The 57,671-nt window shown below is 63.7% G+C and carries 46 protein-coding genes and 1 pseudogene (1 of these 47 running past the window's edge); 19 read left to right on the forward strand and 28 right to left on the reverse strand.

Going from position 1 to position 57,671, the window contains the following annotated elements; genetic code table 11:
* Together LB533_RS10790 and LB533_RS10795 are read left to right on the forward strand one after the other, a co-directional pair.
* Window positions 1-3,540 (forward strand): annotated as a pseudogene (locus LB533_RS10790) (kinesin); the annotation flags it as partial.
* Between the two features lie 96 nt (window positions 3,541-3,636).
* Window positions 3,637-4,251: a 3'-5' exonuclease gene (locus LB533_RS10795; RefSeq protein ID WP_140638839.1), complete on the forward strand. Its 615-nt coding sequence runs from the start codon at window positions 3,637-3,639 to the stop codon at window positions 4,249-4,251.
* A 31-nt stretch (window positions 4,252-4,282) separates the two neighbouring features.
* Here the strand turns inward: LB533_RS10795 and LB533_RS10800 are convergent, their stop codons facing one another.
* From LB533_RS10800 to LB533_RS10815, 4 genes are all read right to left on the reverse strand, one after another.
* Complete coding sequence (locus LB533_RS10800) at window positions 4,283-4,882, reverse strand: ABC-type transport auxiliary lipoprotein family protein (protein WP_224518948.1); 600 nt, start codon at window positions 4,880-4,882, stop codon at window positions 4,283-4,285.
* A 94-nt stretch (window positions 4,883-4,976) separates the two neighbouring features.
* A complete protein-coding gene (locus tag LB533_RS10805; RefSeq protein WP_140564477.1) occupies window positions 4,977-6,350 on the reverse strand; it encodes an MCE family protein in 1,374 nt (457 codons plus the stop codon).
* Window positions 6,351-6,364: 14 nt separating this feature from the next.
* Window positions 6,365-7,183: an ABC transporter ATP-binding protein gene (locus tag LB533_RS10810; protein WP_140638840.1), complete on the reverse strand. Its 819-nt coding sequence runs from the start codon at window positions 7,181-7,183 to the stop codon at window positions 6,365-6,367.
* A gap of 1 nt (window position 7,184) precedes the next feature.
* Window positions 7,185-8,372, reverse strand: a complete 1,188-nt coding sequence (locus tag LB533_RS10815) for an ABC transporter permease (protein WP_140638841.1) — start codon at window positions 8,370-8,372, stop codon at window positions 7,185-7,187.
* A 77-nt stretch (window positions 8,373-8,449) separates the two neighbouring features.
* On the opposite strand from LB533_RS10815, the gene dgcA reads away from it, so the two are divergent.
* Window positions 8,450-9,433, forward strand: a complete 984-nt coding sequence (gene dgcA, locus LB533_RS10820; RefSeq protein WP_140638842.1) for an N-acetyl-D-Glu racemase DgcA — start codon at window positions 8,450-8,452, stop codon at window positions 9,431-9,433.
* On the opposite strand, the gene LB533_RS10825 is transcribed toward dgcA, so the two are convergent.
* Both LB533_RS10825 and LB533_RS10830 read right to left on the reverse strand, forming a co-directional pair.
* On the reverse strand, window positions 9,404-10,618 hold the full coding sequence (locus LB533_RS10825) for an MFS transporter (RefSeq protein WP_140638843.1): 1,215 nt from the start codon (window positions 10,616-10,618) through the stop codon (window positions 9,404-9,406). The genes dgcA and LB533_RS10825 overlap by 30 nt on opposite strands.
* A gap of 129 nt (window positions 10,619-10,747) precedes the next feature.
* Window positions 10,748-11,530, reverse strand: a complete 783-nt coding sequence (locus tag LB533_RS10830) for a UDP-2,3-diacylglucosamine diphosphatase (protein WP_181169328.1) — start codon at window positions 11,528-11,530, stop codon at window positions 10,748-10,750.
* Window positions 11,531-11,681: 151 nt separating this feature from the next.
* On the opposite strand from LB533_RS10830, the gene LB533_RS10835 reads away from it, so the two are divergent.
* The 3 genes from LB533_RS10835 (at window position 11,682) to LB533_RS10845 (ending at window position 16,223) form a co-directional block, all read left to right on the forward strand.
* On the forward strand, window positions 11,682-12,461 hold the full coding sequence (locus LB533_RS10835) for an SDR family oxidoreductase (RefSeq protein ID WP_140638845.1): 780 nt from the start codon (window positions 11,682-11,684) through the stop codon (window positions 12,459-12,461).
* 161 nt (window positions 12,462-12,622) lie between these two features.
* Complete coding sequence (locus LB533_RS10840) at window positions 12,623-14,947, forward strand: NADP-dependent malic enzyme (RefSeq protein WP_140638846.1); 2,325 nt, start codon at window positions 12,623-12,625, stop codon at window positions 14,945-14,947.
* Window positions 14,948-15,026: 79 nt separating this feature from the next.
* On the forward strand, window positions 15,027-16,223 hold the full coding sequence (locus tag LB533_RS10845) for a DUF2865 domain-containing protein (protein WP_140638847.1): 1,197 nt from the start codon (window positions 15,027-15,029) through the stop codon (window positions 16,221-16,223).
* Here the strand turns inward: LB533_RS10845 and gltX are convergent.
* Together gltX and LB533_RS10855 are read right to left on the reverse strand one after the other, a co-directional pair.
* Entirely contained in the window at window positions 16,141-17,514 is a 1,374-nt protein-coding gene (gltX, locus tag LB533_RS10850; protein WP_140638848.1) for a glutamate--tRNA ligase, read from the reverse strand. The genes LB533_RS10845 and gltX overlap by 83 nt on opposite strands.
* Window positions 17,515-17,713: 199 nt before the next feature.
* Window positions 17,714-19,519 carry an ABC transporter ATP-binding protein gene (locus LB533_RS10855; RefSeq protein WP_140638849.1) on the reverse strand — a complete coding sequence of 602 codons (1,806 nt, stop codon included), beginning with the start codon at window positions 19,517-19,519 and terminating at the stop codon, window positions 17,714-17,716.
* Here LB533_RS10855 and LB533_RS10860 point away from each other — a divergent pair.
* Complete coding sequence (locus LB533_RS10860; RefSeq protein WP_181169335.1) at window positions 19,416-19,868, forward strand: hypothetical protein; 453 nt, start codon at window positions 19,416-19,418, stop codon at window positions 19,866-19,868. The genes LB533_RS10855 and LB533_RS10860 overlap by 104 nt on opposite strands.
* A 27-nt stretch (window positions 19,869-19,895) precedes the next feature.
* Here the strand turns inward: LB533_RS10860 and LB533_RS10865 are convergent, their stop codons facing one another.
* From LB533_RS10865 to LB533_RS10875, 3 genes are all read right to left on the reverse strand, one after another.
* Entirely contained in the window at window positions 19,896-20,309 is a 414-nt protein-coding gene (locus LB533_RS10865) for a GNAT family N-acetyltransferase (RefSeq protein WP_140638850.1), read from the reverse strand.
* A gap of 47 nt (window positions 20,310-20,356) precedes the next feature.
* Window positions 20,357-22,033, reverse strand: coding sequence for an NAD+ synthase (locus LB533_RS10870; RefSeq protein ID WP_140638851.1), 1,677 nt, complete (start codon window positions 22,031-22,033; stop codon window positions 20,357-20,359).
* A gap of 62 nt (window positions 22,034-22,095) precedes the next feature.
* Window positions 22,096-22,812: a DNA-3-methyladenine glycosylase I gene (locus LB533_RS10875; RefSeq protein WP_140638852.1), complete on the reverse strand. Its 717-nt coding sequence runs from the start codon at window positions 22,810-22,812 to the stop codon at window positions 22,096-22,098.
* A gap of 89 nt (window positions 22,813-22,901) precedes the next feature.
* Between LB533_RS10875 and LB533_RS10880 the strand changes: the two genes are divergently transcribed.
* Window positions 22,902-23,462, forward strand: a complete 561-nt coding sequence (locus LB533_RS10880; protein ID WP_140548156.1) for a DUF1003 domain-containing protein — start codon at window positions 22,902-22,904, stop codon at window positions 23,460-23,462.
* Window positions 23,459-24,046 (forward strand): DedA family protein, encoded by a 588-nt coding sequence (locus LB533_RS10885; RefSeq protein WP_140638853.1) that lies wholly within the window; start codon window positions 23,459-23,461, stop codon window positions 24,044-24,046. The genes LB533_RS10880 and LB533_RS10885 overlap by 4 nt, the downstream gene beginning before the upstream one ends.
* A gap of 22 nt (window positions 24,047-24,068) precedes the next feature.
* Here the strand turns inward: LB533_RS10885 and LB533_RS10890 are convergent, their stop codons facing one another.
* Together LB533_RS10890 and LB533_RS10895 are read right to left on the reverse strand one after the other, a co-directional pair.
* A complete protein-coding gene (locus LB533_RS10890) occupies window positions 24,069-24,428 on the reverse strand; it encodes a diacylglycerol kinase (RefSeq protein ID WP_140548152.1) in 360 nt (119 codons plus the stop codon).
* A 77-nt stretch (window positions 24,429-24,505) separates the two neighbouring features.
* Window positions 24,506-24,925 (reverse strand): GFA family protein, encoded by a 420-nt coding sequence (locus LB533_RS10895; RefSeq protein WP_140548150.1) that lies wholly within the window; start codon window positions 24,923-24,925, stop codon window positions 24,506-24,508.
* Window positions 24,926-25,253: 328 nt separating this feature from the next.
* On the opposite strand from LB533_RS10895, the gene LB533_RS10900 reads away from it, so the two are divergent.
* On the forward strand, window positions 25,254-26,324 hold the full coding sequence (locus LB533_RS10900; protein ID WP_140638854.1) for a GGDEF domain-containing protein: 1,071 nt from the start codon (window positions 25,254-25,256) through the stop codon (window positions 26,322-26,324).
* Window positions 26,325-26,370: 46 nt separating this feature from the next.
* Here LB533_RS10900 and LB533_RS10905 read toward each other — a convergent pair whose 3' ends face one another.
* The 3 genes from LB533_RS10905 to LB533_RS10915 form a co-directional block, all read right to left on the reverse strand.
* Window positions 26,371-27,744, reverse strand: a complete 1,374-nt coding sequence (locus LB533_RS10905; RefSeq protein WP_140638855.1) for a class II 3-deoxy-7-phosphoheptulonate synthase — start codon at window positions 27,742-27,744, stop codon at window positions 26,371-26,373.
* A 136-nt stretch (window positions 27,745-27,880) separates the two neighbouring features.
* Entirely contained in the window at window positions 27,881-31,378 is a 3,498-nt protein-coding gene (gene mfd / locus LB533_RS10910; protein WP_140638856.1) for a transcription-repair coupling factor, read from the reverse strand.
* Window positions 31,379-31,389: 11 nt separating this feature from the next.
* On the reverse strand, window positions 31,390-31,677 hold the full coding sequence (locus LB533_RS10915) for a succinate dehydrogenase assembly factor 2 (protein WP_140638857.1): 288 nt from the start codon (window positions 31,675-31,677) through the stop codon (window positions 31,390-31,392).
* Between the two features lie 92 nt (window positions 31,678-31,769).
* Here LB533_RS10915 and recG point away from each other — a divergent pair, with 92 nt between their 5' ends.
* Window positions 31,770-33,878, forward strand: a complete 2,109-nt coding sequence (gene recG, locus LB533_RS10920) for an ATP-dependent DNA helicase RecG (RefSeq protein WP_224677157.1) — start codon at window positions 31,770-31,772, stop codon at window positions 33,876-33,878.
* Here the strand turns inward: recG and LB533_RS10925 are convergent.
* The 4 genes from LB533_RS10925 to LB533_RS10940 form a co-directional block, all read right to left on the reverse strand.
* Window positions 33,830-34,582, reverse strand: coding sequence for a DUF502 domain-containing protein (locus LB533_RS10925; RefSeq protein ID WP_140638859.1), 753 nt, complete (start codon window positions 34,580-34,582; stop codon window positions 33,830-33,832). The two genes, recG and LB533_RS10925, sit on opposite strands and share 49 nt — an antisense overlap.
* Window positions 34,583-34,675: 93 nt before the next feature.
* Window positions 34,676-36,499 (reverse strand): glutamine--fructose-6-phosphate transaminase (isomerizing), encoded by a 1,824-nt coding sequence (glmS, locus tag LB533_RS10930; RefSeq protein WP_140638860.1) that lies wholly within the window; start codon window positions 36,497-36,499, stop codon window positions 34,676-34,678.
* Window positions 36,500-36,671: 172 nt separating this feature from the next.
* Window positions 36,672-38,030 carry a bifunctional UDP-N-acetylglucosamine diphosphorylase/glucosamine-1-phosphate N-acetyltransferase GlmU gene (gene glmU, locus LB533_RS10935; protein ID WP_140638861.1) on the reverse strand — a complete coding sequence of 453 codons (1,359 nt, stop codon included), beginning with the start codon at window positions 38,028-38,030 and terminating at the stop codon, window positions 36,672-36,674.
* A gap of 138 nt (window positions 38,031-38,168) precedes the next feature.
* Complete coding sequence (locus tag LB533_RS10940; protein WP_140638862.1) at window positions 38,169-38,915, reverse strand: cytochrome c biogenesis CcdA family protein; 747 nt, start codon at window positions 38,913-38,915, stop codon at window positions 38,169-38,171.
* Between the two features lie 157 nt (window positions 38,916-39,072).
* Here LB533_RS10940 and LB533_RS10945 point away from each other — a divergent pair, with 157 nt between their 5' ends.
* From LB533_RS10945 to rpmG, 8 genes are all read left to right on the forward strand, one after another.
* Window positions 39,073-39,450, forward strand: coding sequence for a hypothetical protein (locus LB533_RS10945; RefSeq protein ID WP_140525400.1), 378 nt, complete (start codon window positions 39,073-39,075; stop codon window positions 39,448-39,450).
* A 345-nt stretch (window positions 39,451-39,795) separates the two neighbouring features.
* Window positions 39,796-42,417, forward strand: a complete 2,622-nt coding sequence (gene topA, locus LB533_RS10950) for a type I DNA topoisomerase (RefSeq protein ID WP_140638863.1) — start codon at window positions 39,796-39,798, stop codon at window positions 42,415-42,417.
* 6 nt (window positions 42,418-42,423) lie between these two features.
* Window positions 42,424-44,742: a ribonuclease R gene (gene rnr / locus LB533_RS10955; RefSeq protein ID WP_140638864.1), complete on the forward strand. Its 2,319-nt coding sequence runs from the start codon at window positions 42,424-42,426 to the stop codon at window positions 44,740-44,742.
* Window positions 44,742-45,188: a DUF983 domain-containing protein gene (locus LB533_RS10960; protein ID WP_140638865.1), complete on the forward strand. Its 447-nt coding sequence runs from the start codon at window positions 44,742-44,744 to the stop codon at window positions 45,186-45,188. The genes rnr and LB533_RS10960 overlap by 1 nt, the downstream gene beginning before the upstream one ends.
* A 73-nt stretch (window positions 45,189-45,261) precedes the next feature.
* On the forward strand, window positions 45,262-46,002 hold the full coding sequence (locus tag LB533_RS10965; protein ID WP_140638866.1) for an NUDIX hydrolase: 741 nt from the start codon (window positions 45,262-45,264) through the stop codon (window positions 46,000-46,002).
* 23 nt (window positions 46,003-46,025) lie between these two features.
* Window positions 46,026-47,201, forward strand: a complete 1,176-nt coding sequence (locus LB533_RS10970) for an MFS transporter (RefSeq protein ID WP_140638867.1) — start codon at window positions 46,026-46,028, stop codon at window positions 47,199-47,201.
* Between the two features lie 149 nt (window positions 47,202-47,350).
* Window positions 47,351-47,809: a hypothetical protein gene (locus tag LB533_RS10975; protein WP_140638868.1), complete on the forward strand. Its 459-nt coding sequence runs from the start codon at window positions 47,351-47,353 to the stop codon at window positions 47,807-47,809.
* Between the two features lie 152 nt (window positions 47,810-47,961).
* Window positions 47,962-48,129: a 50S ribosomal protein L33 gene (gene rpmG / locus LB533_RS10980; protein WP_006201775.1), complete on the forward strand. Its 168-nt coding sequence runs from the start codon at window positions 47,962-47,964 to the stop codon at window positions 48,127-48,129.
* Between the two features lie 88 nt (window positions 48,130-48,217).
* On the opposite strand, the gene LB533_RS10985 is transcribed toward rpmG, so the two are convergent.
* The 8 genes from LB533_RS10985 to LB533_RS11020 form a co-directional block, all read right to left on the reverse strand.
* Entirely contained in the window at window positions 48,218-49,285 is a 1,068-nt protein-coding gene (locus LB533_RS10985; RefSeq protein ID WP_224677158.1) for an ABC transporter ATP-binding protein, read from the reverse strand.
* Between the two features lie 3 nt (window positions 49,286-49,288).
* Window positions 49,289-50,137, reverse strand: coding sequence for a carbohydrate ABC transporter permease (locus LB533_RS10990; protein ID WP_140501552.1), 849 nt, complete (start codon window positions 50,135-50,137; stop codon window positions 49,289-49,291).
* The gene (locus LB533_RS10995; protein WP_224677159.1) at window positions 50,137-51,060 is read right to left on the reverse strand and encodes a carbohydrate ABC transporter permease; all 924 of its coding nucleotides are present in this window, start codon (window positions 51,058-51,060) and stop codon (window positions 50,137-50,139) included. Before LB533_RS10995 ends, LB533_RS10990 begins: the two co-directional genes overlap by 1 nt.
* 179 nt (window positions 51,061-51,239) lie before the next feature.
* Window positions 51,240-52,517 (reverse strand): ABC transporter substrate-binding protein, encoded by a 1,278-nt coding sequence (locus LB533_RS11000; RefSeq protein WP_224677160.1) that lies wholly within the window; start codon window positions 52,515-52,517, stop codon window positions 51,240-51,242.
* Window positions 52,518-52,546: 29 nt separating this feature from the next.
* Window positions 52,547-53,734, reverse strand: coding sequence for a PLP-dependent transferase (locus LB533_RS11005; protein ID WP_224556632.1), 1,188 nt, complete (start codon window positions 53,732-53,734; stop codon window positions 52,547-52,549).
* Complete coding sequence (locus LB533_RS11010) at window positions 53,731-54,465, reverse strand: FadR/GntR family transcriptional regulator (protein ID WP_140501544.1); 735 nt, start codon at window positions 54,463-54,465, stop codon at window positions 53,731-53,733. Before LB533_RS11010 ends, LB533_RS11005 begins: the two co-directional genes overlap by 4 nt.
* Before the next feature lie 157 nt (window positions 54,466-54,622).
* Window positions 54,623-56,116 (reverse strand): FAD-dependent monooxygenase, encoded by a 1,494-nt coding sequence (locus LB533_RS11015; protein WP_224677161.1) that lies wholly within the window; start codon window positions 56,114-56,116, stop codon window positions 54,623-54,625.
* Window positions 56,117-56,640: 524 nt separating this feature from the next.
* Window positions 56,641-57,671, reverse strand: the 3' portion of a protein-coding gene (locus tag LB533_RS11020) for a PleD family two-component system response regulator (protein ID WP_224677162.1). The gene runs 349 nt beyond the window's last position; the window shows 1,031 of its 1,380 coding nt (coding positions 350-1,380); the start codon falls outside the window, past its right edge; its stop codon occupies window positions 56,641-56,643.

Consider the following 57,671-nt stretch of genomic DNA (forward strand, 5'->3'; position numbering starts at 1 on the left):
CTGGCCGAAAGCCGCTCGAGCATCGACGGCCTTGTCGCCGGCCAGGTCGAGAAGCTGGCCGAAGGCCGCGACATCCTGCGCCGTGCGCTGGAAGCCGATCTCAATACGATCAAGAGCACCGTCGCCGACCAGTCCCAGAAACTGGTCGAAGATCGGGGACAATTCGCCCGGGCGCTCGAAGCCGATCTCGAAAACGTCAACACTCTTGTCAACAGCCACTCCGAAAGGCTTGTCCAGGACCGTTCGGCGCTGTCGAAGGCACTCGAAGACGATCTCGAAAACGTCAACGGATTGGTCAACAGCCACTCCGAGCGGCTTGTCCAGGAGCGTTCGGTGCTGTCGAAGGCGCTCGAGGACGATCTCGCCAAGCTGGCCGAAAGCCGCTCGAGCATCGACGGCCTTGTCGCCGGCCAGGTCGAGAAGCTGGCCGAAGGCCGCGACATCCTCAAGCGCGCGCTGGAGGCCGATTTGCAGAAGCTGTCGGAGAGCCGTGGCGATCTCGACGGCATCATCGCCGGACATGTCGGCAAGCTGGCCGAAGGCCGCGACGTGCTCAGCCGCGCGCTGGAAGACGATCTCGGCAGGCTCGCCGAGACCCGCAAGGATATCGATCGTTCGCTGTCGGGTCACATCGACCAGATCGCGGCGAGGAGCACCGACATCTCCGCTGCGATCGCCGCCGACGTGGACAAGATCGAGCAGGCGTTCAGTCGCCAGACCGGCATCATCGAGGAGCGTGCGGGCACCATGGAGCGTGCGCTGTCGACAGGCGTCGACAATGTGCGCAACGTGCTCGAGAAGAGCGCCGTCTTCGTGGCCGGCGCCTTGCGCGAAAAGGTCCTGGAAGTCACCAGCGTCCTGCATGAGCAGGCGGGCCAAGCCTTCTCCGATGCGGATCGCAAGATTGCCGAGCGCGCCGAGCAGACCTCGGCCGCCCTGCTGGCTCGGGCCGAAGACATCGCCCGCACCTTCGAGGAGGCGGATCGCCGTCTCCACGCCCGTGCGGAAGACACGTCGAGCGCCTTGCTTGCCCGCGCGGACGATGCGTCCAGTTCCTTGCTGGCGCGAGCCCATGAAACCGCCGATCAACTTGCCGCCCGGGCAAGCGAAATCGCCGGCACGTTCGACGCGGCCGACCAGAAGCTGGCCGCCCGCGCCAAGGAAACCGCCGACCAGTTGGCGGCTCGGGTGAGCGAGATTGCCGGCACCTTCGACGCGGCCGACCAGAAGCTGGTTGCCCGGGCCGTCGAAACGGCACAGTCGCTGGCCGCGCGCGCCGGCGATATCCTGCGCAATTTCGAAGGCGCCGATCAGCGGCTCGGCATGCGCATCGGCGAATCGGCCGAAGCTCTTGCCGCGCGTGCAGCGGATCTCGGCCGCATCTTCGATGCCGCCGACCAGCACTTGGTCTCGCGCATCGCCGAAGGTTCGGAAGCGCTGTCAGGCCGCGCCTCCGAAATCGCCCGCATCTTCGACGATGCCGATCAACGTCTGGTGTCGCGCATCGCCACCAGCACCTCGACCATCGGCGAACATGCGCAGAGCATCGTTGGTGCCTTCACCAGCACAGAGCAGAGGGTCGCCGACCGTGCGCGCCAGACCGGCCAGGAACTGGCCGCGCATGCCCGTGAAATCGAGCAGGCGCTCGCCGGCGCCGACGAGCGGCTCGCATCCACCGCCGCAACGGCTGCTGCCCGCGTCGAAGAGCAGATCGCCAGCGTCGAGAACCGACTCGCCCATACCGCCGAGACGATGGGCCAGAAGCTTAACGAGCAGGTGTCAAGCGCCGAGGCGCAACTCGTGTCGCGCGCCAATGTCATCGCGGAGACCTTCACCGCGGTCGGCCAGCATATCGGCCAGAGCACCAACGACGCCGCCAAGACGATCGGCGCCAACACCCGCGAGCTCAACACTATGCTTGCGGCACGGTCGGCGGAGATGTCGAAGATCCTCGACGAGACCGCGCGGCCGCTGGTCGAGCGTTTCGCCCAAGGCGGCTCGGAACTGCAAAAGAGCATGGAAGAGGTCACCGAACGTGCCGCCGAGAAGCTGCGCAGCGAAAACGCAGCCCTCGTCAACGCGCTCGCCAGCCGCACCGCCGAGACCCTGTCCGCGGTCGAAGGTGCCCGCTCGTCGCTGTCCGACAGTGTCGCCGACCTGATCGGCCGCATGACCACGTCGAGCGCGCAGCTCGGTCAGCTGATCGAACAGGCCGCGCTCAATCTCGGCCAGGTCGACGAACGCCTGACCGGCAGCACGCAAAGCTTCGCGGCAACCACCGAGAAAGCGGCGCAGACCTTCGCCAGCTCGGCAAGGCTGGTCGATTCGAACACGACAAGGCTGACGGAACTGTCGTCGTCGACCTTGCGCGAAGTCGCGTCGATCGCCACCAAGTTCGATGAACACAGCCGCCTGCTCGCCGGTGCTTCGGACCTCCTGAGCTCGGCCCAGAGCAACCTCGAACACACGCTCGAAAGGCAGTCTTCGCTCGAGGATCTCGCCGTCGGCCTGGTCAAGAAGTCCGAAGACCTGGAAAAGGTCATGCGTTCGTTCGAGAATCTGGTCGGTCAGACGCTGCAGAACGCCGAAGGCAAGACGCTGGAATCGGCCGACAAGATCCGCAACGCCATCACCGACGTCGTCGATTCGGCCACCAAGCGCTTCGCCGACGCCACCGAGGAGATGCGGCGCACCGCGAGTTCGATCAAGAGCGAGCTCGACCTCACCCGCGCCGAGCTCAAGAAAGGCGTCATCGAGATGCCGGAAGAGGCCAAGGAATCGACCTCGGCCATCCGCCGCGCGGTTTCCGAGCAGATCAACGCCCTGAAGGAGCTTTCGGACATCGTTGCGAAGTCCGGCCGCAGTGGTGGAGAGCCCTCGGAATCGCGCAATTTGCGCCCGGCGCCGCAAGTCCCGGCCGCGCCGCGCGCGGCAGAGCCGCCGCGCCGCGCTCCCGCGCCACAGCCGGAACTTCGCGCGCCGCAGGCGCCGTCGGGCGGCACGGCGCTACGCGGCACACTTGACCTGGAGCGTCCAGCCGACACGGCGCCGCGCCCGCGTTCCGACGCCGGCGCCCGCACGCAACAGGGCGGCTGGGTGCGCGATCTCCTGAGCGGGGCGTCACGCGAGGACGAAGCCAAGCCGGCAACACCCGCCGACGCACCGCGCGCCGCCCCTGCCCAGCGCTCGCCGCTTCACGTCGTGGAATCGCTGAACTCGCTGTCCGTCGACATCGCACGGGCCATCGATCACGATGCGTCGATCGAATTGTGGAACCGGTACCGGCGCGGCGAGCGTGACGTGTTCACGCGGCGGCTCTATACGCTGAAGGGCCAGCAGACGTTCGACGAGATCCGTCGCAAGTACCAGACGGAGGCAGAGTTCCGCGCCGCCGTCGACCGCTATTGCGATGATTTCGAGAAGCTGCTGAAGGACGTGTCGCGCAACGACCGCGACAACATCATGGCGCAGACCTACCTGACATCGGATACAGGCAAGGTCTACACCATGCTGGCCCACGCCAGCGGCCGCCTGCACTAGCCAGCGGCAGACAGTCAATGAAAAAAGGCGGGGGACTTGTCTCCCGCCTTTTGGCTTGGAAGGGTGGACGTCGCATCCGGAACTGGATCCTGACCTGTGAAGACGGCGATCATATTCGACTGCGAGTTTCTTTGTCTTGAGGGCTCGCAACGTCGATTCTGGTGCGCGGCCCACGATCCGGATCCGGTCATCGCGCAGATCGGCGCGGTCAGGCTTGGGCTCGAAGACGACTTTCCTGTCCTGGGCACGCACAAGGCCTATGTCAGACCGATCGACCGGTTTGGCAGGAGATACGCGCTCGACCCTTTCTTCACCGAACTGACTGGCATCACAGAAGAAAAGCTGGAGATCGAGGGGATCGCGTTAGGAGAAGCCCTTGTTGATCTCGATCGTTTCTCGGGTGGGGCGCGATTCTGGTCCTGGGGCAAGGACGAACTGAACATGATGGGCATCAGCTGCTATATCGCAGGCATTCCTGCTCTCATCCCGGCGGTCCGTTTTGACAATGCCGTAAAGCTGCTGATCTCGGCCGGGATGCCGATCGAGGACCTGGCAAGGACGCCGAGCAACAAGCTTGCCGACTATTATGACGTTCAACACCCGCCATTGCAGGGACACGATGCGCTCGATGACGCGCTGTCCGTAGCCTACACCCTGCAGTACCTGATGAAGGCCGGAAAGCTGCGGCCGGACGCCTTCGACCGCTTGTAGCCTGGTGGCTGGCGCCGCCCGGGATCGCCGCTCAGATCGCCGAATCGGTCCAGCGCACGATCTGTTTGGCCGCGTCGCCGAAGGCAGCATCGAGCGCACCGACATAGCCTTGGTTGCCGCTGCCCGAGACGGGCGCGGTCGCCGTAAAGCTCTTGGACGCACGCACCTCGCCATTGCGGTCGTTGAGGATGCGCACGAACAGGTCGACTTCGGCATGATCGCCGCCGTCGACACGGACTTCGAACGAACGGATCTCGACGATGACCTGGTAGTCGATCGCCAGCCCCTCGCCCGGCTTGCCCACGCCGGCGAAGCTGCCAGAGCGCTGGAACGTCTCCGCCAGCCGTGCCTGCACGATCAGCGGCAGCCGGTCCGCCCATTGCGCGCCCTTGAGGTACTGGATCGAGCGTGGGGACGGTTTTATGACGATGTTCTGGCTGTCCAGCGCCTTGAGCGCGGACGGCTGGGCGATCAGGATCTGGCGGCGGCTGTGGCCATGCGCCTCGACCGACGGCGCCGACAGTTCGAACGTGTCAAGCGGCGCAGGCCCGCCGCCCGGCAGCGCGGCACAACCGGCAAGGGTCAAGGCAAGCAAGGCCACGCCCGATCTGAACACAATCGTCGACTTCACGCGCGATCCCTGCTGTCCCCGGCCTCACTATCCCTGGATTGTAAAAACAACCCGCGGATGCAGACACTGTTTCTGGGGCGAGCCGAGACCGAAGTCAACGCCGCGCCCTGCCATCATACTGCCGAACCTCGCCCTCGCCGCCCGACAGGATGCGCTGCGGATTGCGGCTGAGGTCGGTAACCGCCTCCTCGATGCGGCTGATCGAACGGCGGCTGTCCTGAACCAGCGCCTCGACATTCGAAAGGCCTTGGCCGGAAAACCGGGCTATATTGTCGGTGATGACGCCAAGCCGCGAATTCAGCGTATCGGCAACCTGCTTGAACGACCTCAGCGTGTCCCTGGCGTCGGCCATCACGCCGTCCGCCTGGCCCGAGCCGAGCAGCTTATCGACTTTGGCCAGGATGCCGTCGACGCGCACCGAGGCGTCGTTGAGCCGCTGCGCGAGCTGCCTCGCATCCTTGATCGTCTCGTCTATGTCGTCCGCCCTGTTCGCGAATTTGCCGGTCACCTCGGCAATGTCCGAGGCGGCCTTGTCGGCGCTTTCGCTTGCCTTCTGGATGTTGGCCAGCGCCGTGCGCACTTGCGCCGGATCGATGCCGTCGAGCACGCCGTCGACCTTGGCCAGCGTACCTTGCGTCTGCTTGGCGAAATCATTGACCGATCCCACGGCCGTATCGACGTTCCTGATCACCCCATCGAGCTGTTTGGACGTTTCCTTGAGGTTGCCGGTCACCGTATCGACATTGGCGACGATGCTCTTGATCTTGTCCTTGTCGACGGCATTGAGCAGCCCTTCGGCCGCCTTCAGCGTGCCGTCGAGCTTGCCCGAGACGCCCTTCAGCTCATCGGACAGCGCGCTGACCGCGGACAGGAACTTGTCGACGCCGTCGGAATTCCTGGCCAGCGCGTCGGAGAACGTCTGCACATTCTGCACGGTCTGCGTCAGCGGCCCGCGCACATCCTTGGTGAACCCCTCCAGCTGCGTCAGTACCGTGTCGGCGCGCGTGAAGATGTTCTGCGCCGTCTGCAAAAGATTGGTCACCGCCGAAGGGTTGGCCACGATCTCGGCGACCTTGCCTTCCTTCTCGGCCTGGTCGAGAAGTTTCACTTCCTTGGGGTCGGCGCCCTTGAGTTCGATATTGGCCTGTCCGGTCAGGCCCGCCAGGCCGATATCGGCCTGCGTCGATTTGGTGATCGGCGTCATGCGGTCGATCTCGGTATCGGCGATGGCGACCGTCGGATTGTCGACATCGATATAGACGCGCCTGACGTCGCCGACCTTGACGCCGTTGAACAGCACGAAGCTGCCGCGGCCAAGTCCGGAAGCCGAGCCAGGGATGCGCACGCGCAACAATGTGGTCTCGCCTTTGTCGCCGATCGCCGCCGTCCAATAGACGAAGCCGAACGCCGCCAGGATCGCCACCAGCGTGAAGATGCCGACAATAACGTAGTTGGCTCTGGTTTCCATTGCTTCACTTATGGCTATGCGCGCGCGGCAAGATCAAGTTGCCGGGCTCGTTTTCCGCGGAAATACGATTTTACCCACGGTTCTTCACTCTTCAGCATGTCGTCGATGGTGCCTTCGACCAGCACTTTCTTCTTGCCGAGCACGGCCACGCGGTCGCAAGCGGTAAAAAGCGTGTCTAGATCGTGGGTCACCATGTAGACGGTCAGGTCCATCGTATCGCGCAGCTTGACCACCAGCTCGTCGAATTCCGCCGCGCTGATCGGATCGAGACCCGACGTCGGCTCGTCGAGGAAGACGATGTCGGGATCGAGCGCCAGCGCGCGAGCCAGTGCCGCGCGCTTGATCATGCCGCCCGACAGCTCGGACGGGAATTTCTGCGCCGCGTCCGGCGGCAGCCCGACCAGTTCGACCTTGAGCATCGCCAGTTCGTCCATCAGCTTGCGCGGCAGGTCGAGATATTCGCGCATCGGCACCTGCACGTTTTCCAGCACCGTCAGCGCCGAGAACAGCGCGCCGTGCTGGAACAGCACCCCAAGACGCATGTCGATGCGCAGCCGTTCCGCATCGTCGGCCTTTTCGATATCGACGCCGAACAGCTTGATCGTGCCGGACTGCTTGCGCGTCAAACCAAGGATGGTGCGTAGCAGAACTGATTTGCCGGCGCCCGAAGCGCCGACGAAACCGAGGATCTCGCCGCGCCAGATATCGAGCGACAGTTTGTCGAGGATCAGGTTGTCGCCGAAGGAAACGGTGATGTCATGCGCCGAAAGCACGACCTCGCTGTCATCCGCGCCCTCCTTCGCCCTGGTCTCGATGCCGTTTCCCACCGCCATTTCAGAACTCGATCGCTGCATAGAACATGGCGAAAAGCCCGTCGAGGATGATGACGACGAAGATCGATTTCACCACCGAGGCGGTCACGTGCTGGCCGAGCGATTCGGCGCTGCCGCCGACCTTCATGCCCTCGACCGAGGCGATGGTGCCGATGATCATGGCCATGAACGGCGCCTTGATCAGGCCGGCGAAAATGGTGCTGAGGTCGATGGCGACGCGCAGCCGGTCGATGAAGGCGGCGGGTGCGATGTCGGAATAGAGCCAAGCCGCGAGGATACCGCCGCCGAGTGCGGCAAAATTAGCGATGATGGTCAAGCAAGGCAGGGCGATCACCAGCGCAACCAGGCGCGGAAAGACCAGCACGCCGATGGGGTTGAGCCCGATGACCTTCAGCGCATCCACTTCCTCGCGCATCTTCATCGAGCCGATTTCGGCAGTGATGGCGCTGCCCGAGCGGCCGGCGATCATGATTGCCGTCATCAGCACGCCGAGTTCGCGCAGGATCAGCACGCCGACGAGGTCGACGACGAAAATGTCGGCGCCGAAATAGCTGAGCTGGTAGGCGCCCTGCTGGGCAACGATGGCGCCGACGATCGCCGACATCAGCACCACCACCGGAATGGCTCCGACGCCCATGCGGTCGATCTGGTTGAAGATCGCCGCCGGATTGACGGCATGGCCGCGGCCGAGCTTCATCTGCGCGCCACGGATCGTGGCGCCCAGTATGTTCATCGAGGCGAGAAAATCGTCGCGCATTTCGTAGACGCGGCGCCCGACCGCCTCCAGCGCGCGAATGACGATGTTGGGCGGCCCGACCGGTCCCGATTCGGGCTCGCGCCGCACCGCGTCGCCGACCGCGCCGAGCAGGATCGAGGCAACGTCGCTCTGGCCCTGCAGCCTGACCTCGACACCCTTCTTCTCGAAAGCGCTGACCAGGCGGTCGATCAGCCAGGCACCGGCGGTGTCGATCTTCTCGATATGCGAAAGATCGAGCGCCAAGGTCTTGAAACCGCTTCGTTTCTCGATTTTGCGCATCTCTGCGTCGATCACGGCCACGGTGCGCGTCGTCCAGATTCCTGAAAAGGCGCACCCGAGAACGCCTGCTTCCTCACCGACCGCCACGCGCGGTTCGTGGTCAGCCTCCGAGGCGGTCTTGCCGCTTGCGTCGCGCTTGCCGATGGTCAACATGGCGTCCTGTTTAGCCTGACGGGTCCGGCCTTGTCGATTTGCCGACGACCCTTCTCGCACAGCCGGAGCAGAAAATTATGGCGCGTGTCATTTCGGTCGAGGCCGAGCGTTTTCCGATCGCCGGCACCTTCACCATCTCGCGTGGTTCGAAGACCGAAGCCGAAGTGATCACCTGTACGATCAGCGAAGGCGATTACACGGGCCGTGGCGAATGCGTGCCGTACAAACGCTATGGCGAAACCATGGATGGGGTTCGCGCCGCGATAGAGGCCATGCGCGGGCAAATCTCCGCCGGCATCGATCGGACCGCCCTGCTCGGCGCCATGCCGGCGGGCGCGGCGCGCAACGCCATCGATTGCGCTTTGTGGGACCTGGAAGCCAAGATCGGCGGCAAGGCGGTGGCGGACGTAGTCTGGCCGGCTCCTTTGCATCAGCTCGAGACGGCCTACACGCTGTCGCTGGGCGAACCCGAGGCGATGGCGGCGCAGGCCCGTGCCAATGCGGCGCGGCCGCTGCTCAAGGTCAAGATCGGCGGCGACAACGACATTGCCCGCATCCGCGCCGTCCGGCAGGCCGCGCCCGACAGCCGCATCATCCTCGACGCCAACGAGGGCTGGAACGACGACACCATCGCCGCGAACCTCGCCTTTGCCGCCGAGCAAGGCATCGCGCTTATCGAACAGCCGCTGCCGGCGGGCCATGACGGCATCCTGCGCCACATCGCCCATCCGGTGCCGATCTGCGCGGACGAGAGCGTGCATGAGGCGGGGGATCTGGCCGCGCTCGCCGGTCTCTACGATGCCGTCAACATCAAGCTCGACAAGTCGGGCGGGCTGACGGCGGCGCTCGTGCTGCGCGACCGCGCCCGTGAACTGGGCTTCGGTGTCATGGTCGGCTGCATGGTCGGCACGTCGCTGGCGATGGCGCCGGCGGTGCTGCTCGCCCAGGACGCCGACTTCGTCGACCTCGACGGACCGCTGCTGCTTGCGCGGGATCGTGTGCCCGGCCTCGCCTATGAGGGATCGCTGGTTTCACCGCCCGATCCGGCGCTTTGGGGCTGAGCGCGCCGCGAGCCCGATCAGCACCAGGCCGATGATCGCGATCGGGATCATGGCCAGGAAGCCGTCGACTCCGAAACGGTCGTAGAGCGGGCCGGAGGCGAGCGTCACGGCGGCCATGAAGAAGCCGTTGAAGAAATAGGCAATGCCTTGCGCGGCACCGGTGCGCTCTTCCGAGACCGTTTCGCCGATCATCTTCTGCAGGCCGATCAGCACCATGGCCACCGACACCGAATGCAGGGTCTGGACGCCGAAAAACCCGGCGACGCCGAGGCCAAGCGGCCAGATCAGCGGAAAGGCGATCCAGCGCACGACCGCGCCGACGCCGGCAATCACCATCACCCTGACGACCGACACGGAGGCGAATATGCGGTTGAAAAACACGAACATGCAGACTTCGGCCACCACGCCCCAGGCCCACAGAAGCCCGACGACGGTGTCGCCGATGCCGATCGACTTCCAGTAGATCGACACGAAGCCATAAAGGAAGGCGTGGCTGGCGGTGAGGATGCCGACGCCGAGGGTGAAATAGACGAAATAGGCATTGAAGAGACTTGGTGCCGAGTGCTGGATCTCCGCGGCCGAAAGCGGCGAGGCAAGGCGGGGCCGGCCAAGGCGCGGTGCCAGCAGCGCGGCAGCGAGCGCGGCACCCAGTGCCGCGAAAATGATCGCCGGAACGGCCTGCGCCCCAGCCGCGGTCAGGATGAAACCACCGGCCACGTTGGCGCAGAGATAGGAGATCGAACCCCACTTGCGCATGCTGGTGTAGTTGGAACCGAAGCGGCGCACGCCCGAAAGCGCGAGCGAATCGGCCATCGGCGAATGCGGCGTCCATACGATCGTCAGCGCCAGAGATACCGCAAGCACGACGGCGTAGGAGGCCGGCAGAAAATAGCCGGCGGAAATGATCATCGATGCCGCGACGAGCGCGATATAGACGTCGGCGCGGTCCCTCGCCCGGTCCGCGAGCGCGGTGAGCAGCGGCGTCGTCACGACGCGCAGGAACATCGGAGCCGCCAGGATGACGGCGATCTGCTCGGCGTGAAAACCTTTCGCCTGCAGCCACAGCGGGAAGTAGGGCAGATGCGTGCCCTGCGACACGAACAATGTCGCGAAAATCAGGCTCATGCGCAGTTCGAAATGGCGTGGTTTGACGAGCTGTTCGGGTGGAAGCGGCGGCAGCGGCATGAATCGATCCAATATCGCTGCCGTCCACGAACGGCGAGCAGTGTGGATTGACCCTTAACATGAGGAAAAACCGGACGAAACCGATTGGCCTGATCGATTAACACCGGAATCTGTGCCTGGCACCGGCAGTCAGGCGGCCTGCACCACCCGGTCCTCGATCAGCATCGGGATGAAGGGTTCGTCCGGCGCCTCGGGCAAGACATGCGCCCAGGTCAGGATTTCCATCCGGCCGTCGAAATGCTCGACCACCGCCGTGCAGCTTTCCACCCAGTCGCCGGTGTTGATGTACTGGACGTCGCCATAGCTTTCGATCGCGGCATGATGGATATGGCCGCAGATGACGCCGTCGACATGCGAGCGACGCGCCTCTTCGCTGAGTACCGTCTGGAACGAGCCTATGAAGTTCACCGCCTTCTTGACCTTGACCTTGGCCCAGGACGAAAACGACCAGTAAGGCAGGCCGAGCAACTGGCGCAGCCGGGTGATCACCCGGTTGACCTGCATGGCGGCGTCGTAGGCATGGTCGCCGAGATAGGCGAGCCAGCGCTGATTGTGCACGACCGTGTCGAACTGGTCGCCATGGATGACGAGCAGCCGCCTGCCGTCGGCGGTTTCGTGAATGGCGCGGTCGGCGACGACGATGCCGCCGAAATGCACGCCCTGGAACTGGCGGGCGAATTCGTCGTGATTGCCGGCGATGTAGGTGATGGTGGCGCCCTTGCGCGCCTTGCGCAGCAATTTCTGCACGACGTCATTGTGGCTCTGCGGCCAATGCCAGTTGCGCCTCAGGCGCCACCCATCGACGATATCGCCGACGAGATAAATGATGTCGGCATCGTGATGTCTAAGGAAATCGATCAGGAAATCGGCCTTTGCCGCCTTCGATCCGAGATGGACGTCGGAGATGAACATGCTGCGGAACGTGCGGGGCTCTTGGCCGGACATCGCGAATTCACCGTTGCTTTCGCCAGCCTATGCCCCGATTCATGCAACAATCGTATGACGGTTGCGGTTGGTCCAGCCCAAGAGCTAGCCTGCCGGGCGAATCACAGGAGAAATCGTCATGGATCTCGGTATCCGCGGAAAGAAGGCCATCGTCTGCGCTTCGAGCAAGGGGCTCGGAAAAGGCTGCGCCATGGCGCTGGCCGAGGCTGGTTGCGACGTCGTCGTCAACGGGCGCAACGCCGAACTGGTGGCCAAAACCGCTGCGGAGCTGCGTGAGCGTTACGGGGTAACTGTCACGGAAGTCGTCGGCGACGTTTCGAAGCCCGAGGTGCAGAAAGCGCTTCTCGCCGCCTGTCCCGAACCCGACATCCTCGTCAACAACAATGGCGGCCCGCCGTTCCGCGATTTCCGCGAACTCGATCGCGCCAAAATCCTCGAAGGCGTCACCCAGAACATGGTGACACCGATCGAGTTGGTGCAGGCCGTGATCGACGGCATGGCCGCGCGCGGTTTCGGCCGCATCGTCAACATCACTTCGCTCTCGGTCTATGTCCCCATTCCCGGCCTTGATCTGTCGTCCGGCGCGCGCGCCGGCCTGACCTCCTTTCTTGCCGGCGTGGCGCGCACGGTGGTCGACCGCAACGTGACCATCAACAGCCTGATGCCCGGCAAGCTGGATACCGACCGGCTGCGCGGTCCGCACGAGGCCGGCAGCGTTGAAGACTCGGCCGCGGCAGCCGCCCGCAAGGCGCGCATCAGTGCCGATGTGCCGGCCAAGCGGCTCGGCACGCCGGAGGAATTCGGCCAGATCTGTGCCTTCCTGTGCTCGGTCCATGCCGGCTACCTGACCGGCCAGAACATACCGGTGGACGGCGGCCTCTATGTCAGCGCCTTCTGAGACCCGGTAGCGCCGGCGCCGACGAAATTCCGCTCAAGCCGTTGAAATAGATCGCTTATCCCTGCTTCGTCGATGTGAATGGCGATTGCGTCATTTGGCGTCGCGAAAAACCTTGGACGCATGCTAAGAAGGCGGCACGCAGGATCGCAGGGAGGCCCGGAATGAACGGCGAGAGCAAGAAAACGGCACGTTCGGACCTCGACGAAGCCGCGCTCTACTTCCACAAGCACCCGACGCCGGGCAAGCTCGAAATCCAGGCCACCAAGCCGCTCGGCAACCAGCGCGACCTGGCGCTCGCCTATTCGCCGGGCGTGGCGGCCCCTTGCCTCGAAATCCGCGACGATCCGGCGACCGCGGCCGACTACACGGCGCGCGCCAATCTGGTCGGCGTCGTTTCCAACGGCTCGGCCGTGCTCGGCCTGGGCGATATCGGCCCTCTGGCTTCCAAGCCGGTCATGGAAGGCAAAGCGGTCCTGTTCAAGAAATTCGCCGGCATCGACGTCTTCGACATCGAGATCGACGCGCCCGAGATCGATCGCATGGTCGAAACGGTGGCGGCGCTGGAACCGACCTTCGGCGGCATCAACCTCGAGGACATCAAGGCGCCGGAATGCTTCGAGGTCGAAGAGCGACTGAAGGCCCGGATGAGCATACCGGTTTTCCATGACGACCAGCACGGCACCGCCATTATCGTCGCCGCCGCCGTGCTCAACGGCCTGGAATTCGCCGGCAAAACCATTGCCGACATCAAGATCGTCACTTCAGGCGCCGGCGCGGCGGCATTGGCCTGCCTCAATCTGCTGGTCTCGCTCGGCGCCAAAGTCGAGAACATCTGGGTCACCGACCGTTTCGGCGTCGCTTATAGGGGGCGCACGGATGAGATGGACCGCTGGAAAGATCCTTATGTGAAGGACACGGAGGCACGCACGCTGGCCGACGTCATATCGGGCGCAGACGTGTTCCTCGGACTTTCGGCCGCCGGCGTGCTGAAGCCGGAATTGCTCCAGCACATGGCGCCGAAGCCGTTGATCCTGGCGCTGGCCAATCCCAATCCGGAAATCATGCCGGAAGTGGCGCGGGCGGCGCGCCCCGACGCGATGATCTGCACGGGCCGGTCGGATTTTCCCAATCAGGTCAATAACGTACTGTGTTTTCCTTACATCTTCCGCGGCGCGCTGGACTGTGGCGCCAGCGCCATCAATGAGGAGATGAAGATGGCCGCGGTGCGGGCCATCGCCGCCCTCGCCCGCGAAGAACCTTCGGATGTCGCCGCGCGCGCCTATTCCGGCGAGACGCCGGTGTTCGGACCCGAATTCCTGATCCCCTCGCCCTTCGATCCGCGCCTCATCCTGCGCATCGCCCCGGCCGTCGCCAAGGCGGCCTGCGACACCGGTGTCGCGACAAGGCCGATCAGCGACTTCTCCGCCTATATCGACAAGCTCAACCGCTTCGTCTTCCGCTCCGGCCTGGTGATGAAGCCGGTGTTCTCCTCGGCCAAGGCGTCGAGCGCCAAGCGCGTCATCTACGCCGACGGCGAGGACGAGCGCGTGCTGCGCGCCGCGCAGGTGGTTTTGGAGGAAGGCATCGCCGAGCCGATCCTGATCGGCCGTCCGCACGTCATCGAGGTGCGCTTGAAGCGCTACGGACTGCGCATCAAGCCAGGCGTCGACTTCGGCCTGATCAACCCGGAGGACGATCCGCGCTACCGCCATTACGTCGACCTCCTGATCGAGCTGGCCGGCCGGCGCGGCGTGACGACGGAGGCTGCGCGCACCATGGTGCGCACCGACAACACCGTGATCGCGGCCCTCGCATTGAAGCGCGGCGACGCCGACGCCATGGTCTGCGGCCTCGAAGGGCGTTTCGAGCGGCACCTGCGCAACGTCACGCTGATCATCGGACCACGAACCGGCATCAAGGACCGGGATCTGTCGACGCTGTCCATGCTGATCTCGCAACGCGGCATCATCTTCCTGACCGACACTCATGTTTCCGTCGACCCCACGGCCGACGAGATCGCCGAAATGACCGTGCTGGCGGCCGAGGAGATCCAGCGCTTCGGCATCGAGCCCAAGGCGGCACTGCTGTCGCATTCGGATTTCGGCTCGCGCGATTCGCCGAGTGCGCTCAAGATGCGGCAGGCGGCGGCGATCCTGGCGCGCATCGCGCCAGAGCTGCAATGCGATGGCGAGATGCATGCCGATTCCGCGCTGTCGGAACATCTGCGCCAGCGTGTTTATCCGCATTCGCGCCTGAAGGGCGAAGCCAATCTCCTAGTATTCCCCAACCTCGATTCCGCCAACATCACGCTGACCGCGCTCAGGACCATGATGGATGCCCTGCATGTCGGCCCGATCCTGCTCGGCACCGACAAGCCGGCGCATATCCTGACGCCCTCGGTGACCTCGCGCGGCGTCGTCAACATGACAGCGCTGGCGGTGGTCGAGGCCGCCCACAAGGCGCAGGCAGTCGTCGATCTGGGCTGAACGCCGATTCGGGGGTAAACTGCGGTTTAACCACGAGCACGTAGCGTGCGGCGGAACAACCAAGCAGGGTTTCGGGCGGATGATGGGCGAAGGGTGGAAGCAGGCGCATCTTGCCGTGCTGCTTGGCCTGCTGCTTTCGGGCGCCGCCGTCTCCGAGCCGCAGGCTGCCTCGCGTGTCTGCCGCCAGCTCGAGGCCGATCTTGCCGCGACCTCGCGCGGCAGCGGCGGTCCGGCCCTGATCCGGAAATATGACGCCGCGATCGACCGACAACGCGAGCAGATTTCAAAGGCGCGCGGCCAGTCCAGCAGCGCCGGCTGCGGCTTCTCTCTGTTCAGCCGCAATGTCAGCCAATGCGCCGGGTTCAACGCCACCATCGATCGCATGAACGCCAATCTCGATAGCTTGCAGGCCAAGCGCGCCCGCCTCGCCGGCGGCGGATCGCGCCGCGATCGCGCACGCATCCTGGCCGCGCTCGACGCCAATGGCTGCCGCGGGGACGCGGGGGCGCCGCGCCGCGAACCCCTGCGCGAAGCGAAACGGGAACAAGGCAACGGCAATCTGTTCGATCAGCTGTTCGGCGGCGACACACACCGGCTCGACACGCTCGACCATGCTGACGATCCCGGTGAGGAGCGCAATGTCCGCCGCGTGCCGGGCCGGTCCGGCATACCGGACTTTCCAGGCGTCGGCGGCGAGTTCCGTACCACCTGCGTGCGCACCTGCGACGGCTACTTCTTCCCGATGTCGAATGCCGCCTCGGTCGGCGATTTCGAGCGCGACCAGAAGAACTGCGAATCGAGCTGTCCCGGCACCGAGATCCAGGTCTTCTATTCGCGCGGCATGGGCGACGATTCGGCCGACATGACATCGTCGGTCACCGGCCGGCCCTACAGCGAGCTGCCGACGGCCTATCTTTACAAGCAGCCCAACCTGTCGCGGCCGCCGGCCTGCGGCTGCAACGCCGCGCAGAACTTCCAGATCATCGGCGGCAATCCGCCAAGCCAGCAACAGTCGCAGCCGCAAACGGAGGGCGCCCCGTTCATTCCGGTGCCTGCCTCCAAACCCGATCCAGGTGCCGATCCCGAGACGCTGGCAAACGCCGCGGGCGGGCTGGACCGCGACGCCATCAAGCGGCTTGCGGTCAAACCGGTCACATCGCCGGTCTCGGTGTTGCCGCCGGAACAGCGGAAGGTCAGGGTCGTCGGGCCAACGTTCCTTCCCGACCCATCAGCGGCAATAGATCTGCAAGCTCCGGTCCCGAAGTCAGTCCGGTAAGGGCAAGCCTCAGCGGCATGAACAGCGCCTTGCCCTTGCGGCCGGTCGCTTCCCTGATCCTGGCCGTCCAGTCCTTCCAGACGGTCCCGCTCCAAGGCTCCTCGGGCAGCAGATCGATGGCCTGGTGAAGAAAATCTCGATCGGCGTCGGAAAATTCCGGCTTCTCCTGCGGCCCTTCGCGCAGGATGCGCCACCAGCCGACAGCATCGGCCAGCCTGTCGAGATTGCCGCGCACAGCCAGCCAGAACGGTTCCGCCTGCTCGCCCGATATGCCGAGCACCACCAGCCGATTCTGCGCTTCGGAGAAGGGCATTTGATGCAGCAGCGTCCGGTTGAGCACGAAAAGCTCGTCCGGATCGAATTTTGCCGCCGACTTCGAGGTCGCAGCCGGGTCGAAACGGCTGGCGAGTTCGGCCAGGTCATGCGCGGCGGCGACATTTTCCGACGTGCCGACCAGCACGGCCAGCGAAGCGACCGCCATCGGCTCGATGCCGTCCTCGCGCAGGCTTTCGATGGAGAGTGCGCCAGTGCGCTTCGACAGCCCCTCGCCCGACACCGTGGTCAGCAGATTGTGGTGGCCGAATTCCGGCGGCTCGACACCCAGCGCCCGGAACAGCGCGATCTGCACGCCGGTGTTGGTGACGTGGTCGTCGCCGCGGATGATATGGCTGACGCCCATCTCGATATCGTCGACGACGGATGGCAGCGTATAGAGATAGGTGCCGTCCTCGCGCACCAGCACCGGGTCCGACAGCGAGGCGAGATCGACGGTTTCCTGCCCGCGCACCAGGTCGTTCCAATGGATTTCGGTGCGCTCCGGCTGCTGCGGATCGCCGGTGAAATTGGGCAGCAGGAAACGCCAGTGCGGCCGGCGGCCATCGGCCTGATATTCGGCGATCTGTTCCGACGTCAGCGTCAGCGCCTCGCGGCCATAGACCGGCGGCAGGCCGCGCGTGCGGCGCACCTTGCGCCTGAGGTCGAGCTCCTCCGGTGTTTCATAGCAGGCATAGAGAACGCCCGCCGCCTTCAGCCGCTCGACCGCCGCGTCATAGATATCGAAGCGACGCGACTGGTATTCGGTGGTGTCGGGAAAGATGCCAAGCCAATGCAGGTCGTAAAGGATGGCGTCGGAAAATTCCTGCTTCGAGCGCGCGACATCGGTGTCGTCGAAGCGCTGGATGAAGCGCCCCTTATGGTTCATGGCGAACAGCCAGTTGAACAGGGCGGTGCGCGCATTGCCGATATGGATGCGGCCTGTCGGTGAAGGAGCGAAACGAACGGTAACTGTCATGAGCGGGGCGTACCGGATGCTTTTGTAATTGACAAGACGCGTCCCCGTGCCGTGCCGCAGACATAGAACATGGCGCAAGCAATGAAAAGACTTGGCGGACGCGGCTCCGCCAGCGATCGCATGTCCCGCACCGCCCGCCCGTCAGGCCGCCGGCGCCTGACGGGATGGCCTCCGGGCCAGAGCCGGAGGCCATCCCCGATCAGGTGACAAGTCCCTTGGTCAATTCGAGCGCCTGACGCTCGAACAGGCGGCGGTAGATGCCGCCCGGCAGCCGGATCAGCGCGTCATGCGAGCCTTCCTCGGCGATCTTGCCGCGATCGAAGACCAACAGCCTGTCGAGCGCCCGCACCGTCGAAAGCCGGTGCGCGATGACCAGCGTGGTGCGGCCGACCATCAGCCGCTCCATCGCCTGCTGGATCAGCACCTCCGATTCCGAATCGAGGCTCGACGTCGCTTCGTCCAGGATCAGGATGCGCGCATCGGCGAGGAACGCACGTGCGATCGCCACGCGCTGGCGCTCACCGCCCGACAGTTTCACGCCGCGCTCGCCGACGAGCGTGCCGTAGCCCTTCGGCAGGTTGACGATGAAGTCGTGCGCGCTCGCCAGCTTCGCGGCGTGCTCGATCTCGGCCTGCGTGGCGCCGGGCCGGGCATAGGCGATGTTTTCGGCCAGCGAGCGGTGGAACAGGATCGGCTCCTGCTGCACGATGGCGATCTGCGCACGCAGCGACGCCTGCGCCACCTCGGAAATGTCCTGGCCGTCGATCAGGATCCGGCCGGCGTTTACGTCATAGAGCCTCTGGATCAGCTTGACGAAAGTCGTCTTGCCCGACCCGGAATGGCCGACCAGCCCGACCCGCTCGCCCGGCGCGATATCGACCGAGAAATCGCGATAGAGCGGCGAACGGTGACTGCCGTAATGGAAGGTAACGTCGTCGAAGGCGATGCCCCCTTGCGTGATACGGATCGGCCCGGCGCCGGGCCGGTCCTCGATGCCAAGCGGTTCGGACTGGAAATCGACCAGTTCTTCCATGTCGTTGATCGAGCGCTGCAGGTTGCGGATATGCGTTCCGATATCCCTGAGATAGCCTTGCAGGACGAAGAAAGAAGTCAGCACGAAGGCGACGTCGCCGGCGGTTGCCTGTCCCCACGACCACAGCATCAGCGCCAGCCCGATGACCGCCGCTCTCATCACCAGCAGCAGCGCCCCTTGCGTGGTTCCGTTGATGGTGCCGCGAACCCAGGTGCGCCGCGTGCGGGCACGCCATTTGGCGACGACCTTGGCAAGCCGGTTCTCCTCGCGCTCCTCGGCGCCAAACCCTTTGACCACGGCGTTGCAGCTCACCGCGTCGGCCAGCGAGCCGCCAAGGCGTGTGTCCCAGGTGTTGGCGAGCCTGGCCGCCGGCGCGACATAGCCCAGCGACAGCATCGCCGTGACGGCGATGAACAGCACCGAGCCGGCGGCGACAACCGCTCCCATCAGCGGCCAGAACCAGCCCAGCAGCAGCGTCGAGCCGACCAGCATGACGACGGACGGCAGCAGCGCAATCAGGATCGTGTCGTTGAGCAGGTCCAACGCCCACATGCCGCGGGTCACCTTGCGCACGGTCGAACCGGCGAAGCTGTTGGCATGCCAGTCGGTGGAAAAGCGCTGGACACGATGAAAGGCGTCGGCGGCGATGTCGGCCATCATCTTCAGCGTCAGTTCGACGATACCCATGAAGGCCAAATTGCGCAGGACAACACCTGCCAGCGCCAACGCCATCAGCATGGAAAACGCGGTTATCGCGGCATTCCAGGCGATCTCGTCGGCGCCGGCGCTGCTGGCGACGGCATCGACCAGCCGGCCGGAATAGAGCGGCGTCAGCACATCGGCCAGCGTCGACAGCAGGAAACCAGCCATGATCAGCGAAAGCCGCCAGGGCTGGCGCCGCCAATGGGTGAAAGTAAAGCCAAGAACGCTGCGAAAGGCGCTCGCGCGCAAATCGATTCGAAAACGAGCCATGATGTCATTCGGGCGCAAAAAGCCCGATCCCGGTAAGGTCGAAAATGAAAAAACCGCGCAAGGGGCTCAATGCCCGGGAATGCGGAGGTTCGGTTATGAATGGCCGCTTGCCCGAAGGCGGCGACCGGCATCGGCAAAGGCCTGTTCTCGATCCGGCTTCGTTCCGAGGGTGAAAACCCTGCGGCGCGCCGGTCGGGACCTAGGCTTCGCGGCCTCGCATAACGATGTCAAATCCTGGCATTCGGTCCTCCCTAAAGGGAATCGCGGAGAGGCCCTTATAGAGATGCCTCATCGCATCGCCAAGGCTGGCGGTCACCAAAAACGCCATCTGGTCCAAGCACTGGGATAAATTTGCAACAACGGCAATGGCGCTTGGTCAGGGGATTGGCTTACGATCGAGGCGCATGTACCGGCCGTCGGTCGACGGCTTGAATCCCAGTCTTTCATAAACCCCATGCGCGTCGTTGGTCGACAGGCTCCAGTGCGAAACGCTACCGAGCTCGGGGTGATCGATCAGCGCCTGCACCAGCCGCGAGCCGATGCCCTGCCCGCGATGCTGCGGCCAGACGATGATATCGGCCAGATAGGCAAACACCGTGCGGTCGGTGATTGCCCTGCCGAATCCCACCTGGCTGCCGTCGATATAAGCCGCGGCGCAGAGCGAATTGGCAAAGGCGCGGCGGTGCGTTTCGTCGCTGCGCCCGCCGCCCCAATAGCTTGCCATCAACAGGTCGGATGTCGCCCTGAAGTCGATCCGTGACAGGTCGAAGCTGATTTCACACTCAGGCATCGCTACCCTCGCCTGCGGCATGACAAGACCTTTCGGCGGAACCGTGTCTAGCCGCGATCCCGGAACCGGTTGGTGATGGGATAGCGGCGGTCGCGGCCGAAATTCTTCCTGGTGATCTTCACACCGGGGGCCGCCTGCCGGCGCTTGTATTCGGCGACGTAGAGCAGGTGCTCGATGCGCGTCACCGTCGCCCGGTCATGGCCGCGCGCGACGATGTCGTCGACGCCCATCTCGTTCTCGACCAGGCATTCGAGGATGTCGTCCAGCACCGGATAGGGCGGCAGCGAATCCTGATCGGTCTGGTTCTCCCGCAGTTCCGCCGAAGGCGCCTTGTCGATGATGTTCTTCGGGATCACCTCGCCCGACGGTCCGAGCGCGCCCGGCGGCACATGGCTGTTGCGCCAGCGCGACAGCGCGTAGACCTGCATCTTGTACAGGTCCTTGATCGGATTGAAGCCGCCGTTCATGTCGCCGTAGAGCGTGGCATAGCCGACCGACATCTCGCTCTTGTTGCCTGTCGTAACCACCATCGAGCCGAATTTGTTGGAAATCGCCATCAGGATGGTGCCGCGGGCGCGGCTCTGCAAATTCTCCTCGGTAATGCCTTCCTTGGTGCCCTCGAAAAGCTGCGTCAGCGCATGAAGGAAACCTTCGACCGGCTCGAAGATCGGCACTATGTCATAACGGCAGCCGAGTGCGCGGGCACAGTCTTCAGCGTCCTTGAGCGAATCGTTCGACGTATAGCGGTAAGGCATCATCACCGCGCGCAGCCGCTCCTCGCCCAGCGCGTCGACGGCAAGGGCCGCGCAGATGGCCGAATCGATGCCGCCCGACAGGCCGAGCACGACGTTCTTGAACCCGTTCTTGTTGACGTAGTCGCGCAAGCCCAGCATGCAGGCGCGGTAATCGGCCTCCTCCCGTTCGGGGATCTTCGACATCGGTCCTTCCGAACAGACCCAGTCTTCGCCCTGTCTCCTCCAGGTGGTGATGTCGACCGCCTCCTCGAACTGGCTCATCTGGAAGGCGAGCCGCTTGTCGGCACCTATGGCAAACGACGCGCCGTCGAAGATCAGCTCGTCCTGGCCGCCGAGCTGGTTTGCATAGATCATCGGCAGCCCGCATTCGATAACCTGGCGGATGACGACCTGGTGGCGCACATCGATCTTGGCGCGGTAATAGGGCGAGCCGTTCGGCACAAGCAGGATTTCCGCGCCGCTCTCGGCCAGCGTCTCGCAGACGCCGACCTCGCCCCAGATGTCCTCGCAGATCGGGATTCCCAGACGCACGCCGCGGAAATTGACGGGCCCCTGGATCTCCGGTCCGGCCTGGAAGACGCGCTTCTCGTCGAACTCGCCATAGTTCGGCAGATCGAGCTTATAGCGCTCGGCGATGATCTTGCCGCCATCGGCGAAGACGATCGAATTGTGGGTGCCCGTCTTGCGCTTCAGCGGCGTGCCGATAATGATGCCGGGACCGCCATCGGCGGTGTCGGCGGCGATCTCCTGCGCCGCCCGCTCGCAGGCCTTCAGGAAGGCCGGCTTCAGCACCAGATCCTCCGGCGGATAGCCGGCGAGGAAAAGCTCGGTGTAGAGCACGAGGTCGGCGCCTTGACGCGCGGCATCCGCCCTCGCCTCGCGGGCCTTGGCGAGATTGCCGGCGACGTCGCCGACTGTCGGATTGAGCTGGGCAACGGCGATGCGCAGTATGTCGGGCTTCTTGGTCATGCTGCTGACTTAGCGCGGCAAAATTCGCCCCGCAATGGCGTTTGCTTGGGCCAATTTCGGTATCAGTCGTCGCCCATATAGTCGCGCAGCGCTTGAGGCGAATGGTTCTCGCCGATTGACATCGCCAGAATGCGCGAAATGTGCCGGCGCGGCAGACCGGTATCCGCAACCCATCGGTTGACCTGGGCCTGGATCTTGTCGAGATCCTTCTTCGACGTCGGGCTTTCGGCGATATCGAGCCCGGCGTCGCGAAGGGCGGCCGCCATGTCGGCCGAAATGACGAAGGCGTCCCAACCCAGCCAGCGCATGAAATACTGGCCGGTATTGCCGCCGAGCCGGCTGCCATGCTTGCCGAGATAGGCCATCAGCCCGACCTGGTCGTCGGCGGGCCACTCGGCGAGGAATGTGCCGAAGCCGCCATGCTCTTTCGACACGCGCTCGACGAAGGCAGCGTTGTCGCGAACGGATTTGATCTTCTGCGGATTGCGCACGATGCGCTGGTCGGACGCCAGTTCGTGCCAGAAATCGTCAGGCTGGAACAGCAACCGCTTGGGCTCGAAGCGCAGGAACGCCTCTTCGAATCCGGGCCATTTCTGCTCGATGACGCGCCAGACGAAACCGGCGGCGAAGACGCGCTCGGCCATCGCCGACAGAATACGGTCATCCCCGATATCGGCCACGGCGGCGTTGTCGGGAATCGGCCCGAGCAGCGAGACCAGCTCCTCCTCGCCGCCCTTGCGCTTTGCGGCGCGAGCGCGAATTTTCTTGAAGTCGGCCATAAGTCCCTCCGGTTCCCATCAAATCTAGCACTTCCCGCGCGGGCCGGCAGCCTCTACCTCTATCGCCAGCCAAGCCCTTGGAGACGGCCATGAACAAGACGATCGACGATCTAGCGAACCGCTGGCTGAGACGAAAGCCGGACGGTCTCAGCGCCCTGGAGAATCGGGTGCTGCAGTCGACGCTTGAGCGCACCACAATCTCGAGGGACACCAACAAGGCCGTCGCCTTCCATCAGACCTTTGGCGACCGCCTTGCCGATACCATCGCCCGCATCGGCGGTTCCTGGACCTTCATCCTCGGTTTCATTGCCTTCCTGATCGTCTGGACATCAGGTAATGCCTGGCTTCTGACGCGCGACGCCTTCGATCCCTACCCCTTCATCTTCCTCAATCTCGTCCTGTCCATGGTCGCGGCGCTGCAGGCGCCGGTGATCATGATGGCGCAGAACCGCCAGACCGAGCGCGACCGCATCGATGCTGCCCACGACTACGAGGTCAATCTGAAGGCCGAGATCGAGATCATGGCGCTGCACGAAAAGCTGGACGAAATGCGCCACGGCCAGATTATAGGCATGCGCGACGAAATCGTGCGGTTGGCCGAGCTGGTCAAGCGGATCGACGACAGGCTGTCGCAGCAATCGCCGTCATGAGCGACGCGATCCATCATTTCATCGAACAATACGGGCTGATCGCCGTTTTTCTGGGCTGTGTCGCCGAGGGCGAGAGTGCCGCCATACTCGGCGGCTTCTTCGCCCATCAGCATATCTTCGTCCTCTGGCAGACTATCGTCGTGGCAGCGCTTGGGGCCTTCGCCGGCGACACCTGCTTCTTTATCCTGGGGAGAAGTTTCGCGGACCATCGCTATGTCGTCGGGTTGCGCAAGCGGCCCGGCTTCCGCCGCGCCTATCGTCTGCTCAACACCCATCCCAACATCTTCGTGCTGTCGAACCGCTACGTCTATGGCATGCGCCTGGTCGGTGGTATCGCGGCCGGCCTGTCGAACATCGCAGCACCCCGCTTCATCGTCTTGAACGCCATTTCCTCGGCGGTCTGGGCGGTGTTGTTCAGCACCATCGGCTATGTCTTCGGGTTGGGCGCCGAGCATTTCATCGGCCAGGCGCTGCTTCGCCATGAGCGGATATTGGTGGGCCTAGCTATCGGCCTGGCCGTGGCCGTACTCGCCTGGCTCATCGCCCGCCATTTCGCCCGAAAGGAACGCGCCAGGGAAAACTGACCGCCGGCCGGCGGTCGAAAGCTCAGATCGGCAGCCCGACGATACGCTCGATGATCGCGATGCCCCAAACGCCGGCGACGATCGCCACGGAGATCAGTACCGCCAGCGAACCGCAGTCTTTGGCCAGCTGAATGTCGACATTGAATTCGCGGCTGAAGGCATCGCAGGCCGCTTCGATGCCCGTGTTCAGCACCTCGACCATGATCAACAGCAGCACCGCTCCGATCAGCAGCGCGTAGCCGCGCCACGACACCGAAACGAACCAGCCGAGCGGAAAGGCAAGGGCGAGCAGCGCCAGCTCCTGCTGGAAGGCTTTTTCAGTTGCAGCCAGCTTGCGGAACGCCCGCAGCGAGTTGAAATAAGCGTCGATCAGCCGCTGCATGCCAAACCCCTTTGCGAATCACCGGCACGGGATAAAGCAATGGCCCGATCAATGGAATAAGCTGGCTCACCCAAAATTCATTCGTCGGCGACCTTCACCGAAGGGGTCGACTTCTCGAATTGAGGCAGCGCGTCGTCGATCGAATAATAATCGCCCTTGTCACCCACGAAGATGTGGCATTGGCCTTCGAGCCCTGTCGGTTCATCGAACGATCCCGCCAGAACCGAAACATAGGCGTCGTCCCGTGGTTTCCAGAAAAGCAGCGATCCGCATGTCTTGCAAAAACCGCGGCCGGCGAAGGCGGACGCCTCATACCAGGTGATGTTGTCGGCGCCGTCGATATCGATATTGGCGTCCGGGACATTGGTTGCGGCATAGAAATGTCCACTCTGCTTGCGACATTGCGAGCAATGGCAATAGATGACGCCGCGCAACGGCCCTCGCGTCCTGAAGCGAACCGCTCCGCAGAGACACGATCCCGTATGATTTTCACTCATCGCACCATCCCAAAAGAAATCGCTGCTGACAGGATCCCAGCTTTTCGGTGGCTGTGCGCAAGAAAATGCGACATGCATTTGGCGCGCTCGGGAATTGTTTGTTCACAGATGAAGGCCTGTACAGCCGGAATCAGCGGAAAACAGGCCGGATTCAGCGGATTAAGGAAACTTTAGCGCTGCTGCATTTATGATCCTCACAAGCGAAAGTCGTGAGTGGGGACGCGCCTTTTTTTCGCAAGATGGACTGGTATGGCCAGCGTCCCCCAGGTCGGCGACATTGGATGCCTGCGAATGTCGCAGCGTGTTCCCGGGGAAGAGTGAACAGAACATGCAGCCGGCAGCCGTCCAGAGCGAACGAAGCACCGATATTGCGAGCACCGTCCTCGCCACAATGCGCCAGCTCGGCGTGCTCGGCCTGCCACGCAATTACGAGATCTTCTACGAGGCCTTGAGCGGATCCAATCGCGAGCTCAGCCTTGCCGTCGTGTCGCTGAGCGGCCGACCGACGCAGGACGACCTCGACCGAATCGGACGCGCTTTCTTTGCCCAGAACCATGGCTCCGGCATCGTCGAGCACGCCAGGGAAGTCATCGCCAACGAGCTCGAGGACATCGCTTCGCTGCTGAGGAGCGAGCGCAGCCACATCGAGAAATATGGTAGGATCCTCAACGAAACGTCGAGCGGACTCGGCAGAAACAGCCTGCTGTCGCCGGATGTTCTGCAGAAGATCGTCAACGCCATGGCGGTCGCCACCAATTCGACGATCGATCATGGCCGGCAGGTTGCCTCGACGCTCAGCGACAAGACCGCGGAACTGGAAAGCGTCAAGTCGAAGCTCGAGGAATATAAGCGCCTGGCCGACACCGATCCCCTGACGCAAATCTGGAACCGTCGCGCCTTCGACAAGGAAATCACCAGGATCTACAACAGCAACAAAGGCATCCTGTTCAACGCATTGATCCTCGCCGACATCGATCGGTTCAAGGACATCAACGACAGGTACGGCCATCCTGTCGGCGACAAGATCCTTCAGATCATCGCCGATATATTCCAGTCCAGCATTCGCGCCGACATGTTCGTCGCCCGCACCGGCGGCGAGGAATTCGCGCTGATCGTCGAGGGCGCAAGCGAGGACGCCACCTACGAAATCGCCGAACGCCTTCGCGCGCTGATCGAACAGTCGCCTTTCACCAGCAGCCAGACCGGCATGAACTACGGCACCGTCACCGTCTCGATGGGCATCTGCATGGCATCCGAAGCCGAGGGCCCTGAAGACCTCTACAGCAAGGCAGACCGGGCGCTTTACCGCTCAAAGGTCAGCGGACGTAACCGCGTGACCAGGCATTCGACAATGGCGGGCCGCGCCGGCAAGAGCTGGCTGCTCTACAAGCAAGACTGATTTTTCGGCAGGAAGCGCTTTTCCTGTGAACTGCTTTGGACGAGGTTCAGCCGTTGGCGACCTGCTTGTGTTGCACCGGGTGGCTTTTCTTGAGCAGGTCCGACACCAGGAACGCCAGTTCGATGGCCTGGTCGGCATTGAGACGCGGATCGCAATGGGTGTGGTAGCGGTCTTGCAACTCCTCGGCCGTGATGGCGCGGGCCCCACCGGTGCATTCCGTCACGTTCTTGCCGGTCATCTCGACATGGATGCCGCCCGGATGCGTGCCTTCGGCGCGGTGCACCTCGAAGAAAGTCTGCACCTCCTTCAGGATGCGGTCGAACGGCCGCGTCTTGTAGCCGGCCGCCTCGATCGTGTTGCCATGCATCGGGTCGGACGACCAGACGACGCTGCGGCCCTCCTTCTGCACGGCCCGCACCAGCTTCGGCAGATGGTCGGCGACCTTGTCGGAGCCGAAGCGGGCGATCAGCGTCAGCCTGCCCGGCTCGTTCTCGGGGTTGAGCAGATCGATCAGTTCCAGCAAGCCGTCAGGCGTCAGCGATGGGCCGCATTTCAGGCCGAGCGGGTTCTTGATGCCGCGGCAATATTCGACATGCGCATGGTCCGGCTGGCGGGTGCGGTCGCCGATCCAGATCATGTGGCCAGACGTCGCGTACCAGTCGCCCGAGGTGGAATCGACACGCGTCAGCGCCTCCTCATAGCCGAGCAGCAGCGCCTCATGGCTGGTATAGAAATCGGTCTCGCGCAGCGCGAAATTGGTTTCGGAGGTGATGCCGACCGCGCGCATGAAATCCATCGTCTCGGTGATGCGATTGGCGAGCGACTCGTATTTCTCGCCTTGCGGGCTGTCGGAGACGAAGCCGAGCATCCAGCGATGCACATTCTCCAGGCTGGCGTAGCCGCCTTGTGCGAAGGCGCGCAGAAGGTTGAGCGTTGCCGCCGACTGGCGGTACGCCATCTCCTGGCGGGCAGGATCGGGAATGCGCGACTTGGCGTCGAATTCGATGCCGTTGATGATGTCGCCGCGATAGCTCGGCAGCGTCACCTCCCCCTTGGTCTCGTTGTCGGACGAGCGCGGTTTGGCGAACTGGCCCGCAACGCGGCCGATCTTCACCACCGGCTGCGCACCGGCGAAGGTCAGCACCACAGACATTTGCAGGAAGACGCGGAAGAAGTCGCGGATATTGTCCGCGCCATGTTCGGCAAAGCTTTCGGCGCAATCGCCGCCTTGGAGCAGGAATGCCTCGCCGGCAGCGACGCTGGCCAGCTGCTTCTTCAGCTTGCGCGCTTCACCGGCAAAAACCAGCGGCGGAAAGGTGGCGAGCTGGGCCTCCGTGTTCCTCAGCGCGGCAAGATCGGGATAAGCAGGCACCTGCTTGATCGGCTTTGCCCTCCACGAATTTGGCGACCATTTCGTCATCGCTGCACCCAACGCTCTTTCCGGCGAGCACCCTCGCCCGCCATTTCCAGCCCCCATGTGGGGTGGCGGCTCCATACACGAAGCCGATTTCCTATTCTAGACCGGAATTTCAGCGCTGGCGAATGGGCCGGGCTGGCTACGCCGCCTTCTCCACCAGCCGCGCCAGTTGCGTCATGACGACAGCCGAGCCTGCCAAACGCTTTTCCGCCGTTGGCCAGTCGCGGGTGAAGACGACGCTTTGGTCCGGCCGGATCTTGGCCAGCGAACCCTGCTCGCCGATGAACTTGACCAGCCCGACCGGGTTCGGAAATTCGCGCTTGCGGAAATGGATGACCACGCCCTTCGGCCCCGCATCAAGCTTCTCGACATTGGCCTTGCGGCAGAGCGCCTTGATGAAGACGATCTTGAGGAGATGCTTCACCTCCTCCGGCAGCGGGCCGAAACGGTCGATCAGCTCGGCGCCGAAAGCATCGATTTCCTCGGTGGTCTCGAGGTCGCCGAGACGCCGATAGAGCGCCAGCCTGAGCTGCAGGTCCGGCACATAGCTCTCCGGGATCATCACCGCCGTGCCCACGGCGATCTGCGGCGACCAGCCGCCATCCGGCACCTCGCCGGAATCCTTCACCTCCGCGACCGCCTCCTCCAGCATCTGCTGGTAGAGTTCGAACCCGACCTCCTTGATGTGGCCGGACTGCTCTTCGCCGAGCAGATTGCCTGCGCCTCTGATATCGAGGTCGTGGCTGGCAAGCTGGAAGCCGGCGCCCAGCGTATCGAGCGACTGCAGCACCTTCAGCCGGCGTTCGGCGGTGTCGGTCAGCTTGCGGTTGGCCGGCAGCGTGAACAGTGCATAGGCGCGCACTTTCGAGCGCCCGACACGGCCGCGCAACTGATAGAGCTGCGACAGGCCGAACATGTCGGCGCGATGGACGATCAGCGTGTTGGCGGTCGGGATGTCGAGGCCCGATTCGACGATGGTGGTCGACAAGAGAACGTCGTACTGGCCGTCGTAGAAGGCGTTCATGATGTCGTCGAGCTCGCCCGGCGGCATCTGGCCATGGGCCACTGCCACCTTCAGTTCCGGCACGGATTGGTTCAGGAAATCATGGATTTCCGCCAGATCGCTGATGCGCGGCACGACATAGAAGGAATGGCCGCCGCGATAACGCTCGCGCAATAACGTCTCGCGAATGACCAGCGGATCGAAGGGCGAGATGAAGGTGCGCACCGCCATGCGGTCGACCGGCGGCGTGGCGATCAGCGACAGTTCGCGCACGCCGGTCAATGCCAGTTGCAGCGTGCGCGGGATAGGCGTCGCCGACAGCGTCAGCACGTGGACGTCGGTCTTCAGGTCCTTCAGCCGCTCCTTGTGCTTGACGCCAAAATGCTGCTCTTCATCGATGATCAGGAGGCCGAGATTCTTGAACGAGATCGCACTGCCGAGCAGTGCGTGGGTGCCGACCACGATATCCACCGTCCCTTCGGCGATCCCCTTCTTGGTCTCTGCCAAGTCCTTTGCGCCGACCAGCCGCGATGCCTGGGCGACGCGGATCGGCAGGCCGGAAAAGCGCTGCGAGAAGGTCTTGAAATGCTGGCGCGACAACAGCGTTGTCGGCACCACCACCGCGACCTGGAACCCTTCCATCGCCGCAATGAAGGCAGCGCGCAGCGCCACTTCCGTCTTGCCGAAGCCGACATCGCCGCAGATCAGCCGGTCCATCGGCTTGCCGGCCGCCAGATCGTCCCTGACGGAATCGATCGCCGTCTGCTGGTCATCGGTCTCCTCATAGGGGAAGCGCGCGGCGAACTCGCCGTAGAGGCCTTCCGCCGGCACCAGCGGAGGTGCAGCGCGCATCTGCCGTTCGGCGGCGATGCGGATCAACTGCCCGGCCATGTCGAGCAGGCGTTTCTTCAGCCGCGCCTTGCGCGATTGCCAGGCGCCACCGCCGAGCTTGTCGAGTGTCGCCTCGGCTGTATCGGAGCCGTAGCGCGACAGGAGCTCGATGTTTTCCACCGGCAGGAACAGCCGGTCGTCGCCGGCATAGTGGATTTCCAGGCAATCATGCGGCGCCCCGACGGCTTCGATTGTGCGCAGGCCGATGAAGCGGCCAATGCCGTGGTCGGCATGGACGACGATGTCGCCAGCCGACAGGGCCGAGGCTTCGGCAATGAAGTCGGACGCGCGCTTCTTGCGCTTGGAGCGCCGGATCAGCCGATCGCCCAAAATGTCCTGTTCGGCGACGACGACCAGTCTTTCGGTCTCGAAACCGGATTCCAGCGGCAGCACGGCCAATGCCGCCTGCCCCGGCTCGAGTTTCTCCGCCTCCGCCAAGGTCGCCACCGGCGCAAGATTGCCCAGACGATGTTCGGCGAGAATTTGGCCGAGCCGGTCGAGCGAGCCCTCGGTCCAGCCGGCGACAATGACGCGGCGGCGTGCCGCACGTTCGTCGGCGATGTGCTTCACCACGACGTCGAAGACATTGACGTTCGGGTCGGCGCGCTCTTCCGCGAAGCTGCGGCCATGGCGCGAGCCGGCATGGAAGACCTTTTTGGCGCCCGCATCGGGAGCGTCGAAGGCCGTGAAGTCGATCGCTTCGCGCGGTCCGAGCGAAGCGACGAGATTTTCCGGCGAAAGGTAAAGCAGGTCCGGCGCCACCGGCTTGTAGGGCACCGCGTCCTTCAGCGCACCTTCGGTCTGCTTCTTGCGCGCCTCGTAATGGTCGAGGATCAGCGTGTGGCGTTCGGCAAGCGCTTCATGCGCCAGATGGTCGAAAACGACGGGCGTGTCCGGCAGATAGTCGAACACGGTCTCCAGCCGCTCATAGAAGAATGGCAGCCAGTGTTCCATGCCCGCGAAGCGCCGGCCTTCGCTAACCGCGGCGTAAAGCCCATCGTCACGCGACGGCGCCCCGAACGCTTCGATATAGGCGCGGCGGAAGCGGCTGATCGTCTCGGGCGTCAGCGCCACCTCGCTCATCGCCTGCAGCGCCATGGACTTGCGCTGCCCGGTGGTGCGCTGCGTGGCCACATCGAAGACGCGGATCGATTCCAGCGTATCGCCAAAAAAATCGAGCCTCAGCGCCTCGGTCCAGCCGGGTGCGAAAAGGTCAAGGATGCCGCCGCGTACGGCGAACTCGCCGATGCCGCGCACCGTTGGCACCCGCTCGAAGCCCGATGTCTCCAGCCGCGACACCAGCCCGTTCATATCGATCTGGTTGCCAGGTTTGGCGTGAAAGGTCTGCGCCTCGATGAGATCCGCGGGCGGAATGCGCTGGAGCAGCGCATTGGCGGTGGTGAGAATGACGGCGCGATGCGGCTTCCTCGCCAGCGCGATCATGGCGGCGAGCGCGTCGAGCCGCCGGGCGGCCGCATCCGAGCCGGGCGAGACGCGGTCATAGGGCAGGCAGTCCCAAGCGGGCAGTTCCAGCACCGGCAGGCCGGGCGCGGCAAAGGCCAGCGCCTCTGTGATTGCCGGCAGGCGCTGCCCGTCGCGCGCCACGAACAGCACGGGCTTGTCGGGCGCGATTTCGCGCGCCGCCTGCACCAGCGCGAAGGCTTCATAGCCGTCGGCGACGCCGTCGACGATGAACTGGCCGGCGCGGCCTTTCGGCAAGCCGATGGTGGGAATGAGGCTCATGGAAACGTTCTTCAAAAGGTCATTGTCCGGCGCGAAGCCATGATTTTTTGCAGGACCGCACAATCGATGTCGGCGGGAACAGAACGTTCGCCGGTGATCAAGGGCAGGAATTCGGTGTCGGGAATATCGAGAAGCTTCTCATATTGGTCGATTTCGTCGCCGGTCAAGGCGCCGATCTCGGCATCGGCGAAAGTGCCGAGGATAAGGTCCATCTCGCGCATGCCACGGTGCCAGGAGCGGAACAAGAGCTTGCGGCGGCGGGCATCGAGCCCCTCGCTTGATCGTTTCGTTCCTGTCATTGTGCCGCATCCTCACTTGCTGCGGCGCATATAGCGTGGATAGAAGGGGCTGTCAGCCTTGCGCTGCAGCCGTCGCGACATAAGCTGACATCATGCGTCGTTCCATCCTCGACCCGCTTTTCGTCCCGATCACGTCGCTTGCAGGTGTCGGGCCGAAGGTCGGCGCGCTGATCGAAAAGGTCGTCGCGGCCGATCTCGGCGACCGCGCGGCGCGCGCCGGCGATCTCCTGTTCGTGCTGCCGCATACCGTCATCGACCGCCGCAACCGGCCGGGCATTGCCGGCTCGGCCGAAGGCGCCATCGTAACGCTCGACGTGCGCATCGACCGCCACCAGCCGCCGCCGCGCGGCAACAGGTCGGTGCCTTACCGGGTCTACGCGCATGACGATACCGGCGAAGTGGCGCTGACCTTCTTCCACGCCCACGCTGCGTATCTGGAAAAATCGATGCCGGTGGGCGAGCATGTCGTGGTTTCCGGCCGCATGGAATGGTTCAACGGGCGCCCGACCATGGTCCATCCGGATCATATTGCCTTGGCCAGCGACGCCGAAAACCTGCCGCTGGTCGAGCCTGTCTATCCCCTCACGGCAGGACTGTCCGGCAAGGTGCTGCGCCGCGCCATCGGCCAGGCGCTCGGCCGTCTGCCGGAGCTGCCCGAGTGGCAGGATGGAGCTTTCATGCGCCGCCAGAGCTTCCCGTCTTTCGGTGACGCGCTGGCCCGCATCCATCATCCCACGGACCCGATCGATGTCGCCATCGAAGGCGCCGCGTGGCGGCGCCTCGCCTATGACGAGTTGCTGGCGGGCCAGGTCTCGCTGGCCCTGGTCCGGTCGAAGGTCCGCAGGCTGTCCGGCCGGCCACTCACCGGCGACGGCCAGGTTGTCGAGAAGCTGCGCGCGGCCCTGCCCTATTCGTTGACCGCGTCCCAGGAATTCGCGCTCGCCGAAATCAATGCAGACCTCGCCGACCCCGAGCGCATGCTGCGCCTCCTGCAAGGCGACGTCGGCTCCGGCAAGACGGTCGTCGCGCTGCTGGCCATGGCGCGGGCCGTCGAGGCTGGCGGCCAGGCTGCCCTGATGGCGCCGACCGAAATCCTGGCGCGCCAGCATCTGGCGACGATCGCCCCTTTGGCGGAACAGGCAGGCATGCGCACGGCCATCCTCACCGGTCGCGAAAAGGGCCGCGAACGCGCCGAAACGCTGGCGGGACTGGCAGGCGGCGAGATCGACATCGTCATCGGCACCCACGCGCTGTTCCAGGAAGCGGTGGCGTTCCACGACCTCGTCCTCGCCGTCGTGGACGAGCAGCATCGCTTCGGCGTTCACCAGCGGCTTGCCATCACCGCCAAGGGCGACGCGCCAGACATGCTGGTGATGACGGCAACCCCCATTCCGCGCACGCTGGTGCTGACCGCCTTCGGCGATATGGACGTCTCCAAGCTGACGGAAAAGCCGGTCGGCCGCCAGCCGATCCGCACCGTCACGCTGCCGCTTGAGCGGCTGGACGAACTCGTCGATCGCATGGTGGAAGCCGTGGCCGGCGGCCAGAAAATCTACTGGATATGCCCGCTTGTGGAAGAATCCGAAGAGATAAAGCTGATGTCGGCCGAGGACCGCTTTGCTTTATTGAAGCCGCTGTTCGGCGACCGGATCGGCCTTGTCCACGGCCGCATGAAGGGCGCCGAGAAGGACGAAGCGATGCGCGCCTTCAAGCAGGGCGAGACACGTATCCTGATTGCCACGACCGTCATCGAGGTCGGCGTCGACGTGCCGGACGCGACCATCATGGTCATCGAACACGCCGAACGTTTCGGCCTCGCCCAGTTGCACCAGTTGCGCGGCCGCGTCGGGCGCGGCGACAAGCCTTCGTCATGCGTATTGCTCTACAAGGATCCGCTCGGCGAAACGGCCAAGCGGCGCCTGTCGGTGATGCGCGAGACCGAGGATGGCTTCGTAATCGCCGAGGAGGACCTGAAGCTGCGCGGCGAAGGCGAATTGCTTGGCACCCGTCAGTCCGGTACGCCGGGCTTCCAGGTCGCGCGCATCGAGGCGCATGCGGACCTGCTCGAGGCGGCGCGCGATGACGCAAGGCTGATCCTGTCACAGGATCCGGACCTGCAGACCGAGCGCGGCGAAGCGCTGCGCCTGCTGCTCTACTTGTTCGGCCGCGACGAGGCGGTGCGGCTCCTGCGGGCGGGATAAGGCCCGAGCGGCGGATTGGCCAGGGTGCCCGTGATCGGCTCGCCATTCAGCGTCACAAGCTTCGTTTTCACCTCCGGCGCCACCAGCCCGGCCGAGACGATCAGCTTGGCGCCATCCTCGATCGTCATGTCGAGCAGCACGATGTCCGACTTCGGCACATACATCAGGAAACCCGTCGTTGGATTGGGTGTGCAGGGCATGAAGACAGCAGTCAGCGGGTCGCCTTCCTGGTCGAGCTTCTGGTTGATCTCGGTTTCCTTTTCGCTGGCCACGAACACCAGCGACCAGACCCCCTTGCGCGGATATTCGACCAAGCCGACCTGACGGAACACGTCGCCTTTGTTCGACAGCACGGTCTCGAAAATCTGCTTCAGCGAGCGATAGATGCCCCGCACCAGCGGCATGCGGCCAAGCAGGCGCTCGCCGAAATTGACGATGGCGCGGCCCACTATATTGGCAGTCATGAACCCGATCAGCGTGATCAGGACGAGCGCCACGATCAGTCCAAACCCCGGAACCGGGAATGGCAGGTAGGTATCGGGACTATAGCGTGCCGGAATATAGGGTTTGACCCAGGAATCCACCCAGCCGATGAAGGACCACGCGATATAGGCGGTGATCGCAAGCGGCGCGCAGACGACGAAGCCCGTGAGGAAATAGTTCCTCAGCCGGGTCATGCCGGAGGTCTTGAGAGCATCTGACATGGTTCACCGGGCGCGAGTTGCAGCGCAAACATTAGTGAACCGGAAGGCGCTTTGGAACTGCGAAGTTTTTAAAGCACCTGTTTAAAAAAACACCTACTCCACCGTCACCGATTTCGCCAGATTGCGCGGCTGATCGACATCGGTGCCCATGAACACGGCGGCGAAATAGGCCAGCATCTGGATCGGCAGCGCGTAGATGATCGGCGAGATGATTTCCGGCACGTCCGGAAGGATGATCGTCTCCATCGTCTTCACGCTCGCCTGCGCGGCGCCCTTGGCGTCGGTGATCAGGATGATCTTGCCGCCGCGCGCCGCCACTTCCTGCATGTTGGACACGGTCTTCTCGAAGATGCGGTCATGCGGCGCGATGACGATGACCGGCATGTTCTCGTCGATGAGGGCGATCGGCCCGTGCTTCAACTCGCCCGCCGCATAGCCTTCGGCGTGGATGTAGGAGATCTCCTTGAGCTTCAGCGCGCCTTCCATGGCGAGCGGGAAATTGGTGTCGCGTCCGAGATAGAGCACGTCCTTGTAGCGCGACAGTTCCCGCGCGATCCGTTCGATCTGCTCTTCGAGCTTGAGCACCTGGTTGGCATAGCGAGGCGCCTCGGAAAGCGCCCGGACCAGCGACTTTTCCTCGTCCCGCGAGATCGTGCCGCGCGCCACGCCCGCCCGGACGGCAAGCGAGGCCAGCACCGACAACTGGCAGGTGAAGGCCTTGGTCGAGGCGACGCCGATCTCCGGCCCGGCCAGCGTCGGCAGGATCACGTCGGATTCACGCGCCATGGTCGATTCCCGCACGTTGACGACGGCGCCGATCTTCATGCCGGCCTTGCGGCAATAGCGCAGCGAGGCCAGCGTGTCGGCGGTCTCGCCCGACTGCGAGATGAAGAAGGCGGCGTCGTTCTTCGACAGCGGCATTTCGCGGTAGCGAAATTCGGAGGCGACATCGATGTCGACCGGCAGCCGCGCGTAGCGCTCGAACCAGTATTTGCTGATCAGTCCGGCCAGATAAGCAGTGCCGCAGGCCGAAATCGCCAGCCGGTCGATGGTGGCGAAGTCGAATGGCAGGTCGAGCGGCTTGGAGACGCCGGAAACAAAATCAACATAATGCGCCAGCGTGTGCGAGATCACCTCCGGCTGCTCATGGATTTCCTTCTCCATGAAGTGGCGGCGATTGCCCTTGTCGACCATGAAGCTGGTCGAGAGCGACTGCTGGCGCTTGCGGTCGACCTTTTTGCCGTCGATGTCGAAGATGGCGACGCCGCTGCGGCGCACCACCGCCCAGTCGCCATCTTCCAGATAAGTGATCGAATTGGTGAACGGGGCAAGCGCGATGGCGTCGGAGCCCAGGAACATCTCGCCGTCGCCATGGCCGACCGCCAGTGGCGGGCCGTTGCGGGCGCCGACGATGAGGTCCTCGTCGCCCGTGAACATAATCGCCAGCGCAAAGGCGCCTTCCAGCCGCTTGAGCGCCTTGTGCGCGGCATCGACCGGCTTCAAGCCTTTGGCGACTTCCCGCGCCACCAGATGCGCGACGACCTCGGTGTCGGTCTGCGACGAGAAGGAATAGCCGTCGCGGATCAGTTCGTCGCGCAGCTCGGCGAAATTCTCGATGATGCCGTTGTGGACGATGGCGACGCCATCGGAAAAATGCGGATGCGCGTTGATCTCGTTCGGCACGCCATGCGTGGCCCAGCGGGTGTGACCGATGCCGATCGTGCCGTCGAGCGGCTCGTCCTTCAGCCGGCGTTCGAGATTGACCAGCTTGCCTTCGGCGCGGCGGCGGCCAAGCGCCCCCTTCTCTATGGTGGCAACGCCGGCCGAATCGTAGCCGCGATATTCAAGCCGCTTCAGCGCATCGACGATGAGCGGCGCAACCTGCGAATGGCCGACAATTCCAACGATACCGCACATGCAGACAGTCCCCAATCCCCTGCAGAACCCGGCGCTATCTACGGATTGCCGGGCTCCCGCGAAAGTCACTTTGCGTTTCGTTCCGTGTAGGGAACAGTCTCGTACGCATGCATCATGACACAGCGCACTTGCAATCCAGTTACTGCAATCGTTCAGTTTTTGAAGACCGGTTTTACCTCTTTTTGGCAACCGCGGCCGACGCGAAGCGCTCGCGCAATTCCTTCCCTTTGCCGGGGATCGTCTTCTGGCGGGCACGCCCGAAGGCCAGCGCATCATCGGGCACGCTCTCGGTGATGACGCTGCCCGAGGCGATGTAGCCGCCCTTGCCAATGGTGACCGGCGCCACCAGCGAGGTATTCGAGCCGACAAAGGCACCCTCGCCGATATCGGTGAAGTGCTTCAGATACCCGTCATAATTGCAGGTGATCGTGCCGGCGCCGATATTGGCCCCGGCGCCCACTCGTGCGTCGCCGATATAGGTCAGATGGTTGACCTTGGCGCCCTCCTCGATGACAGCCTGCTTGACCTCGCAGAAATTGCCGACCTTGGCTTTTTGTCCGAGATCGGCGCCCGGTCGCAGCCGCGCGAAGGGGCCGACATCGCAATGAGCGGCGACGATGGCGCCCTCGATATGGCTGAAGGCGTGAATCCTGGCGCCGCCGGCGATCTTCACACCCGGCCCGAACCAGACGTTCGGCTCGACAATGGTATCGGCGCCGATCTCGGTGTCGTGGGAGAAGAAAACGGTCTCCGGCGCGATCAGCGTCACGCCCGAAAGCATCGCCTCATGGCGACGGCGCTGCTGCCAAATGCCTTCGGCTTGCGCCAGTTCGGCGCGGTTGTTGATACCGAGCGCGTTCTCGAACGTGGCTTCCGTCGCGACGACATCAAGGCCTTGTTCGCTGGCAAACTCGACGATATCGGTGAGGTAATACTCGCCCTTGGCGTTCTTGTTGCCGACCGCGTCGAGCAGTTTCAGCGCCTGGCTGCCGGCAATCGCCATCAGCCCGCCATTGCAGAAGGTGATCTTCTTCTCCTCGTCGGAGCAGTCCTTTTCCTCGCGGATGGCGACGAGCTTGCCACCTTTTTCGATCAGGCGGCCATAGCCGGTGGGGTTCGCCGTGCGGAAGCCGATGACGACGACGGCAGCACCTTGCGCCAGCTTCAGGCGCGCCGCCGTGAGCGCGCCCGGATCGATCAGCGGCGTATCGCCGAACATGACGAGAATATCGTCGTAACCCTTTGATATCGCGGCGCGCGCGGCAAGCACAGCATGCGCGGTGCCGAGGCGCTTTTCCTGAACGAAAGCCTCTGCCTTCGGCGCGAATTTCTGCGCCGCCTTGCGCATCTCCTCGGCGCCGTGGCCGATCACCAGCGCTAGGTCGCCAGCACCCGCCGCCTCGGCCGCCTTGACCACATGCGCGACCATCGGCAGCCCGGCGATCTGGTGCAGCACCTTGGGCAGCGCGCTCTTCATGCGCGTGCCTTCGCCGGCGGCGAGGATGATGGACAGGCATGTTCTCTGGCTCATGGAAGGACAACCATAGGAAAAGCGTTGGGACTCAAATCATGCTAGCAGCGGCGCCATGCTGCACCAATGCGGTTAAATTCCGGTGAGATGGCTGAGCAATTGACTTTTAATCAGTAAGCGCACCGCCTGTTGAGTTACTTACCCCAGGCGACCCAGCACCGGAAAATTCTCCAGCAGCCAATAGGATACGGTCTGCACGCCGCCGGTGAGGAAAAACACGCCGGCGACGACCAGCAACGCGCCGATCGCCTTCTCCACGCGGCCGAGATGGACGCGGAATTTGCCGAGAAAGCGCATGAAGGCGCCGGAAAACAGTGCCGCTATCAGGAACGGAATGCCCAGCCCGAGCGAATAGGCGGCGAGCAGCAATGCGCCCTCGCCCACCGTCTCGCGGCCGCCGGCCAGCGTCAGGATCGGCCCCAGCACCGGGCCGATGCACGGCGTCCAGCCGAATGCGAAGGCCAGCCCCATGACATAGGCCGCTACCGCGCTTGCCGGTTTGCCCTGTGACTGGAAACGCGCCTCGCGCGACAAAAGCGGAATGCGCAGGATGCCGAGGAAATTCAGGCCCATCAGGATGATCAGCACGCCGGCGCCCATCGCCAGCGGCTCCTGCCACACGCGCAGGAGGCGGCCAATGGTCGAGGCGCCGGCGCCCAGCGCGACGAACACGGTCGAGAAGCCGAGCACGAAGGCAATCGAGGAATAAAGCAGCGCGGTGCGGGCGCCGGCTTTGGCGGCCGCTCCGGCATTGCCGCGAAAATCGTCGACCGACACACCAGCCATGTAGCAGAGATAGGGCGGCACCAGCGGCAGCACGCAAGGCGACAGGAACGAGATCGCCCCTGCCCCGACCGCGCTGACATAGCCTATATCCAGTGCCATTCCAGAACTCCGACTTTACGGCGCCGATATAGCGACGCCCCGGGCCCTCTGCCAATCACCATTGTGTTGGCATGCCCGGGAATAAACATCGGTGCCCGCGCGTTGATCGAGCGAGGCCGCGATTGCCGCGCATCCTCGGATCAGCAGGGAGATTTCGATGAAAACCGTGACACTAGGGTTGGCCGCGCTTTTGCTCAGCACCGCCGCGTCTTTCGCAGCAGAGGCCTGGAAGGAGGCCGAGGTCGGCGGCACCAAGATCTACACCGATGCCAACGGCATGACGCTCTATACCTATGACAAGGACGAGAAAGGCAAGACCAACTGCTATGACAAATGCGCCACAAACTGGCCGCCGCTGAAGGCCGAGGCCGGCGCCAAGGCGGACGATGAATGGACCGTCGTCGACCGCACCGACGGCACCAAGATGTGGGCCTATGACGGCAAGCCCGTCTACACATTCATCAAGGACAAGAAGGCCGGCGATGTGTCGGGCGATGGCGTCGGCGGCGTCTGGCATATCGTAAAGGCCGACTAAGGCTGCCACCTTAACTTCGACGTTGCTGCCGGGCGGGCCTCCAACGCCTGGCAGCCCGCATCAGACACGCTGGCGCGGCATTTGGCCCAATCCATAGGGGCGCCGGCGACTCATCGGCGCCAATTTGAGCCGCTCCTCACCGCTCCAGCCATTTGTCTCAGTTACCCCTCAACAATGTGATCTTCTCCATACACTCTTAGAGTGTATCGCTGTCGGCACTCTTGCAATTTGGCCGCTTCCCCTTGACCGGATGCAAAAGCGCGGCCATGTGAGCGACGAACAGAACCGAGATTTCGTCGCGCGCAGCGGAATTCTTCTGCCGCATCACAGCTGATATGAGCCCTCATGGACGTCGTCGTCGTCGAATCGCCGGCCAAGGCGAAGACAATCAACAAATACCTCGGCAGGAACTACAAGGTTCTGGCCTCGTTCGGCCATGTCCGTGATTTGCCGGCCAAGGACGGCTCGGTGCGACCGGACGAGGATTTCGCCATGTCCTGGGCGGTCGACACGGCCTCCGGCAAGCGCCTCGCCGACATCGCCAAGGCGGTCAAGGACGCCGACGGCCTGATCCTCGCCACCGACCCGGACCGCGAGGGCGAAGCCATTTCCTGGCACGTGCTGGAAGTCTTGCGGCAGAAGCGCGCGCTGAAGGACAAGCCGGTCAGCCGCGTCGTCTTCAACGCCATCACCAAGAGCTCGGTGCTCGAGGCGATGGCCAATCCACGCCAGATCGATGCACCGCTGGTCGACGCCTATCTCGCCCGCCGGGCACTGGACTATCTCGTCGGCTTCACGCTCTCGCCGGTACTGTGGCGCAAGCTCCCCGGAGCCCGTTCCGCCGGCCGCGTCCAGTCGGTCGCCTTGCGGCTGGTCTGCGACCGCGAATCCGAGATCGAACGCTTCATCCGCGAGGAATACTGGCAGATCGCTGCCATCCTCGGCACGCCGCGCAACGAAAATTTCGAGGCGCGCCTGACCGCTTTCGAGCGCAAGAAATTGCAAAAGCTCGACATCGCCAACAAGGCGCAGGCCGACGACATCAAGGCCATGCTCGAGGGCGCGGCCTTCAAGGCGCTGTCCGTCGAGGCAAAACCCACCAAGCGCAATCCAGGCCCGCCCTTCACCACCTCGACATTGCAGCAGGCCGCCTCCTCGGGCCTCGGCTTTTCGGCCAACCGCACGATGCAGGTGGCGCAGCGCCTCTATGAGGGAATGGAGATCGGCGGCGAGACCACCGGCCTGATCACCTATATGCGAACCGACGGCGTGCAGATGGCGCCCGAGGCGATCGACGCCGCACGCGATGCCATCGCCAAGGAATTCGGCCCGAAATACCTGCCGGAGAAGCCGCGTTTTTACACGACCAAGGCCAAGAATGCCCAGGAAGCGCACGAAGCGATCCGCCCGACCGACTTCATGCGCACGCCGGCATCGGTCAGGCAATATCTCGATGCCGACCAGATGCGGCTCTACGAATTGATCTGGAAGCGCGCCATCGCCAGCCAGATGCAGCCGGCCGAGATCGAGCGCACCACGGTCGAGATCGAGGCGGTCAACGGCACGCGCACAGCCGAGTTGCGCGCCGTCGGTTCAGTCGTGCGCTTCGATGGTTTCATCGCCGCCTATACCGACCAGAAGGACGATGATTCCGAGGACGAGGAAAACCGCCGCCTGCCCGAAATCCGCGCCGGCGAGCAGCTTGCCCGCCAGGCGATCAACGCCACCCAGCACACGACCGAACCGCCGCCGCGCTATTCCGAAGCTTCGCTGATCAAGAAGCTGGAGGAGCTCGGCATCGGCCGGCCGTCGACCTACACGGCGATCCTGAAGACGCTCGAGGACCGCGATTATGTCACCATCGACAAGCGCCGGCTTGTGCCGCAGGCAAAGGGCCGGCTGCTGTCCGCCTTCCTGGAAAGCTTCTTCGAGCGTTATGTCGAATACGATTTCACCGCATCGCTCGAGGAAAAGCTCGACGAGATCTCCGACGGCAAGCTCGCCTGGAAGGACGTCCTGCGCGATTTCTGGAATGATTTTTCCGGCGCCGTCGCCGACATCAAGGAACTGCGCGTCACCGACGTGCTCGATGCGCTGAACGAGGAACTGGCGCCGCTGGTCTTCCCTGCCCGGGAGGACGGCTCCAATCCGCGCATCTGCCCCAAATGCGGCACCGGCAATTTGTCGCTCAAGCTCGGCAAGTTCGGCGCCTTCGTCGGCTGTTCGAACTATCCCGAATGCTCCTTCACCCGCCAGCTTGGCGACGCCGCCAACCCCAATGGCGAGAATGGCGGCGGCGAAGACGGCACCAAAGTGCTCGGCAAGGATCCCTACACGGCTGAGGAGATCACGCTGCGCAGCGGCCGCTTCGGTCCCTACATCCAGCGCGGCGACGGCAAGGAAGCCAAGCGTTCCAGCTTGCCCAAGGGCTGGACGCCTGATTCGATCGACCATGAGAAGGCGCTTGCCCTGCTTTCCCTGCCGCGCGATGTCGGCAAGCATCCGGAAACCGGCAAGATGATCTCGGCCGGGCTTGGCCGCTACGGGCCTTTCGTGCTGCATGACGGTACCTACGCCAATCTCGACAGCATCGAGGATGTGTTCTCGATCGGGCTCAACCGCGCCGTTTCGGTGATCGCCGAGAAGCAGTTGAAGGGCAAGGGCGGCCGTAATGGCGGCACTGCGGCAGCCCTCAAGGAGCTTGGCGATCATCCCGACGGCGGCGGCAAGATCGTCGTGCGCGACGGCAAGTACGGGCCTTACGTCAATTTCGGCAAGGTCAATGCCACGCTGCCCAAGGGCAAGGATCCGCAATCGGTGACGATGGAGGATGCGCTGGCGCTGATCGCCGAGAAGGAAGCCAAGGGCGGCGGCGGCAAGAAGCCTTTCCGCAAGGCGGCGGCGGCCAAGGCCCCCGCTACCAAGAAGACGGCGGCCAAGAAGCCTGCCGCCAACAAAAAGGGATAGAACGGCGTGGCGCGCAGGATCTCCGCAAGAACCCACGGCGACCCGCGCACCGCCGGCACAACGGCCAAGGTCAAGGGCGACTACAGGCCCTCGCGTGACGAAATCCTGCGCTACATCGCCGAAAATCCGGATCGCGCTGGAAAACGCGACATCGCGAAGGCATTCGCGCTGCGCGGCCCGGACCGCATCTGGCTGAAGGATCTCCTGCGCGACCTGCAGGACGAAGGCGTCCTGACCAAGGAGCGTAAGCGGCTGGCCCGCGTTGGCGCCCTGCCCCATGTCACGGTGCTCGACATTTTCGACCGCGACGCCGACGGCGTGCTGCTGGCGCGTCCCACCGAACACACTGCCAATGGACCGCCCCCCATCGTTTCCATCCGCCTGTCGCGCAGTGGCGGCGGACCGGCGCCTGGCATTGGCGATCGCGTGCTGGCCAAGACCTTTCCCGCCGACGACACGAACGTCGCCTTGGGCGGCCCGGCCTACACAGGGCGGGTGATGAAGATATTCGAGAAGCGCACGGATGCCGTTCTCGGCGTCTTTCGGGTGCTTCAGGACGGCAGTTTCCGCATCGAGCCGGTGGAGCGCCGGCAACCCGAACTGATCGTCGACAAGGAATTCCAGAACGGAGCCAGGAACGGCGATCTCGTCGAGGTCGAGCCCGCCCGGGCCTCGCGCTATGGCTTGCCGAGGGCGAAAGTACTCAACGTGCTGGGCTCGCTGACCAGCGAAAAGGCGGTCTCGATGATCGCCATCCACGCGCATGACATTCCGCATGTCTTCCCGGCCGACGTCATCGCCGAAGCCGAAGCCGTCAAGCCTGCGACGATGGCGAACCGGGAGGACTGGCGCGAACTGCCGCTGGTCACCATCGACCCGGCCGATGCCAAGGACCACGACGACGCGGTGTTCGCTACGCCCGATCTCGACGAGAAGAACCCCGGCGGCGTGGTCATCACGGTCGCCATCGCCGACGTGGCTGCTTACGTCCGCTACGGCACGGCACTCGACCGCGAAGCGCTGAAGCGCGGCAACTCGGTCTATTTCCCCGATCGCGTCGTGCCGATGCTGCCCGAGCGCATCTCCAACGATCTCTGCTCACTGCGCGAAGGCCAGGATCGCCCGGCTCTCGCCGTGCGCATGACCTTCTCGGCGGACGGGCGCAAGATCAGGCATTCCTTCCATCGCGTGATGATGAAATCGGCGGCCAAGCTCGCCTATCCACAGGCGCAAGCCGCAATCGACGGCGCGCCTGACGACAAGACCGGCCCGATCCTCGACACGGTGCTGAAGCCGCTATGGGACGCCTATGCGATCCTCAAGCGCGGACGCGATGGCCGCCAGCCGCTCGAACTCGACCTGCCCGAGCGCAAGATCCTGCTGAAGCCCGACGGCACGGTCGATCGCGTCGTCGTGCCGGAACGGCTCGATGCCCATAAGCTCATCGAAGAATTCATGATCCAGGCCAATGTCGCCGCCGCCGAGACACTCGAGGCGAAGAAGCAGGCGCTGGTGTACCGCACCCACGACGCGCCCTCGCTGGCCAAGCAGGAATCGCTGCGCGAATTTCTGCAGACCCTGGGCCTGTCGCTGGCGCGCGGTGCGCAGATGCGGCCCGCCCAGTTCAACGGCATTCTCGAGCGCGTGCGCGGCGCCGACAACGAAGGCCTGGTCAACGAGGTGGTGCTGCGCTCGCAGAGCCAGGCCGAATATTCGCCCAAGAACATCGGCCATTTCGGCCTCAACCTGAACCGTTATGCGCATTTCACCTCACCGATCCGCCGTTACGCCGACCTCATCGTGCACCGCGGGCTTATCGCCGCACTCGGCCTGGGCCCAGGGGGCCTGACGCAGGAGGAGGAAGCGCGGCTCGAGGATGTTTCGGTGCTGATTTCCGGCACAGAACGCCGTGCGATGGCGGCCGAACGCGACACGGTCGACCGGCTGATCGCCGCTTATCTCGCCGAGCGCATCGACGACCGTTTCGACGCCCGCATTTCCGGCGTCACCAAATCGGGACTATTTGTCCAATTGCCGCAGTATGGCGCGGATGGTTTCATCCCCGTGTCAACTCTGGGCGGCGATTACTATATATACGACGAAACGGCCCGCTCGCTCTACGGAGACCGCTCGGGCAAGGGTTATCAGCTGGCGGACCGTGTCGAGGTCCGTCTCGTCGAGGTGGCGCCGATGGCCGGCGCGATGCGCTTTGAGATGTTGACCGACCCGAAGCCCCTGCCTGGCTCCGTCAGGTCGTTTCACAAGGCAAAAGGCCGCGCCCGTGCGTCACAATCGCGCCCTGGCTCGCGCGGCAGGAGACGATGATGGCAAAGGGCATGGAAGAACAGGTTTTCGGCGGCGAACTTCATTCGGGCCGGGTCGCGCGTCCGCTATGGACGGCGATGAAGCGCGGCATGCTCGGCCGCTGCCCGCATTGCGGCGAAGGCAAGCTGTTTCGCGGCTTCACCAAGACCGTCGAGACATGCAGCGTCTGCGGCGAGGAGATACACCATCACCGCGCCGACGATCTGCCTGCCTATCTGGTCATCGTCATCGTCGGCCACATCGTGCTCGGCGCCTTCATGGGCGTCGAGGCGACGTCGACCCTTTCCACCTGGCAGCACATCGCCATCTGGGTACCCTTGACGATCCTGCTGTCGGTTGCACTGCTGCAGCCGGTGAAAGGTGCCGTCATCGGATTGCAATGGGCATTCTATATGCACGGTTTTGCTGGCGAACACGACGTGGCTGAATCCCATCCCGGTGCCTGAGGTGCTGGCTGGCGCAACATGCCAACCGTCAAGGCTACTTTCGCATGCAAGACGTTTCCGCTAGGTCCTGTGCATGGAAGGAATGACCAAGGCGGACGTCGACAGGCTCGACACGGGTCTGGCCACGCATCGCGGCAGGGCGATTCGTCCACGTGATGCCGCGACTCTGATCCTGCTCGACGGCAAGGCCAACGACTTGCGGGTCTTGATGGGTCGCCGTCATGCCGGTCACGCCTTCATGCCAGGCAAGTTCGTTTTTCCCGGCGGCCGTACCGACCCGGCGGACAGCCGCATCCCCACCGCCACCGCGCTGCATCCCGAGCAGGAAGCAAAGCTCATCGCCGGCCCCGGCCGCACGAGCGAGGCGCGTGCCCGCGCCATCGCCTTGTCGGCCATCCGCGAGACCTATGAGGAAGCCGGGCTGCTGATCGGTCGCAAAGGCGCCTTCGCCACGACAAGGTCTGATTGGCAAGGCTTTGCCGAACATGGAGTGCAACCTGCCCTGGACATGCTGCGCTTCATTGCGCGCGCCATCACGCCGCCCAACCGGGTGCGCCGCTTCGACACTCGCTTCTTCTGCGCCTGGCGCGGCGACGTCGCCGTCGAACTGCCAGGCGGCGGTCCGACCAACGAACTCGAGGAACTGGTCTGGCTGCCGCTTGCCAAGGCCAGGGAAGCCGACATTCCCGACATCACCCGGATGATCCTGGACGAGCTGGAAAGCCGCCTCGCCCACGATCCGCTGTTGCGTCCGGGCGGTCCCGTGCCCTTCTACCGGCTTGTCCGCAACCACTTCACCCGCGAAATTCTGTAGAACATCGAGTATTCAGACATAACATGACGGTCGATACCCAACCAAAGGGCGACGAGCGCGTACACTGGCTGCCGATGGTGGCGGCGATCTCGTCGATCAGCGTCGTCGGCATTGCCATCGGCCTCGGCATGCCGCTGCTCAGCGTCATCCTGGAGACGCGCGGCCATTCGGCCTCGATGATCGGCCTCAACACCGCGGTCGCCGGCCTGGCCTCGATCGCCGGTGCCCCGCTCGCTACGCCGCTCGCCATGCGCTTCGGCGTTGCCTGGACGATGATCGCCATGATTGCCGCCGGCGCACTCGCCTTCGTCGGCTTCCATTTCGCGCCCGATTTCTGGATGTGGTTTCCGCTGCGTGTCGTGCTGCACATCGCGCTGACGGTGCTGTTCATCCTGTCGGAATTCTGGATCAGCACCTCGGCGCCGCCGCATCGGCGAGGCCTTGTGCTCGGCATCTACGCCACCGTGCTGTCGCTCGGCTTTGCCGCGGGGCCGTGGCTGTTCGCCCATCTCGGCAGCAGTGGCTTCCGGCCCTTCGGCGTCATCATAGCGCTGGTGGCACTGGCCGCGATCCCGGTGCTGGCGGCGCGCAACGAGAGCCCGACGATTGTATCCGACGGTGAAACCAGCAATTTCCTGCGCTATATCTGGCTGGTGCCGACCGCCACCGCCGCCGTTCTGGTGTTTGGCGCCGTCGAAACCGGCGGTTTCGCCCTGTTCCCTGTCTATGGCAGCCGCATCGGCTATTCCGAAGCCGACGCAGCCTTGCTGCTCACCATGATCGGCCTTGGCAACGTCCTCTTGCAGATCCCGATCGGCATGATCAGCGATCGCGTCTCGGACCGCCGCTACCTGCTTCTGGCCTGCGCCACTGTCGGCCTTGCCGGCACGATCTTCATGCCGCATCTGGCCGGCAACTGGCACCTGATGGCGGGCCTCCTGTTCGTCTGGGGCGGCGTGGTCGCGGCCATGTACACGATCGGGCTCGCCCATCTCGGCTCGCAGCTTTCGGGCCATGAGCTGGCTTCGGCCAATGCCGCCTTCGTGCTGTGCTACGGTGTCGGCATGGTGCTCGGCCCGCAGGCGATAGGCATCGGCATGGATGCGTTCGGCCCTTCTGGCTTCGGCTGGTCGCTCGGGCTGTTCTTCGCCGCCTACATGGCCCTTGCCAGCGTCAGGCTGGTCCGCAAGATCTTGTAAGCCGCCATCGGCGCAAACCGGATTCGCGATCGCCCACTACCGGCTGGCCCCATAACTGGCTACCCCAGATGACTGGCTGCTGACAGAACCGTGTCAGCAGCCAAGGTTTATACGGAGACCTCAAAACACTTGAAGTTGAGGAGACTCCGATGATCGACAGCGGCTTTGAAACCACATCATTGCGGATGACGCTGCTCCTGCTTGTCACTTTCCAGGCGCCGGCTGCGGATGTCGACCGCATCATGGACGCAGTGGTCGCGCTGGCGCCGCTGGCCATGGGTACATATGACCGCAACGCCTACCAGTCGGCGCACGGCATCGAGCGCTACCGGCCACTTGACGGCGCAGCCGCCGGCGCCGAGACCGAATTGCGGCGGCGCCCCGGCACGGTCGAGGTTTCATTCGAACTGCCCGATGACCAGGAATTGGCGGCGCGGGTCGTCGAAGCGATCTTTCAGGCGCACAGCTACCAGGAGCCGGTGATCCGCATTCAGCCGGTCCTTGCCAGCCGTTCCAAGGGGCTGGACGATCGCGCCAATCCGAATCGCTGGTGGAACACCACGGGAGATTGGAAGAAAACCATCGTTCTGGAGGCGGAACACGTGTGAATGCCGACAGGCATGGGCTTCCGTGACGGTCGCAAGGCGCGTCGGGCTTGACTTTCCGGGCGCGTTCTTTATGTGTCGCGACAAGTTTCCCGCGTCCGGGTGTTTTCCCGTGCTCCAGCGGCCAAAACCCCACGAACAAACGGACTGATACCATGGCCAAAGCCGCAAACATCAAGATCAAGCTTCTGTCGACCGCCGACACCGGTTTCTTCTACGTGACCAGCAAGAACAGCCGCACCAAGACGGACAAGCTGTCGTTCCGCAAATACGACCCGGTCGCCAAGAAGCACGTCGAGTTCAAGGAAACCAAGATCAAGTAATCTGGTTTTCCGAGAGAATGCCGAAACGCCGCCCATCGGGCGGCGTTTTTGCATGCAATATGGTCTTGGCCGCTCGGCGGCCGCGCCCCTATCCTACCCGGTCGCCGCTTTTCGGTTCGAAAACATGCAGCGCCGCCGGATCGGCCGATAGCCGCACTGTCTCGCCAGGCTTCACGCCGGCGCGGCCCATGGCGAACACGCAAAGCTGCTGGCCGGCCAGCTTGACGTAGAATTGCGTCGAGAGCCCGAGCGGCTCGACCACCACCACTTCGCCTTGCAGCGGACCGTCATCCGCCAGCCTCATATGCTCCGGCCGCAAGCCGACGGTAACCGCATCGCCCTCCCTGAGCGGCAGGCCATCCTGCAAGCGCAGTTTCTGGCCATCGGACAGCACTGCATCCGCCTTGCCGCCCTTTTCGACCCTTGCCGGCAGGAAATTCATGCCTGGCGAGCCGATGAATCCGGCGACGAACATGTTGGCCGGCCGGTCGTAGAGGTCGAGCGGCGCACCGACCTGCTGGACGACGCCGTCATGCATGACGACGATGCGATCGGCCATGGTCATGGCTTCGATCTGGTCATGCGTGACATAGACCGATGTGGTCTTCAGTTGCTGGTGAAGCGCCTTGATCTCGGCGCGCATGTGCACGCGCAGCTTGGCGTCGAGGTTCGAAAGCGGCTCGTCGAAAAGAAAGACCTTGGGATCGCGCACGATCGCCCGACCCATGGCGACGCGCTGGCGCTGGCCGCCGGAAAGCTGGCGCGGCAGGCGTTGCAGGAAATTGTCCAGCCCAAGCCGTCTGGCGGCGCCGTCGACACGCGCGTCGATCGCCTGCTTCTCTGCCTTCCTCAGCATCAGGCTGAAGCCCATGTTCTTCGACACGTCCATATGCGGATAGAGCGCGTAGGACTGGAACACCATGGCAATGTCGCGGTCTTTCGGCGCGACGTCGTTGACCAGCCGCTCGCCGATACGGATCTCGCCATCGGAAACCTCCTCCAGGCCGGCGATCATGCGCAGAAGCGTCGATTTCCCGCAGCCGGACGGACCGACGAGGACGACGAACTCGCCGTCGGCGATGTCGAGGTCGACCGCGTGCAGCACACGCACGGCGCCATAATCTTTGCGGACCTTTTCCAGCGTAACGGAAGCCATCGATTATCCCTTCACGGCGCCGGCGGTGAGGCCGGTGACGAGATAGCGTTGCAGGAAGCCGAAGAAGATGCAGACCGGGATCAGCGCCAGGATCGACGCCGCCATCATCTGCCCCCAGTCGACGGCGAACTTGCCGATGAAGGTGAGCAGGCCGACGGCGAAGGTCTTCTTGTCATCGCTGGAGATCAGCATCAGCGCGAACAGGAGTTCACTCCAGGCAGCGGTGAAGACAAAGCCGAGCGTGGCGCCCATGCCGGGCAGCGTCAGCGGCACGATCACCCGGCGCATCGCCTGCGCGCGTGTGCAGCCGTCGATCATCGCCGCCTCCTCCAGGTCCTTCGGTATGCCGTCGAAGAAGGACTGCATCAGGAAGGTTGCAAACGCGGTGTTGAAGGCGGTGTAGATGATGATCAGCCCGGTCAGGCTGTTGATCAGGCCGATCTGGCCCATCACGCGATAGATCGGTGGAATGACCATGACTAGCGGGAAAGTCTGGGTCAAAAGCAGCATCAGCGCCAGTGCCGCCTTGCCGCGAAAGGTGAAGCGCGACATGGCGTAGCCGGCGAGCGTCGCGATGACAGTCACCAGTGCCGCCGTCGAAACCGAGACGATGACGCTGTTGAGGAAATAGCGCGGAAAGTCCGTGGCCTCGAGCACGGTGACAAAGTTCTGCAACGTCATCTGCGACGGCCAGAAGGTGATGCCTTCGGAATAGAGAAGCCGTTCCGGTGTAACCGATATCTTCAGGGTCCAGAAGATCGGGAACAGGGCGAAGATCACATAGGCCGCGATGGCCGCGTAGAGCCCGACGCCGCCGAAGAAGCGTTGCGAAGATGAGCGTCCCGCGATCATCAGACGTGCCTCACCAGAGAGCGACGGATGGCGATCAGCGCAATCGCATAGGCAATGAGCAGGACGAGCAGCAGCACGGCAACCGCCGATGCGTAGCCCTTGTCCAGCGACTTGAAGGCGCTGACATAGATGTAGACCGGCACCGTATTGGTCGACCCGGCCGGCCCGCCCTCGGTCATGACGAAGATCAGGTCGGCGAAAGTGGCGATCCAGATGGTGCGCAGCATCACCGTGATGGCGATGGTCGGCGCCAGGAACGGCAGTGTCACCTTGGTGAAACGTTGCCAGGGCGAGGCGCCGTCGATCGCCGCCGCCTCATGCAGTTCCGCGGGAATGGATTTCAGTGCCGCCAAAAGCGTGATGGCAAAGAACGGAATGCCGAACCAGACATTGGCGACGATCGGCCCCCACATGGCCGTCGCGGGATCGGAGAGAATGTTGGTCGGCTCGGCCTTCAGCCCTAACGCGAACAGCCAGTGCGGCAGCGGCCCGATGATCGGATTGAACAGCCAGGCCCAGGTCAGGCCCGACAGGAAGGACGGCACCGCCCAGGGCAGGAACACCAGCGCCTGCACGAGTTTACGGCCGTGAAACGGCTTGTCGAGCAGCAGCGCCAGGCCAAGGCCGAGGAAGAACTGGAAGAATAGGCTGGAGACCGTCCACCACAGCGTATTGACCAGCGCCTGGCCGAGCACGGCATCCGACAGCATAGCGTGATACTGCCCGAGCCCGACATATTCCGACTTGAAAGCCGAAAACTTACGGAAGGAATAGCTGATGCCGATGACCAGCGGCACCAGAAGTACCACGACCAGCAGGATGATCGCCGGGCTGAGATATAGCCAGGGTTCGGTGGCAGCGTGCGTCAGCCGCTTCTTTCGAGGCTTGCCGGCGGGTCGTATTTCGGAAACGGCATAGGTCATTGGCGCTCGCGGTGAAGGGTGGATGCCGGCGTGGCAACAGCACCCTTCTCCCCGTTTACGGGGAGAAGATGCCGGCAGGCAGATGAGGGGCAGCGCTGAGTTGAGAGAACCTGGCGCCGCCCCTCATCCGGCCCGATCAGGCCACCTTCTCCCCGTAAACGGGGAGAAGGGAAGAAAAGCTACTTCTTGTTCTTCGCCATCCAGTCCTGCTGTTCCTTGGTCAGGAAAGCGGCCCATTGATCGGCAACTTCCTTGGCCGTCTTTTGGCCAAGCAGCACTTCCTGGAAATTCTTGATCGCCACCTGGTCGACGAAATTGCCGAGGTTCTCCAGATGCGTCGGCGGCGTCACCATTTCATATTTGGCGCTGTCGCTGAGCTCGGTGAACCAGCCCTTGAACTGCTCGGTCTTGAAATGCGGATCCTGGTCGGCGCCGTTGTGGATGGGGACGACGCCGACTTCCTTGGCCCATTCCAGATTGTCCTTGGGCGACAAAAGCGTCGCCATCAGCTTCCAGGCGTCGTCCTTGTGCTGCGAATTGGCGAACATCGCCCAGCCGGCATAGCCGAGCGTCGGATAGGATTTGCCGCTCGGCCCGACCGGCAGCGGCGCCACGGCGAAGTCGTCTGCGCTCATCTTGTCGGCGATGCCGAGAAGCGCGTCCGGATCCTGGTTCAGCATGGCGCAGGTTCCGGAATAGAAGCCGGTGACGGTTTCGTTAAACCCCCAGCTCACCGCGTCCTTGGGCGCCAGGCCCTGCTTGTACATGTCGGCCAGCATCTGCAGGCCCCTGACCGAGCCCTCCTCGTTGATGGTCGAGGTGCCGTCCTCGTTGAAGTAGCCGCCCTTGCCCTGAGCGATGTTCATGAACATGTGCATGCCGTTGAAGGCGCCGGGGCCGCCGCGCAGGCAGTAGCCGTATTTGCCCGGAATGGCGGAGATCTTCTTGGAATCGGCGACGAATTCGTCGAGCGTTGCCGGCGGGCCGTCGAGGCCGGCTTCCTTGAACAGCTTCTTGTTCCAGAACAGCGCGTTCACATAGTAGCCGTAGGGGATCATGAACTGGGTGTTGTTGACGGTCGAGCCGAACTGCTTGGCTCGGTCCCCGAGCGTCTTGGCATCATCCCACTTGGCCATGTACGGACCCAGATCCTCCAGCTGGGCATTGTTGGCGTAGAGGCCCATCCAGCGTTCCGGCATCTCGACCACGTCGGGCGTATCGCCTGCCTGCACCATGGTCAGGAACTTTTCGAAAGCCTGCCCCCAGGGCAGCGAGATCAGCTCGACCTTGATGCCGGGATTGGCCTTTTCGAATTCGGCGATCTGCTTCTTCAGGAACTCCGTGCGCGGCGGGCTGGTGATGACTTCGACCATTTTCAGGGTCGAATCGGCCAGCGCGTTTCCGGCGGAAATCGCCAATCCCGCGGCTGTGGCAAGCATGACGGTCAGTTTTTTCATCTTCAAGACTCCCATTTTGAAGCGGCTTGTTATTTTCTGGCTTTTTCGAAGGCCTGCGCCACGTCGGCCCACAGATCCTCGACACTTTCCAATCCGACATTGAAGCGGATGGTTCGGGGGCTGACGCCGAAGCGCGCCATCGAATTCAGTCCCGGCGTCTGCTCCAGCGACGCCTTGGCCGGCACGACCAGGCTCTCATGGCCGCCCCAGCTCACGCCGATGCGGAAATATTTCAACGCATCGACGAAGACGGGGATGTCGATATCCTCGGTGACCTCGAAGGAGAACAACCCCGCGTAACCAGCAAGCGTCGCCTTGCCCGGATGGTTCGAATAGGCGGGGTGGTTGACGCGCTCGACATTGCCATGCGCCTTCAGCCGCTCGGCGATGGCGAGCCCGCTCTTCATGTGGTGCGGCAGGCGCAGCGGCAGCGTGCGCAACCCGCGCAGCAAGAGCCATGCCTCGAAGGGCGAAAGCTTGCCGCCGAGATAGGAATACGTCTGCTCGTTGATGTGCTTGATGTGGGCGGCCGAGCCTGCCACCACGCCGGCGACCGTATCGCTGTGGCCGCCGAGATATTTCGATGCCGAATGCAGCACCAGATCGACGCCATGCGCGATCGGCTTCTGGAACACAGGCGTTGCCCAGGAATTGTCGATCGTGGTGACGATGCCCTGCTCCTTCGCCAGCCGGGTCAGGTGAGCCAGGTCCTGCAGCTCGAACATCATCGAGGTCGGGCTCTCCAGATAAAGCAGCCTGGCGCCCGGAAGGGCCGCCGCCACCGCATCCGGATCGGAGCCGTCGACATAGTCGACCCTGATGTTGAGCCGCGGCAAAAGCCGCTCGAACAGCCGATAGGCATCACCATAGCAATTGCGCACCGCAACGATGCGCTCGCCGGCACCGACGAAGGCGAGCACCGTGGCGCTGATCGCCGCCATGCCGCTGGAAAAGCCGCGCGCGGCCTCGGCGCCCTCAAGCGCGGCGACGCGTGCCTCGAACTCCATCACCGTCGGATTGTCGCCGCGCGAATAGATCGGCTGCTTCCGTTTGCCGGCAAAAGTATCCGCCATCTCGGCATAGTTGGCGAAGGTGAACAGCGATGTTTGATAGATCGGCGGCACCACCGCCCCACCTGGGAAAGGCTCGTCATGCGCCAGAAGCGTCGCCGCCTCGGCAAGATAGTCGTGATCGAAACCTGAGGGATGTTCGTTCATGTCTGGCTCGAAAGTTTGAGTTTTGCCGCGCCGCGCTTGAGGTCGTCCTCGACGGTGGCGATCAGCTTGAGCGCCTCGGCGCGGGCGCCGTGCGGGTCGCGCGCGGCGATGCGCTCGTAAATGGTCCGATGGTAGGGAAAGCTGGCGTGGCCGAAGTCGCGCACGCCGAGCGGATGCTCCCAGAAGCGGTGGAACAATTCGTGCATGGCGGCGATGATCTGCTCGAACAGCGGGTTGCCGGAAACCCTGTAGATCGCTTGGTGGAACTCCCAGTCCTCTTCCGAAGACATGCCCTCGCGCGTGCGGAACGCCTGCTCCATGATGTCGAGCTTGCGCTCGATTTCGGCGATATCGGTCTGGCTTGCGCGTTCGGCGCAAAGGGCGGCGGCTTCCGCCTCCAGCGCGCGGCGGATTTCAAGCGTCTGCATCAGGCTGGTGAAGTCGTTGCCGCCCGCAAGCGTCAGCGGCAGATGCAACATGTCCGGCGAAACGGCTGCCTTGAGATAGGTGCCGCTGCCTTGCCGGCGCTCGACCAGCCCGAGCCCTTCCCACCGCGTCAGCGCCTCGCGCACCGTGTTGCGGCTGACCTTCAGCCGCTCCGCCAGGATGCGTTCCGTTGGCAGCCGCTCGCCCGGCTGGAGGGCCTCGGCACGAACAAAGCCTACCAACGCCTTCAGCACGGCGTCGTCACGCGCCGTCGTCTGAATAGGTGGCAGGCTGTTTTGATCCACAATTCCTCCCGAACCGCTGGCAAGTGGTTCAATGGTCCAACCAATTCGCGCACAGATCGCACCTCCTGTCAATCTGATGTCAGGAGACCTTCCACCGTAAAGCTCGCAACGCTTGCCAAGCACGCGTGGGCGGAGCGCCAGGCCGGCGTCGACCCTGCTACGCCACAGCAGCGGGCGGCCCGAACCAGGTGGTCAGCGCATCGGCCAGTCCCTGTTGGCTTCCGGAACCAACCCATGCCACGTACCCGTCGGGGCGGATCAGCACCGCGTCGGGTCCGGCGACGGCCCCGAGAACTGGCAGCTCCCAGTCGTCGTCGTACACGGCGTCGACCTGCTGGACCCGATTCGCCCATGGCTTGATGTCCAGCCTGCCGGGCGTGCCGAGGTTGATCAGCACCGGCCGGGCATGGTGCAGCAAGGTAAACAGCCGCGCCGGCCCGCTGGCGGTGAGCAGATCGAGATCGGGCATTCGCCGCCCGAGCAATGGATGCCGCTCGCCCAAGTCGTAACGAACGTCCAGGCCGGACATTTCGGCCGCGATGCGTTTGCGAGGCTCCTCCAGGTCGAGCAGTTCGGCAATGGTGTCGCCCAGAGCCTTGGTGCGGTCATCCATGCGCCGAAGCGCGACCTGTGCCATCGTGTTGCGCAAGACACGGGCGGCGACCGGATGGCGCTCGGCTTGATAGCTGTCGAGCAGGTTGTCGGGTGATGTCCGCTTGACGACCTGGGCCAGTTTCCATCCCAGGTTGACCGCGTCCTGCACACCGATATTGAGCCCCTGCCCGCCCATCGGAGGATGCACATGCGCCGCGTCGCCGGCCAGCAGGACACGCCCGACGCGGTAAGCGGCAGCCTGACGCGTCATATCGGTGAACCGCGATATCCAGGTCGGATTGTGGACGCCGAAATCGGTGCCATAGATAAGGGTGAGCGCCTCGCGGAGATCGTCCAATGTCGGTTCACCACCGATGATCAGTTGTCTCTCGGTCAGCACGACACCCACCCTATCGCCTTCCTCGATCTTGCCTATCGCATGGGTTCCGTGGGCGTCGCTGCGAAAGCCCAATGGCGGTTCTTCCGACATCTCGACCTCGGCGATCATCCAGCTCATCGTCGGATCCCATCCGGCGAACTCGATGCCCGCCGCCTTGCGGATCGTGCTGCGTCCACCGTCGCATCCCACGAGGTACTGCGCTTTCATCCGTCGGCCATCGGACAGCCCCACATCCACGCCACTGTCGTCCTGCATGAAATCCGTGACTTCCTGTCCGCGATGGATCAGCACCCCCAACTCGCTGATCCAGTCGGCCAATATCCGCTCGATGTGGTTTTGCCGCAGTGCCAGCAGATAGTTGTGCCGGCTGGGAAAGTCGCTGATGTCCAAACGGATCATGTGGAAGCCGACGGTCGGGAAGCATTGCCCCTGGGAGAGGAATCGGTCGGCGATCCCGCGCTGGTCGAGCACCTCGATTGTGCGTGCGTGCAGGCCACCTGCGCGCAAGCCAATCAGCTGCTGGGTCGGGCGCCGCTCGACAATGGCGACGTCGATGCCCGCCAATGCGAGTTCGCCTGCCAGCATCAATCCTGTCGGGCCGCCCCCGGCGACAATCACCGCATGATTTCGACGCGATCCATCTGTCGGTGCACGCATTCCCGTCACTCCGCTCCCATTGGCTAGGCTGCGGTTTTACGGGAGGAACCCAGGCTTGAAGCAAGCCCCTGGGCGCCATATGTATGAAGTGAGGAGCAACGCCCTCTGCCGAATGGCAAGAGAGCGTGCGGCGCAGCTCTTCACATCGGGGCTCGCCTTTACAGTCAAAAAAGCGCTGTCGATATCGTGCGCAAAAAGCCCTGATTTCCGGAGCTTGGCGCAGAATCCTGATACTATTTTGAAAGGGGGCCGGTCGGCGTTTGGCAGCGGTACGAGGAGGCCACTATGTGCCAGCGCCGGCCGGCCGACCCCACGGACCCAGGAGATGCGGCGGACCTGAGCATCATGGGGTATTTTTGATCGACCCGACTGTCTGTCCTCGTGCCGGCGTCGCTCTGTCTGTGGCCGCACATTTGCGCAAGAGCTTATGAAAATCAACAGTTTCTTAACCAAGCCTCGCAAATCGCTTGGATTAAGGTAAATGGGTAACCTTGCCGGATTGACGGATACTCTTATCCGGTCCGTCAGGCAGCCTTGGCGACGACGCGGTTGCGGCCACCGCTCTTGGCTTCATAGAGCGCCAAATCGGCGCGTTTCATCAACGCCGCGACCGTATCCACTCCCTTCAGCACCGACGACACGCCGACGCTGACGGTGACGGTGACCTCGATGACCTTGCCGTCAGGCCCGATGGCGAACGGCATCTGGGCGATTTCGGCGCGGATGCGTTCGGCCACCTTTTCGGCGACCGCTCCATCGGTGTCTGGCATGACCACCACGAACTCCTCACCGCCGAACCGGCAGGCCAGATCGATGCCGCGCACGTTCTTGCGCAGCCGCCGCGCGAATTCCCGCAGCACCTCGTCGCCACCGTCATGGCCATGCGTGTCGTTGATCGACTTGAAGCGATCGAGGTCGGTGATCATCACCGACAGCGGTCGACGCCGCGCCACGGCGCGGTCGAACAGCGTCTGGAGATGGCTGTCGAGATAGCGGCGATTGTGCAGCCCGGTCAGCCCGTCGGTCACCGCCATTTCGATCGTCTGCGTCACGCTGGCGCGCAATTGGTCGTTGTAGCGCTTGCGGCGCACCTGGGTGCGCAACCGCGCCGTCAGTTCGTGCTGGTCGATCGGCCGCATCAGATAGTCGTTGATGCCGAGTTCGAGGCCACGAATGATGCGCTCCTCCTCGCCCTCCTCCGCCAGCAGGATGATCGGCAGGAAGCGTGTGCGATCGAGCGAGCGCAGTTGCGAGCAGAGCCGAAGCGGATCGAAATCGGCAAAGCTCGTCGAGATCATCACGCATTCATAGGGGGTCTCCGCCGCCTGGAAGAAGCCGGCATGCGGATCGCTGGCGACATCCAGGTCAGCACAGTCGCGCAGCATCTTCTGGACGCGCTCGATCGACGATTTGCGCTCGTCGATCAGAAGCACTTTCGGCGTCGTGTCCTCGGAGGCGAAATTGCGGCTGAGCAACTCTTCGATGCCGATGTTGCGCGTGGTCGAGGCGCGCAGCCGCAACTCGTCGGTCAGCGACTTCAGCCTGACGAGGCTTT

Source organism: Mesorhizobium sp. BR1-1-13 (assembly GCF_020165515.1).
GTDB lineage: Bacteria > Pseudomonadota > Alphaproteobacteria > Rhizobiales > Rhizobiaceae > Mesorhizobium.

Excerpts from the sequence above, each read along its gene's own strand:
- LB533_RS10805 (WP_140564477.1), bottom strand. The coding sequence starts at position 6,350 with ATGGAAACCAGAGCCAACTACGTTATTGTCGGCATCTTCACGCTGGTG.
- LB533_RS10810 (WP_140638840.1), bottom strand. The coding sequence starts at position 7,183 with ATGGCGGTGGGAAACGGCATCGAGACCAGGGCGAAGGAGGGCGCGGAT.
- LB533_RS10815 (WP_140638841.1), bottom strand. The coding sequence starts at position 8,372 with ATGTTGACCATCGGCAAGCGCGACGCAAGCGGCAAGACCGCCTCGGAG.
- dgcA (WP_140638842.1), top strand. The coding sequence starts at position 8,450 with ATGGCGCGTGTCATTTCGGTCGAGGCCGAGCGTTTTCCGATCGCCGGC.
- LB533_RS10825 (WP_140638843.1), bottom strand. The coding sequence starts at position 10,618 with ATGCCGCTGCCGCCGCTTCCACCCGAACAGCTCGTCAAACCACGCCAT.
- LB533_RS10830 (WP_181169328.1), bottom strand. The coding sequence starts at position 11,530 with ATGTTCATCTCCGACGTCCATCTCGGATCGAAGGCGGCAAAGGCCGAT.
- LB533_RS10835 (WP_140638845.1), top strand. The coding sequence starts at position 11,682 with ATGGATCTCGGTATCCGCGGAAAGAAGGCCATCGTCTGCGCTTCGAGC.
- LB533_RS10840 (WP_140638846.1), top strand. The coding sequence starts at position 12,623 with ATGAACGGCGAGAGCAAGAAAACGGCACGTTCGGACCTCGACGAAGCC.
- LB533_RS10845 (WP_140638847.1), top strand. The coding sequence starts at position 15,027 with ATGATGGGCGAAGGGTGGAAGCAGGCGCATCTTGCCGTGCTGCTTGGC.
- gltX (WP_140638848.1), bottom strand. The coding sequence starts at position 17,514 with ATGACAGTTACCGTTCGTTTCGCTCCTTCACCGACAGGCCGCATCCAT.
- LB533_RS10860 (WP_181169335.1), top strand. The coding sequence starts at position 19,416 with ATGATCAGCGAAAGCCGCCAGGGCTGGCGCCGCCAATGGGTGAAAGTA.
- LB533_RS10855 (WP_140638849.1), bottom strand. The coding sequence starts at position 19,519 with ATGGCTCGTTTTCGAATCGATTTGCGCGCGAGCGCCTTTCGCAGCGTT.
- LB533_RS10865 (WP_140638850.1), bottom strand. The coding sequence starts at position 20,309 with ATGCCTGAGTGTGAAATCAGCTTCGACCTGTCACGGATCGACTTCAGG.
- LB533_RS10870 (WP_140638851.1), bottom strand. The coding sequence starts at position 22,033 with ATGACCAAGAAGCCCGACATACTGCGCATCGCCGTTGCCCAGCTCAAT.
- LB533_RS10875 (WP_140638852.1), bottom strand. The coding sequence starts at position 22,812 with ATGGCCGACTTCAAGAAAATTCGCGCTCGCGCCGCAAAGCGCAAGGGC.
- LB533_RS10880 (WP_140548156.1), top strand. The coding sequence starts at position 22,902 with ATGAACAAGACGATCGACGATCTAGCGAACCGCTGGCTGAGACGAAAG.
- LB533_RS10885 (WP_140638853.1), top strand. The coding sequence starts at position 23,459 with ATGAGCGACGCGATCCATCATTTCATCGAACAATACGGGCTGATCGCC.
- LB533_RS10890 (WP_140548152.1), bottom strand. The coding sequence starts at position 24,428 with ATGCAGCGGCTGATCGACGCTTATTTCAACTCGCTGCGGGCGTTCCGC.
- LB533_RS10895 (WP_140548150.1), bottom strand. The coding sequence starts at position 24,925 with ATGAGTGAAAATCATACGGGATCGTGTCTCTGCGGAGCGGTTCGCTTC.
- LB533_RS10900 (WP_140638854.1), top strand. The coding sequence starts at position 25,254 with ATGCAGCCGGCAGCCGTCCAGAGCGAACGAAGCACCGATATTGCGAGC.
- LB533_RS10905 (WP_140638855.1), bottom strand. The coding sequence starts at position 27,744 with ATGACGAAATGGTCGCCAAATTCGTGGAGGGCAAAGCCGATCAAGCAG.
- mfd (WP_140638856.1), bottom strand. The coding sequence starts at position 31,378 with ATGAGCCTCATTCCCACCATCGGCTTGCCGAAAGGCCGCGCCGGCCAG.
- LB533_RS10915 (WP_140638857.1), bottom strand. The coding sequence starts at position 31,677 with ATGACAGGAACGAAACGATCAAGCGAGGGGCTCGATGCCCGCCGCCGC.
- recG (WP_224677157.1), top strand. The coding sequence starts at position 31,770 with ATGCGTCGTTCCATCCTCGACCCGCTTTTCGTCCCGATCACGTCGCTT.
- LB533_RS10925 (WP_140638859.1), bottom strand. The coding sequence starts at position 34,582 with ATGTCAGATGCTCTCAAGACCTCCGGCATGACCCGGCTGAGGAACTAT.
- glmS (WP_140638860.1), bottom strand. The coding sequence starts at position 36,499 with ATGTGCGGTATCGTTGGAATTGTCGGCCATTCGCAGGTTGCGCCGCTC.
- glmU (WP_140638861.1), bottom strand. The coding sequence starts at position 38,030 with ATGAGCCAGAGAACATGCCTGTCCATCATCCTCGCCGCCGGCGAAGGC.
- LB533_RS10940 (WP_140638862.1), bottom strand. The coding sequence starts at position 38,915 with ATGGCACTGGATATAGGCTATGTCAGCGCGGTCGGGGCAGGGGCGATC.
- LB533_RS10945 (WP_140525400.1), top strand. The coding sequence starts at position 39,073 with ATGAAAACCGTGACACTAGGGTTGGCCGCGCTTTTGCTCAGCACCGCC.
- topA (WP_140638863.1), top strand. The coding sequence starts at position 39,796 with ATGGACGTCGTCGTCGTCGAATCGCCGGCCAAGGCGAAGACAATCAAC.
- LB533_RS10960 (WP_140638865.1), top strand. The coding sequence starts at position 44,742 with ATGGCAAAGGGCATGGAAGAACAGGTTTTCGGCGGCGAACTTCATTCG.
- LB533_RS10965 (WP_140638866.1), top strand. The coding sequence starts at position 45,262 with ATGGAAGGAATGACCAAGGCGGACGTCGACAGGCTCGACACGGGTCTG.
- LB533_RS10970 (WP_140638867.1), top strand. The coding sequence starts at position 46,026 with ATGACGGTCGATACCCAACCAAAGGGCGACGAGCGCGTACACTGGCTG.
- LB533_RS10975 (WP_140638868.1), top strand. The coding sequence starts at position 47,351 with ATGATCGACAGCGGCTTTGAAACCACATCATTGCGGATGACGCTGCTC.
- rpmG (WP_006201775.1), top strand. The coding sequence starts at position 47,962 with ATGGCCAAAGCCGCAAACATCAAGATCAAGCTTCTGTCGACCGCCGAC.
- LB533_RS10985 (WP_224677158.1), bottom strand. The coding sequence starts at position 49,285 with ATGGCTTCCGTTACGCTGGAAAAGGTCCGCAAAGATTATGGCGCCGTG.
- LB533_RS10990 (WP_140501552.1), bottom strand. The coding sequence starts at position 50,137 with ATGATCGCGGGACGCTCATCTTCGCAACGCTTCTTCGGCGGCGTCGGG.
- LB533_RS10995 (WP_224677159.1), bottom strand. The coding sequence starts at position 51,060 with ATGACCTATGCCGTTTCCGAAATACGACCCGCCGGCAAGCCTCGAAAG.
- LB533_RS11000 (WP_224677160.1), bottom strand. The coding sequence starts at position 52,517 with ATGAAAAAACTGACCGTCATGCTTGCCACAGCCGCGGGATTGGCGATT.
- LB533_RS11005 (WP_224556632.1), bottom strand. The coding sequence starts at position 53,734 with ATGAACGAACATCCCTCAGGTTTCGATCACGACTATCTTGCCGAGGCG.
- LB533_RS11015 (WP_224677161.1), bottom strand. The coding sequence starts at position 56,116 with ATGCGTGCACCGACAGATGGATCGCGTCGAAATCATGCGGTGATTGTC.